The organism is Treponema sp. OMZ 798, from assembly GCF_024181385.1.
Classification (GTDB): domain Bacteria; phylum Spirochaetota; class Spirochaetia; order Treponematales; family Treponemataceae; genus Treponema_B.
Map to the genome: position 1 here is coordinate 1,153,432 of NZ_CP051305.1, position 57,671 is coordinate 1,211,102.

The 57,671-nt window shown below is 38.4% G+C and carries 54 protein-coding genes and 2 tRNA genes (2 of these 56 only partly in view); 20 read left to right on the forward strand and 36 right to left on the reverse strand.

Translation table 11 applies throughout. The annotated features are described in order from the left end of the window. From E4O07_RS05445 to E4O07_RS05490, 10 genes are all read left to right on the forward strand, one after another. Positions 1 to 417 carry the 3' portion of a DEAD/DEAH box helicase gene (locus tag E4O07_RS05445; RefSeq protein ID WP_253687786.1) on the forward strand. The gene continues 2,421 nt to the left of window position 1, outside the view, so 417 of the gene's 2,838 nt are visible here — the last part of the coding sequence; its start codon lies beyond the left edge, outside the window; the stop codon is at positions 415 to 417. Positions 418 to 1,082: 665 nt separating this feature from the next. Then, the gene (locus E4O07_RS05450; RefSeq protein WP_253687788.1) at positions 1,083 to 1,604 is read left to right on the forward strand and encodes a nitroreductase family protein; all 522 of its coding nucleotides are present in this window, start codon (positions 1,083 to 1,085) and stop codon (positions 1,602 to 1,604) included. Positions 1,605 to 1,613: 9 nt separating this feature from the next. After that, a complete protein-coding gene (locus E4O07_RS05455) occupies positions 1,614 to 2,285 on the forward strand; it encodes a radical SAM protein (protein ID WP_253687789.1) in 672 nt (223 codons plus the stop codon). Between the two features lie 131 nt (positions 2,286 to 2,416). Beyond that, on the forward strand, positions 2,417 to 2,806 hold the full coding sequence (locus E4O07_RS05460; RefSeq protein WP_253687791.1) for a hypothetical protein: 390 nt from the start codon (positions 2,417 to 2,419) through the stop codon (positions 2,804 to 2,806). A 355-nt stretch (positions 2,807 to 3,161) separates the two neighbouring features. Next, the gene (locus E4O07_RS05465) at positions 3,162 to 4,493 is read left to right on the forward strand and encodes an MATE family efflux transporter (RefSeq protein WP_253687793.1); all 1,332 of its coding nucleotides are present in this window, start codon (positions 3,162 to 3,164) and stop codon (positions 4,491 to 4,493) included. 196 nt (positions 4,494 to 4,689) lie between these two features. Further along, positions 4,690 to 5,604 carry a restriction endonuclease gene (locus E4O07_RS05470; RefSeq protein ID WP_253687795.1) on the forward strand — a complete coding sequence of 305 codons (915 nt, stop codon included), beginning with the start codon at positions 4,690 to 4,692 and terminating at the stop codon, positions 5,602 to 5,604. Positions 5,605 to 5,610: 6 nt separating this feature from the next. Beyond that, positions 5,611 to 5,787, forward strand: a complete 177-nt coding sequence (locus E4O07_RS05475) for a tudor domain-containing protein (protein ID WP_253687797.1) — start codon at positions 5,611 to 5,613, stop codon at positions 5,785 to 5,787. Between the two features lie 80 nt (positions 5,788 to 5,867). Beyond that, a complete protein-coding gene (gene cbiD / locus E4O07_RS05480) occupies positions 5,868 to 6,956 on the forward strand; it encodes a cobalt-precorrin-5B (C(1))-methyltransferase CbiD (protein WP_253687798.1) in 1,089 nt (362 codons plus the stop codon). 126 nt (positions 6,957 to 7,082) lie between these two features. Beyond that, positions 7,083 to 8,912 carry an NAD(P)-binding protein gene (locus E4O07_RS05485; RefSeq protein WP_253687800.1) on the forward strand — a complete coding sequence of 610 codons (1,830 nt, stop codon included), beginning with the start codon at positions 7,083 to 7,085 and terminating at the stop codon, positions 8,910 to 8,912. Beyond that, positions 8,906 to 10,696, forward strand: coding sequence for a [FeFe] hydrogenase, group A (locus tag E4O07_RS05490; RefSeq protein ID WP_253687802.1), 1,791 nt, complete (start codon positions 8,906 to 8,908; stop codon positions 10,694 to 10,696). Before E4O07_RS05485 ends, E4O07_RS05490 begins: the two co-directional genes overlap by 7 nt. Before the next feature lie 90 nt (positions 10,697 to 10,786). On the opposite strand, the gene E4O07_RS05495 is transcribed toward E4O07_RS05490, so the two are convergent. The 6 genes from E4O07_RS05495 to aspS form a co-directional block, all read right to left on the reverse strand. Continuing rightward, positions 10,787 to 12,439, reverse strand: coding sequence for an ABC-F family ATP-binding cassette domain-containing protein (locus E4O07_RS05495; protein ID WP_253687804.1), 1,653 nt, complete (start codon positions 12,437 to 12,439; stop codon positions 10,787 to 10,789). Between the two features lie 55 nt (positions 12,440 to 12,494). Then, on the reverse strand, positions 12,495 to 13,349 hold the full coding sequence (locus E4O07_RS05500; protein ID WP_253687805.1) for an NAD(+)/NADH kinase: 855 nt from the start codon (positions 13,347 to 13,349) through the stop codon (positions 12,495 to 12,497). Between the two features lie 42 nt (positions 13,350 to 13,391). Beyond that, a complete protein-coding gene (locus E4O07_RS05505) occupies positions 13,392 to 14,417 on the reverse strand; it encodes a DegT/DnrJ/EryC1/StrS family aminotransferase (RefSeq protein WP_253687807.1) in 1,026 nt (341 codons plus the stop codon). A gap of 5 nt (positions 14,418 to 14,422) precedes the next feature. After that, positions 14,423 to 14,929, reverse strand: a complete 507-nt coding sequence (locus tag E4O07_RS05510) for a chemotaxis protein CheW (protein WP_253687808.1) — start codon at positions 14,927 to 14,929, stop codon at positions 14,423 to 14,425. 76 nt (positions 14,930 to 15,005) lie between these two features. Next, complete coding sequence (gene trpS / locus E4O07_RS05515; protein WP_253687810.1) at positions 15,006 to 16,064, reverse strand: tryptophan--tRNA ligase; 1,059 nt, start codon at positions 16,062 to 16,064, stop codon at positions 15,006 to 15,008. 10 nt (positions 16,065 to 16,074) lie between these two features. Continuing rightward, positions 16,075 to 17,838: an aspartate--tRNA ligase gene (aspS, locus tag E4O07_RS05520; RefSeq protein WP_253688120.1), complete on the reverse strand. Its 1,764-nt coding sequence runs from the start codon at positions 17,836 to 17,838 to the stop codon at positions 16,075 to 16,077. Positions 17,839 to 17,998: 160 nt separating this feature from the next. On the opposite strand from aspS, the gene E4O07_RS05525 reads away from it, so the two are divergent. After that, positions 17,999 to 18,502, forward strand: a complete 504-nt coding sequence (locus E4O07_RS05525) for a hypothetical protein (RefSeq protein ID WP_253687811.1) — start codon at positions 17,999 to 18,001, stop codon at positions 18,500 to 18,502. 113 nt (positions 18,503 to 18,615) lie between these two features. On the opposite strand, the gene E4O07_RS05530 is transcribed toward E4O07_RS05525, so the two are convergent. Beyond that, positions 18,616 to 19,368 (reverse strand): SIMPL domain-containing protein, encoded by a 753-nt coding sequence (locus tag E4O07_RS05530; protein ID WP_253687813.1) that lies wholly within the window; start codon positions 19,366 to 19,368, stop codon positions 18,616 to 18,618. Positions 19,369 to 19,693: 325 nt separating this feature from the next. On the opposite strand from E4O07_RS05530, the gene glgA reads away from it, so the two are divergent. From glgA to E4O07_RS05550, 4 genes are read left to right on the forward strand one after another with little or no spacing between them, the layout of a single operon-like run. Next, positions 19,694 to 21,169, forward strand: a complete 1,476-nt coding sequence (gene glgA, locus E4O07_RS05535) for a glycogen synthase GlgA (RefSeq protein ID WP_253687814.1) — start codon at positions 19,694 to 19,696, stop codon at positions 21,167 to 21,169. A 39-nt stretch (positions 21,170 to 21,208) separates the two neighbouring features. Then, on the forward strand, positions 21,209 to 21,730 hold the full coding sequence (locus E4O07_RS05540) for a DUF2062 domain-containing protein (protein WP_253687828.1): 522 nt from the start codon (positions 21,209 to 21,211) through the stop codon (positions 21,728 to 21,730). Between the two features lies 1 nt (position 21,731). Then, the gene (locus E4O07_RS05545) at positions 21,732 to 23,981 is read left to right on the forward strand and encodes a TIGR03545 family protein (RefSeq protein WP_253687830.1); all 2,250 of its coding nucleotides are present in this window, start codon (positions 21,732 to 21,734) and stop codon (positions 23,979 to 23,981) included. Continuing rightward, complete coding sequence (locus E4O07_RS05550; protein ID WP_253687832.1) at positions 23,981 to 25,396, forward strand: NFACT RNA binding domain-containing protein; 1,416 nt, start codon at positions 23,981 to 23,983, stop codon at positions 25,394 to 25,396. The genes E4O07_RS05545 and E4O07_RS05550 overlap by 1 nt, the downstream gene beginning before the upstream one ends. On the opposite strand, the gene E4O07_RS05555 is transcribed toward E4O07_RS05550, so the two are convergent. The 5 genes from E4O07_RS05555 to lipA form a co-directional block, all read right to left on the reverse strand. Then, complete coding sequence (locus E4O07_RS05555; protein WP_253687833.1) at positions 25,391 to 26,050, reverse strand: metallophosphoesterase; 660 nt, start codon at positions 26,048 to 26,050, stop codon at positions 25,391 to 25,393. The two genes, E4O07_RS05550 and E4O07_RS05555, sit on opposite strands and share 6 nt — an antisense overlap. A gap of 3 nt (positions 26,051 to 26,053) precedes the next feature. Further along, entirely contained in the window at positions 26,054 to 26,905 is an 852-nt protein-coding gene (locus tag E4O07_RS05560; protein WP_253687835.1) for a hypothetical protein, read from the reverse strand. Between the two features lie 289 nt (positions 26,906 to 27,194). Continuing rightward, the gene (locus tag E4O07_RS05565; protein WP_253687836.1) at positions 27,195 to 28,052 is read right to left on the reverse strand and encodes a hypothetical protein; all 858 of its coding nucleotides are present in this window, start codon (positions 28,050 to 28,052) and stop codon (positions 27,195 to 27,197) included. A 26-nt stretch (positions 28,053 to 28,078) separates the two neighbouring features. Continuing rightward, on the reverse strand, positions 28,079 to 29,434 hold the full coding sequence (gene miaB, locus E4O07_RS05570) for a tRNA (N6-isopentenyl adenosine(37)-C2)-methylthiotransferase MiaB (RefSeq protein WP_253687838.1): 1,356 nt from the start codon (positions 29,432 to 29,434) through the stop codon (positions 28,079 to 28,081). Position 29,435: 1 nt separating this feature from the next. Further along, a complete protein-coding gene (gene lipA, locus E4O07_RS05575) occupies positions 29,436 to 30,287 on the reverse strand; it encodes a lipoyl synthase (protein WP_253687840.1) in 852 nt (283 codons plus the stop codon). A 148-nt stretch (positions 30,288 to 30,435) separates the two neighbouring features. On the opposite strand from lipA, the gene E4O07_RS05580 reads away from it, so the two are divergent. After that, the gene (locus E4O07_RS05580; RefSeq protein WP_253687842.1) at positions 30,436 to 31,431 is read left to right on the forward strand and encodes a lipoate--protein ligase; all 996 of its coding nucleotides are present in this window, start codon (positions 30,436 to 30,438) and stop codon (positions 31,429 to 31,431) included. Positions 31,432 to 31,539: 108 nt separating this feature from the next. Here the strand turns inward: E4O07_RS05580 and E4O07_RS05585 are convergent, their stop codons facing one another. The 21 genes from E4O07_RS05585 to E4O07_RS05685 form a co-directional block, all read right to left on the reverse strand. Further along, positions 31,540 to 32,490: an ABC transporter ATP-binding protein gene (locus E4O07_RS05585; RefSeq protein WP_253687844.1), complete on the reverse strand. Its 951-nt coding sequence runs from the start codon at positions 32,488 to 32,490 to the stop codon at positions 31,540 to 31,542. Further along, entirely contained in the window at positions 32,487 to 33,461 is a 975-nt protein-coding gene (locus tag E4O07_RS05590) for an ABC transporter ATP-binding protein (protein WP_253687846.1), read from the reverse strand. The genes E4O07_RS05585 and E4O07_RS05590 overlap by 4 nt, the downstream gene beginning before the upstream one ends. 12 nt (positions 33,462 to 33,473) lie before the next feature. Continuing rightward, positions 33,474 to 34,340 carry an ABC transporter permease gene (locus E4O07_RS05595; protein ID WP_253687847.1) on the reverse strand — a complete coding sequence of 289 codons (867 nt, stop codon included), beginning with the start codon at positions 34,338 to 34,340 and terminating at the stop codon, positions 33,474 to 33,476. Positions 34,341 to 34,352: 12 nt separating this feature from the next. Further along, entirely contained in the window at positions 34,353 to 35,282 is a 930-nt protein-coding gene (gene nikB / locus E4O07_RS05600) for a nickel ABC transporter permease (protein WP_253687848.1), read from the reverse strand. A gap of 88 nt (positions 35,283 to 35,370) precedes the next feature. Continuing rightward, the gene (locus tag E4O07_RS05605) at positions 35,371 to 36,906 is read right to left on the reverse strand and encodes an ABC transporter substrate-binding protein (RefSeq protein WP_253687850.1); all 1,536 of its coding nucleotides are present in this window, start codon (positions 36,904 to 36,906) and stop codon (positions 35,371 to 35,373) included. A 74-nt stretch (positions 36,907 to 36,980) separates the two neighbouring features. Then, positions 36,981 to 38,675 (reverse strand): diphosphate--fructose-6-phosphate 1-phosphotransferase, encoded by a 1,695-nt coding sequence (locus E4O07_RS05610; RefSeq protein WP_253687852.1) that lies wholly within the window; start codon positions 38,673 to 38,675, stop codon positions 36,981 to 36,983. An 11-nt stretch (positions 38,676 to 38,686) separates the two neighbouring features. Next, on the reverse strand, positions 38,687 to 39,274 hold the full coding sequence (gene recR, locus E4O07_RS05615) for a recombination mediator RecR (RefSeq protein WP_253688121.1): 588 nt from the start codon (positions 39,272 to 39,274) through the stop codon (positions 38,687 to 38,689). 18 nt (positions 39,275 to 39,292) lie between these two features. After that, entirely contained in the window at positions 39,293 to 39,598 is a 306-nt protein-coding gene (locus tag E4O07_RS05620; RefSeq protein ID WP_253687853.1) for a YbaB/EbfC family nucleoid-associated protein, read from the reverse strand. 77 nt (positions 39,599 to 39,675) lie between these two features. After that, positions 39,676 to 40,272 carry a ribonuclease HII gene (locus tag E4O07_RS05625; RefSeq protein ID WP_253687855.1) on the reverse strand — a complete coding sequence of 199 codons (597 nt, stop codon included), beginning with the start codon at positions 40,270 to 40,272 and terminating at the stop codon, positions 39,676 to 39,678. Further along, a complete protein-coding gene (locus E4O07_RS05630; RefSeq protein ID WP_253687857.1) occupies positions 40,272 to 42,470 on the reverse strand; it encodes a chitobiase/beta-hexosaminidase C-terminal domain-containing protein in 2,199 nt (732 codons plus the stop codon). Before E4O07_RS05630 ends, E4O07_RS05625 begins: the two co-directional genes overlap by 1 nt. Beyond that, entirely contained in the window at positions 42,467 to 43,069 is a 603-nt protein-coding gene (locus tag E4O07_RS05635) for a phosphoribosyltransferase (protein WP_253687859.1), read from the reverse strand. Before E4O07_RS05635 ends, E4O07_RS05630 begins: the two co-directional genes overlap by 4 nt. Before the next feature lie 65 nt (positions 43,070 to 43,134). Beyond that, positions 43,135 to 44,247 carry a glycosyltransferase family 4 protein gene (locus E4O07_RS05640; RefSeq protein WP_253687861.1) on the reverse strand — a complete coding sequence of 371 codons (1,113 nt, stop codon included), beginning with the start codon at positions 44,245 to 44,247 and terminating at the stop codon, positions 43,135 to 43,137. Between the two features lie 72 nt (positions 44,248 to 44,319). Beyond that, positions 44,320 to 45,345, reverse strand: a complete 1,026-nt coding sequence (mltG, locus tag E4O07_RS05645; protein ID WP_253687862.1) for an endolytic transglycosylase MltG — start codon at positions 45,343 to 45,345, stop codon at positions 44,320 to 44,322. A 14-nt stretch (positions 45,346 to 45,359) separates the two neighbouring features. Further along, positions 45,360 to 45,551 carry a hypothetical protein gene (locus E4O07_RS05650; RefSeq protein ID WP_253687863.1) on the reverse strand — a complete coding sequence of 64 codons (192 nt, stop codon included), beginning with the start codon at positions 45,549 to 45,551 and terminating at the stop codon, positions 45,360 to 45,362. Further along, positions 45,548 to 46,510: an MBL fold metallo-hydrolase gene (locus E4O07_RS05655; protein ID WP_253687865.1), complete on the reverse strand. Its 963-nt coding sequence runs from the start codon at positions 46,508 to 46,510 to the stop codon at positions 45,548 to 45,550. The genes E4O07_RS05650 and E4O07_RS05655 overlap by 4 nt, the downstream gene beginning before the upstream one ends. Before the next feature lie 28 nt (positions 46,511 to 46,538). After that, entirely contained in the window at positions 46,539 to 46,985 is a 447-nt protein-coding gene (locus E4O07_RS05660; protein WP_253687866.1) for a YkgJ family cysteine cluster protein, read from the reverse strand. Between the two features lie 72 nt (positions 46,986 to 47,057). Then, positions 47,058 to 47,139, reverse strand: a tRNA-Tyr gene (locus E4O07_RS05665). A 5-nt stretch (positions 47,140 to 47,144) separates the two neighbouring features. Then, positions 47,145 to 47,219: transfer RNA gene (locus tag E4O07_RS05670), tRNA-Thr, on the reverse strand. 99 nt (positions 47,220 to 47,318) lie between these two features. Continuing rightward, on the reverse strand, positions 47,319 to 47,930 hold the full coding sequence (locus E4O07_RS05675) for a hypothetical protein (RefSeq protein WP_253687867.1): 612 nt from the start codon (positions 47,928 to 47,930) through the stop codon (positions 47,319 to 47,321). A 2-nt stretch (positions 47,931 to 47,932) separates the two neighbouring features. Beyond that, positions 47,933 to 49,879 carry an NAD-dependent DNA ligase LigA gene (ligA, locus tag E4O07_RS05680; RefSeq protein WP_253687868.1) on the reverse strand — a complete coding sequence of 649 codons (1,947 nt, stop codon included), beginning with the start codon at positions 49,877 to 49,879 and terminating at the stop codon, positions 47,933 to 47,935. Positions 49,880 to 49,891: 12 nt separating this feature from the next. Next, positions 49,892 to 50,746, reverse strand: coding sequence for an RpnC/YadD family protein (locus E4O07_RS05685; RefSeq protein WP_253687870.1), 855 nt, complete (start codon positions 50,744 to 50,746; stop codon positions 49,892 to 49,894). A gap of 129 nt (positions 50,747 to 50,875) precedes the next feature. Here E4O07_RS05685 and E4O07_RS05690 point away from each other — a divergent pair, with 129 nt between their 5' ends. The 4 genes from E4O07_RS05690 to E4O07_RS05705 are packed head-to-tail and all read left to right on the forward strand — an operon-like array spanning position 50,876 to position 53,705. Further along, the gene (locus E4O07_RS05690; protein WP_253687871.1) at positions 50,876 to 51,910 is read left to right on the forward strand and encodes a polyprenyl synthetase family protein; all 1,035 of its coding nucleotides are present in this window, start codon (positions 50,876 to 50,878) and stop codon (positions 51,908 to 51,910) included. A gap of 3 nt (positions 51,911 to 51,913) precedes the next feature. Next, positions 51,914 to 52,438: a tetratricopeptide repeat protein gene (locus E4O07_RS05695; RefSeq protein ID WP_253687873.1), complete on the forward strand. Its 525-nt coding sequence runs from the start codon at positions 51,914 to 51,916 to the stop codon at positions 52,436 to 52,438. A gap of 2 nt (positions 52,439 to 52,440) precedes the next feature. Beyond that, positions 52,441 to 53,244, forward strand: a complete 804-nt coding sequence (locus tag E4O07_RS05700) for a TIGR00282 family metallophosphoesterase (RefSeq protein ID WP_253687875.1) — start codon at positions 52,441 to 52,443, stop codon at positions 53,242 to 53,244. Then, the gene (locus E4O07_RS05705) at positions 53,226 to 53,705 is read left to right on the forward strand and encodes a SoxR reducing system RseC family protein (RefSeq protein ID WP_253687877.1); all 480 of its coding nucleotides are present in this window, start codon (positions 53,226 to 53,228) and stop codon (positions 53,703 to 53,705) included. Before E4O07_RS05700 ends, E4O07_RS05705 begins: the two co-directional genes overlap by 19 nt. A gap of 7 nt (positions 53,706 to 53,712) precedes the next feature. Here E4O07_RS05705 and E4O07_RS05710 read toward each other — a convergent pair whose 3' ends face one another. The 3 genes from E4O07_RS05710 to citX all read right to left on the reverse strand — a co-directional run. Next, positions 53,713 to 55,164, reverse strand: a complete 1,452-nt coding sequence (locus E4O07_RS05710; protein ID WP_371921955.1) for a hypothetical protein — start codon at positions 55,162 to 55,164, stop codon at positions 53,713 to 53,715. Positions 55,165 to 55,267: 103 nt separating this feature from the next. Beyond that, positions 55,268 to 56,545: a fibronectin type III domain-containing protein gene (locus tag E4O07_RS05715; protein ID WP_253687880.1), complete on the reverse strand. Its 1,278-nt coding sequence runs from the start codon at positions 56,543 to 56,545 to the stop codon at positions 55,268 to 55,270. A gap of 52 nt (positions 56,546 to 56,597) precedes the next feature. Beyond that, on the reverse strand, positions 56,598 to 57,671 hold the 3' portion of the coding sequence (citX, locus tag E4O07_RS05720; RefSeq protein WP_253687882.1) for a citrate lyase holo-[acyl-carrier protein] synthase. It continues 237 nt past the right edge of the window; the window shows 1,074 of its 1,311 coding nt (coding positions 238–1,311); its start codon lies beyond the right edge, outside the window; its stop codon occupies positions 56,598 to 56,600.

Genomic DNA, 57,671 nt, shown 5'->3' on the forward strand with positions numbered 1-57,671 from the left:
GAGATCGCGGACTTTATTACATTTGAAGAAAATGGTGATTTTATATATGTTGAAATGTATCATTGTAAAGCAATGAAAGGCAAAACATTCAATTCATCGGTCGATGATGTATATGAAGTAACTCAACAGGCTATAAAAAGTTCTATTTGGGTTTCATCTAAGGCGATGCTTCTTAAGAAAATTAATGATAGAGTATTGGGTGCTAAAAATGATAAATTTTTAAGAGGAGAATTTAGAACCTTAAAAGAAATACTGCAAAGCTCAAAACTTTTACAAGTAAAAGTTTATGTTGTACAGCCTGCGATTAGCAAATCAGTTGAAATTCCAGATAAAATTAGTACTATACTTTCGGCTGGAACATCGTTCATTAAAAATACAGGTAAGATTCAAGAACTGTTGATAATTGGAAGTGAATAAATAGATGATAAGTTTCTTATAAAAAATTGTTTAAAAGACTGATCGATTTAAATATGATAAATATAACAATAGATGTTTTGCTTAGGATTCGCAATGATATTGATTGTTATATTTATAAGATATTCAATTAAATCATCTACTAAAATTCTATTGGATAAACCTACCAATGATCCTAAAAGTTAACCATCGATTTTTGAAAATGTAAAGGATACGGTTTTCAATATTGATGAAATGATTAAATGTATGATTCGACAGACAAGGTAAAATAAGATTATCATATTCTCTATATCAATAAGACATCTTCCGATTTATTCTAGCAGAAAAATATTTTTTCATACAAAATCCATTTTATCCTCTTGACCTTTTTTCTTATTTTAGATAACATTGTTAGCATATAATGTTATCATAAATGCTTTTATGCAGGGAGGTATGTTGAAGCTTCAGATGCAAATGGCACCTTCCGCTTCAACTAGAGTTTTGCTGCAAGCGCAAAACTCTCATCATTATATGCACTTTCTCATTGACATTGCGAAAGTGCGTAAAAAATTATATTCGCAATTCTTATTCGTAATCCGCTTTAGCGGATATGTACAATAAATTTCTTTGCAGAACAGAGCTGATAAGCTCTGATGAATTGCTCATCTAATTTTTTTAGGAGGTGTTGTATGAACACATTTTTGGAACTCGCCAAAAGCAGACATTCGGTGAGGAGTTATGAAAGGAGAGCTGTTGAGGCGGAAAAGCTTAACAGTATTTTGGAAGCGGGGCGTATTGCTCCTACGGCGGCAAATATGCAGCCCTGTCGTTTTCTTGTTTTAAATGACGAGGCGGCGATGAGTAAGCTGCAAAAGGCATGTACTCCGCACGGGGCACCGCTTGCCATTGTGGTATGCGCCGACAAAAAAGCGGCGTGGGTTCGCCCCTTTGACAAGGCAAGTATGACGGATATTGATGCGAGTATTGCAGCCGACCACATGATGATGTGCGCTCAAGATATGGGGCTTTCAAGCTGTTGGATTACTTATTTTAAGCCCGATGTAGTGCGTACCGAATTCAATATTCCCGATGATTTGGTTCCGGTAAACATTTTGGTTATCGGTTACGGAAAAGAAGCGGCAAAATCGCCTAACCGCTATGACGATGAGCGGAATCCGATGGACATGATAGTTCAATACTCATCATTTTAGAAAAACAAGATGATAGATGTTGAACTCGGTCCTATAAGACCGCCGTCGGAACATCAAAGCCTCTTGTTGCGTTTGACAAGAGGCTGTTCTTGGAACAGATGTTTTTTTTGCGGATTGTATAAGGGGATGCGCTTTTCGGTGCGTTCTACCGAAGAGGTTATAGACGATATAAAAAAATATGCCGCCTATTACGGGGAGCGTGCAAGTTTTTTTAAATCCTGCTTTTTGCAGGACGGAGATGCCTTTAATATTCCGGCAAAGGATTTGCTTTCGATATTGCATACACTTAAAAAGTATTTTCCGGCACTGCAAGCGGTTACTACTTATGCCCGTTGTGACAGCATTTTGAAAAAGACCGAAAACGAATTACAAGCTCTTTGCGAGGCGGGCTTAAATCACTTGTATCGAGGAATTGAAACGGGCTCGGACACGATATTGCAAAAAATCAACAAGGGGATAACCGCAGAGCAAATTGTAAAATCGGGCTTGGCAGCTAAGAAAGCCGGTATGACATTATCGGAATTTACCTTGCTCGGAATCGGCGGTAAATCTCTTTCCGAAGAAAATGCAATCGAAACGGCTAAGGTAATCAATGCCGTTAATCCCGAATTTATCCGCGTACATCACACGGCATTTAAACCGAATACAAAATTGGGGCGGGATGTCGAAAAGTTTCCTTAAAATTCATCAACCGAGAACTTTATCAAAAGTTGAGGTTGATGAATTCCGTGCTTTCGTAACACAAGTTAGAAAGCACAGTAAATAATTTGAGTTTTGCGTCAAAAATTTCAAAAGACAAAACTCAAATTAAAATGAGCGGTGATATTTTAGACGCTCATTTTAAGCCTTTGTCCGATTTGCAATCGGAAGAGGAAATGGTTTGTGAGCAAAAACTTTTTATTGAGCAGCTTACCGATATTACAAGTTATTATGTGAATGAGCATATTGTAAACTTACTATTGGAAGTGCGGGGAAAATTGCCTGAAGATAAAAATACAATGCTTGCAATTGTCAACTCGTACCTTTCGATGAGTGCGGAAGATAAACTTAATTTTGCCGTCGGAAGAAGATTGGGATATTACTATTACCTCAAAGATATGCAAAACGAAGCCGAAAACACCGCCGTTACAAAGTACATAAAAGAAAACCCTAATACCGACTTTACCTTATTTTGTAATGAGTGCAGAGCAAAGATGATATAGAAAAAGGGATCAATTTTTAATTATGAATGATTCATGAAAAATTGATAATGGGTAGTGGGTGATGGGTAAGTGATAATTACCAATTACACACTACAAATTACAAATTAAATTATAGGAGAGATGTTGAAGTTCGCGGCTGAAATAGTGCCGCTCACTTCAACCGGAGTTTTGCGGCAAGCGTAAAACTCTCATCATTGTATGCCGTTTCTCATTTGCATTGCTAAACGGCGTAAAAAATTATATTCGCAATTCTGATTCGTAATCCGCTTTAGCGGATATGTACAATAAATTTCTTTGCAGAACAGAGCTGATAAGCTCTGATGAATTGCTCATCTAATTTTTTAGGAGGAATAAAATGAATCAAGATATGAAAACACAATTATTGACAAAAAGCCCGATGGAGCTGCTTTTTAAACTGGCGGTGCCCGGAATAGTCGGAATGGTTGTTATCGGGCTGTATCCGTTTATGGACGGGGTATTTGCAGGAAGGATTATCGGAGACTATGCGATGTCCGCAATCAGCATTTCTATGTCGTTGACGCTGATAAACGGAGCGGTGTCTGCACTGCTCGGGGTCGGAAGTGCTTCTATTTTGTCGCGGGCAATCGGCAAGGGAGATGCGGAAACGGTAGATAAAATTTTCGGCAATGTTTGTTATTGGGTGCTGCTTTTCTCGGCAGTGATTACGGCGGCGGGTGTGCTTGCTGCTCCGTATTTTTTGGAAATGGTGGGAGCAAAAGGAGCGATTAAAGATTTCGGCGTACGGTATTTGCGGATTGTGTTTTTAGGTTCGGTATTCGTAAACTTTGCACAAGCCGGAAACATGACCATGCGCGGAGAGGGTGCGTTGAAACAATCCATGTTCATTATGGGAGCGGGGGCTCTTTTGAATATCGTGCTGGATCCGATTTTTATGCTCCTGATGGGAGACTATGCTATTGAGGGAGCTGCGATTGCTACGGTGCTGTCGCAAATTGTGCAGGCGGTTTTAACTCTGCGCTATTTTGCGAAAAAAAGCCCCTTTGTCAAAATACATAAAATTAAAAAGTACAAAGAAATATACCGTGAAATGTTCGGTATCGGAAGCTCGGCTATGCTAATGCAGCTTTTGTTTGCGGTACAGCAAACGGTTTTGTTCAAGCAGGCATTTACCTCAGGCGGCGATAACTGGGGGATTTTGATGTCCGCCACAATGCGCCTTTATATGTTTTCGTTTATTCCGCTTTGGGGCATGAGTCAGGGCTTGCAGCCGGTTATCGGGGCGAACTACGGCGCCAAGCAGTACGGCAGAGTACGCGAAACGATGAAACTTTTTATGTACGGCGCAACGCTTCTTGCCGCTCTCTCGTGGGTGCCTGCAATGCTTTTTTCAGAAAGCCTCTTATCAATCTTCAATGTGCGCCCCGAAATCATTACAGCAGGCCGTATCAATTTCAAACTGTTTTATTCCACCTTTATTTTATACGGAATTATGATTATGACGCTCACTTTTTTTCAATCTATCGGCGACGCTAAAAAAGCCGGAGCGATCGTCCTCTTGCGCCAACTCATTCTTTTTGTACCCGCCATGCTGATTTTACCTCATATCTTCGGAAGCCTCGCCGTCTGGTGGGCGGAACCTGCCGTTGATTTTACAATGATACTAACCGGTCTTATCATGCAGCAAAGGATGTTAAGGAGGTTGTGATATGATAATGGGGAATGGGGCGGTTTTATGGTCTTCGGTTACAATATTTTTCCTTTATTGCATTTATAGATTATTCTGAAAATGAAAATATAAAATGTGGGAGTGCCTAGTTGGATAAAGTGGGTAATTGAGGTATAATCGCAAGCAAGGAATCAGCTTATTAAAGCTATATACACCGGTGTTACTAGGAGAGAATATGGCAATTCCAACATATGAAGAGTGCATGTTACCATTAATGAAAATAGCAGAAGACGGCAAAGAACATTTATTTAAAGAAACGATTGATACATTAATAACCCGGTTCAATTTAACTGATGAAGAAAAACAACAATTATTACCCAGCGGTTCTGCATTTGTAATCAATAATAGAATTGGATGGGCAAGAACATATTTAACAAAGGCCGGGTTATTGCTAAAAACAAGAAGAGGCTATTTTCAGATATCGGAAGAAGGAAAAAAATTTTTAAAAAGAAACCCTAATTTTATAAATACTAAAATGTTGAGTGATTATGATTCATTTAATGAATTTCAGTCTATAAAAGAAAAAGATACCTCCGATTATGACAAAAAAATAAATAAAGAGGAACAAAATATAACACCGCATGAACTACTTGAAAGCGGTTATTTAAGTATAAAAAATGAATTATCAAGTGAACTACTGTCTATGATTAAAAATATTTCTTCGTCAAGATTTGAAAAATTAGTTGTTGATTTATTGGTAAAAATGGGGTACGGGGGGTCAATAAAAGAAGCGGCTACAGTTGTTGGAAAATCAGGTGATGAGGGAATTGACGGCATAATTAAGGAAGATAAATTAGGACTTGATGTTATTTATATTCAAGCAAAAAAATGGGAGGGAAATGTCGGCCGTCCGGAAATACAAAAATTTGCAGGAGCTTTACTAGGTAAAAAAGCTAAAAAAGGCATATTTATTACCACTTCAAATTTTACAAATGAAGCAAGAGAATATGTTACCGATATTGATGCAAAAATAATACTGCTTGACGGTAGGCAGTTAACAGAATTAATGATAGAAAATGATCTTGGTGTGAGCACACAAGATATTTATACTATAAAACGAATTGATTCCGATTACTTTGAAGAGGATTAGCCCTCCATGATGCCCGCCGCCGACCTAACTCGCCTAAAAGAAATATCCCGAAGCCCCAAAGAAGTTCTCGCAGCAATCGGCACAGACGACATTGCATTCATACAAGACTGTCTTACCTGCAAAACAATACATATTCACAGTGCCGGAGCAATCAGAATAATAGAAAAGAATTTGACCTTCTAACTTTGACATTTGCCCTTCTACATTTATCCCTTCCCCCATCTTCTCTAAACCCCTTTTTAATGCTATAATCCTATCCGTAGATGAAACTGGATTTATATATCGATAAAGACGGACAAAAACTAAGATGTGGGTATACTACCGGGAGCTGTGCGGCGGCGGCGGCTAAGGCTGCGGCCTTAATTTTGGGCGGCGGAGCTTTGACCTCGGTTGAGATAGATACGCCTGCAGGGGTCATTCTTGACCTCCCTGTAGAGCATTGCCGTTCCTATAAAGAAGAAAACGGAGTTCTTTTTGGAGAGGCGGCCGTGCAAAAGGATGCAGGGGATGACCCCGACAGTACCGACGGCATTTACATACACGCTAAGGTTTCCTATAGAAATGACGGAAAAGTTATCATTGACGGGGGAGAGGGTATAGGAAGAATCACCAAAAAAGGTCTTTTCGGGGAAGTAGGGGAGGCTGCCATTAATCCGGTACCTCGTCAAATGATAGAAAAAGAAGTTTTAAAGGTTTCCGAAAAGGGGTTCAATGTAGAAATTTTTAGTCCGCAAGGAGCCGAAATCGGCAAAAAAACCTTTAATAAAAATATCGGCGTTGAAGGAGGCATCTCTATCATCGGAACAAAGGGCATAGTCTATCCTATGAGCGAGGATGCTATAAAAAAAACCATCTATCTTGAAATAGACGCAATATCACAAAATTCCGAAAAAAAAGAAATCCTCTTGGTGCCGGGAAACTATGGGGAAGGTCTTAAAGAAAAACTAAAAACCATAATAGACCTTCCCACCGTAAAAATGTCAAACTATATAGGGGATAGCCTAAGCTATGCCTATTCTAAAGGCTTTAAAACCATGACCTTGCTCGGCCATATCGGCAAATTTGCCAAACTTTCCATAGGTATTTTTAACACTCATAACCGCACCGCGGACACCCGCATGGAAGCCTTCGTCTACTACCTTGCCATGCAGGGTGCAGACAAAAAAACAATCGAAACCGTCAATTCCTTTTTAACGGCCGAAGAAGCCTTCAATTTTCTTGTTGAAAACAAGATGGAAAATCTCATTAAAGACATGGAGAATGGGGCCGAAGAAAGAATCAAAAAATATCTCAAGGACGAAAGCCTTTCAATAAGGGTTTTAATCTACTCGATGAAATACGGACTAATCTAATAATCAATGTATCAAAAAAAAATCTTATAAGTTCTCAAATTAAAACTTGCTATTTTGACGAACATATTGTACAATTAATGTGGTGTAAGGCGGATTTAACTTATTTTCTAGAAAAGGAGTATGCATATGAGCCGACTGGAGATATTTTCACAAAACCAATCTCAAATGATAGTTGAAGAGCTTTATAAGAACCTTCAACATAGAATTGAAGCAAGTCCTCCCGGACTTTGTCCTGTTTATATAACACGTGCCTTTATCGAAATGTGTCATGCCCAAACTTGCGGAAAATGTGTGCCTTGCCGTATAGGCCTTTTACAGTTAAAGCATATTTTAACTGATGTTCTAAACGGAAAGGCTGAGATGGAAACAATCAAGCTTATTGAAGAGACTGCAAAATCGATAAGAGAGACAGCAGACTGTGCTTTGGGATATGAAGCTGCCGATATGGTTTACAAAAGCATAATCTATTGCCGCGATGACTTTGAAGAGCATATAAAAAACGGCAGGTGCGGCTGTATAACTACCCAGCCTGTACCCTGTGTAGCTCTTTGTCCTGCAAATGTGGATATTCCGGGATACATTTCTCTTGTAAGGGATGAAAGGTATGCCGATGCCGTTCGTCTTATCAGAAAGGACAATCCATTCCCTTCTACCTGTGCCTTTATATGTGAACATCCTTGTGAACATAGGTGCAGACGGAACATGGTCGATAGTGCCATAAATATCCGAGGTTTAAAAAGGGTTGCCGTTGAATTTTCCGATAAGGTTCCTCCTCCTCCATGTGCACCCTCTACCGGAAAGCATATAGCCATAGTCGGAGGGGGGCCTGCGGGGCTTACCGCCGCTTATTATCTGCAGCTTATGGGGCATCAAACTAAGGTATACGAAATGCTTCCCAAATTAGGCGGTATGCTACGATACGGTATACCTAATTACCGTCTTCCTAAGGACAGGCTGGATGTAGATATCGATGCCATCATTGAAACAGGGGTTAAAGTAGTTTACGGTAAAAAAATAGGAACCGATATTGAACTAAACGAGCTTATAAAAGATAATGATGCAACCATTATAGCGATAGGAGCCTCAACAGATAAAAAGTTAGGCCTTGAAGGAGAAGAGGCAGAAGGAGTTATTTCTGCTGTTCAATTTCTTAGAGATGTAGGAATGAATAAGGGTATGGATTTAACGGGTAAAAAAACAGCCGTAATCGGAGGCGGAAATGTTGCCATGGATGCGGTGCGTACGGCAGTACGTCTAAAGTCCGAAAAAGTTACCTGCCTTTACCGAAGAAGGGTTGCCGATATGACGGCCCTTCCTGCAGAAATTGAAGGAGCCCTAGCCGAAGGTGTCGAAATGATGACCTTAAAAGCCCCTTCAAAACTTGAGATAAAAGACGGAAAACTCTCCGGTGTTTGGGTTACCCCTCAGATGATTTCAAAAATAAAGGACGGTAGGGCATCCGTAGTTGCTACAGGAGAACCCGATATTTTTATTCCTTGCGAAGTTCTTGTCGTTGCAATAGGTCAGGATATCGAAACTCAGCATTATGAAGAGTCGGGTATACCTGTTGATCGGGGGAAACTTTTTACCATGCCCAGCGGAGGATTCAAAGGAATGCCGGGCTTATTTTCAGGCGGAGACTGTGCTTCAGGCCCATCGACGGTTATAAAAGCCATTGCCGCCGGGAAGGTTATGGCTGCAAATATAGACGAATACTTAGGCTACAGCCACATTATAAGCTGTGATGTTGAAATTCCCATTCCCAATATTGATGACCGTCTTGCTTGCGGAAGGGTTGAGCTTGGAGAAAGGGAAGCATCCGAAAGGGTTAAGGATTTTGAAGGTGTAGAATTCTGTATGAGCAAAAAGGAAGCTTGTCAAGAATCTAACCGATGTCTTAAATGCGATCACTTCGGCTTTGGTATATTTAAAGGAGGGCGGGAACGATTATGGTAAACTTGACTATAGATAATATAAAAATATCGGCGAATGAAACCATGACTATTATGGAAGCTGCAGCAAATGCCGGAATTCCTATACCCAGACTTTGCTTTTTAAAGGGAATAAATGAAATTGCTGCCTGCCGTGTATGTGTTGTTGAGTTGGAAGGCAAGGAAAAACTTATAACCTCTTGTAACAACTCCGTTGAAGAAGGGATGGTTGTATATACCAACAGTCCAAAGGTAAGGCTTGACAGAAGAAGAACCGTTCAAATGATTTTGTCTCAGCATGATTGTAAGTGTGCCACCTGTGTAAGAAGCGGAAACTGTGCCTTACAAACTCTTTCAAACGACCTTAACATTCAAGATGTGTTATATGAGGAGCAGCTTGAAAATCAGCCTTGGGATAAGAATTTCCCTCTTATAAGAAATTCAAAAAAATGTATTAAGTGTATGCGCTGCATTCAGGTTTGCGACAAGGTTCAAAGCCTGAATATTTGGGAGCTGGAAGGAACCGGAGCCAGAACTACAATAAATGTTTCAGGCTCAAGAACAATAGCCGAAGCCGATTGCTCCTTATGCGGTCAGTGTATTACGCATTGTCCTGTGGGAGCCTTACGCGAAAGAGACGATACCGAAAAATTCTGGAGGGCTGTAGCCGATCCCGATAAGGTTGTTGTTGTGCAGGTTGCTCCTGCAATACGTACGGCTTGGGGAGAGCACTTGGGAGTTAATCTAAAAGAGGCTTCAGTAAACAAGATATTCGATGCTCTAAAACGCATGGGAGCCGATTATGTCTTTGATACCAGCTTTTCGGCAGACCTAACCATAATGGAAGAAGCATACGAATTTATTGAACGTTTTTCGAAGGGAGAACTAAAGGATAAGCCTATGTTTACCTCCTGTTGCCCGGGATGGGTTCGTTTTATAAAAAGCCAATATCCTCATTTGGTTTCTCATCTGTCTTCCGCAAAGTCTCCCATGCAAATGTTCGGAGCGGTTATGAAGTCGTATTTTGCAGAAAAAATCGGTAAAAAAGCGGAGGATATTTTTTCTGTTGCTATTATGCCCTGTGTTGCAAAAAAAAGCGAAATTGAAATGGAGTTTTTTTACGGCGAGTATGCAGGACATGATATGGACTGTGTTCTTACCACAAGAGAATTTGTAAGAATGATTAAGGCTGCTCATATTCTCCCCGAAACCCTAAAAGAAATAGATCCTGATAATCTTTTTAAAGAGGCATCAGGTGCCGGAATTATTTTCGGAGCTACGGGCGGTGTTATGGAAGCAGCCTTGCGTACAGCCTATTATGCAATAATGGGAGAAAATTGTTCGCCGGATGCTTTTAAGGTTGTAAGAAATTCCTCGCAAGAAGAGTCGGGAGTTATTGAAGCCTCTTTTAATTTAAAGGAGAATAATTTGCGTATAGCCGTAGCCAGCGGCCTTGCAAATACCAGACGGCTTATTGATTCTATAGAAGCCGGTGAAAAACATTATGATTTTGTAGAAATTATGGCTTGTCCCGGAGGCTGCGTAGGCGGAGGAGGTCAACCCATACATGACGGCTGCGAATTGGCCTTTGAGCGCGGACAAAATCTTTATTTTATAGATAAGAATGCAAAAGTAAGGTATTCGCATGAAAATGAGGATATACAAAACCTTTATAAAAATTATTTTGAAAAGCCTAACAGCCATAAAGCTCATCACCTTTTACATACGGATCACTTTGTATGGGAAATGCCGAGAAGTCCAAAGCGGGATCGAAAAGGTTATGTAATAAACGAAAAATTTCAATCGTAAGGTTTGATTTTTGTTAAACAGGGAATGTCTATAATAGAAATTATAGCAAGACTATAGGACTATTTACATTCCCTGTTTTTTTATAGATTTTTAAATCTGCATCTTTTTGTTGTTGCCGTATAATTCTTCACGTAGTTTTTTGACGTGTTCGTCTTTTATATAGTCGTCAAAATTCATCATCCTGTCGATTATACCGTTGGGTGTAATTTCGATAATCCTGTTTGCGATTGAAGAAATAAATTCGTGGTCGTGGGAGTTAAAAAGAATAACTCCGGGGAATTCCACAAGGGCATCGTTTAAGCTTGTAATGGCTTCAAGGTCGAGGTGGTTCGTAGGCTCATCGAGGATTAAAACATTTGCTCCCGAAAGCATAAGCTTACTCAATATACAGCGCACCTTTTCGCCTCCCGATAGAACATTTACGGGCTTTAAGGACTCGTCGCCCGAAAAAAGCATTCGGCCTAAAAAGCCCCTTACATAGGCATCATCTTGGTCGGGAGAATATTGTTTAAGCCATTCCGTGATATTTAAATCGTTATTAAAATACTCGGCATTGTCCTTATTAAGATAGGCATGGGTTACTGTCTGTCCCCAATAAACATCTCCTGAGTCGGGAGTTAATTTTCCGGTTAAAATATCGAAGAGGGCTGTTTTAGAATTATGCTCCTGACCTACAAAGGCTATCTTATCGGTTCTGTTTACCGTAAAAGAAAAATCGTTTAAAAGTTGAATTCCTTTTTCTTCTGCAGTGTCCTGAGTCTTATAAGAAATTTTTTCGGTGCGGACAACATTGTTTCCGATTTCCCGATTGGGTTTAAAATGAACATAAGGGAATTTTCGGCTTGTAACTTCTATTTCTTCTAAGGCAAGTTTATCGTATACCTTTTTTCGGCTGGTTGCCTGACGGCTCTTTGCTGCATTCGAGGCGAAGCGTAAGATAAACTCTCTTAAATCCTTCATCTTTTCTTCCCGCTTCTTTTGCTGATCCTTGGCCTGTCTTTGCATAATCCTGCTCATTTGGTACCAGAAATCGTAATTACCCGAATACATACGTATTTTTCCGTAGTCGATGTCGCAGACATGGGTACAAACCGTATTTAAAAAGTGCCTGTCGTGAGAAACAACAATTATAATATTGGGAAATTCGATTAAAAATTCTTCAAGCCATGCTATGGATTCAAGGTCTAAACCGTTTGTCGGTTCGTCCAAAAGAAGAATATCGGGGGTGCCGAAGATGGCCTGTGCAAGCAAGACCCGAACCTTTTGGCCTTCGTCGAGTTCGCTCATCATTCTGTCATGGTAGTTTTCGTCAAGGCCCAAACCTGAAAGAATCTGCTCTATTTGATTTTCAGCCTCCCAGCCGTTTAAATCAGCAAATTCGGCCTCCAACTCCGAAGCTCTTATTCCGTCTTCTTCACTAAAATTTTCTTTTGCATAAACGGCTTCTCTTTCGTTTCGAACATTGTAGAGCTTAGGATAACCCATAAAAACAGTGTCTTTTACGCTGTACTCATCAAAGGCAAAGTGATCCTGTCTTAAAACTGCCATACGCTCTCCGGGGGTGATACTGAACTCGCCCGAATCGTGCTCCAATTCGCCCGAAAGAACCTTTAAAAAAGTAGACTTTCCGGCTCCGTTTGCACCGATAATTCCATAGCAATTGCCCTTAGTAAATTTTAAATTGACATCCTTAAAAAGCGGCCTGTCGCCGAACTTTAAACTTAAATCGCTTACTGTAATCATAAGATACAATAATACAATAAAGGGGGTAAAATGTCAATCAATTCAAGTTTTAGTGTCAACTCAATTTTGAAGATGAAGAGCCCGACCAGCCGAGTTTAGATCTCAGAGCCTTGTAAAAATTGTCGGGAGAGCAGCCGGCCATTTTTACCTTATTGGGAGACTCGCTTATTATAATTTCATCATCCTCTTTTAAAGAAACCATCTCTTGTCCGTCTATTGAAACGATGGTGTCTTTTGCCCTTGTAGGAAGAACTTTTATCTTCATCTGCCCTGATGAGGGGAGAACCAAGGGGCGGTTCGACAAGGAAAAGGGAGAAATAGGAGTTAAAACAAAGGCCGAGACATCCGGATCCAAGATGGGACCTCCTGAGGCTGCTGAATAGGCAGTCGAGCCTGTAGGAGTCGAAACGATAACCCCGTCAGCCCTAAAAATCCCGAATGAAATTCCGTTAAACGAAATATCCAGGTTTATCAGCTTTGCTATGCCGGAGCCTGAAACTACAATATCGTTTAGGGCCTCATATTTTACAATTTCTTTATTTTCCCGCCTTATTGAAGCAGAAAGGAGCATCCTTTCATGTAAATCCTCTTTTCCGTTTAAAAGGCGTAAAAGTTCGCCTTCCCATTCCTTGGGTTCAATATTTGCGATAAAGCCGAACCTTCCTAAGTTTATAGGAAAAACCGGAATATGCCGGGGAGCACTGTAACGGGCCGTAAATAAAACCGTACCGTCTCCGCCGAGGCTTATTGCAAGGTCATAGTCCTCATTTAATTCGGGAGAATGGGAGATGCCGTCATATTTGTATACAAAAGAATCGATTCCCCTTGCCGACAAAAAAGCCTCGATTTCTTTACAAATCTTTTTTGCATTGGGTTTTTCGATACTTAAAACTATAAGGGCCTTTTTCAAAATTCACATTCCTTAAAACTCGAAGCCTGATTTATAAAGAAACTAGGGCAGGGTAGCCAGTACTCTGGCAATCTCGGCCGATTTTTTTGCTCCCAATCGCGGATAGAGCGGAAAAAGCACACATCTCAGTAAAAGGGAAGAAGCATTTATAAGGCTTTCCTGATTTTCTTTTAAATACTCGACAGCCGAATTTTTAAAAGCAAGCTCTGTATCTATATCTTTTTTTGCCGCATATTTTTGTACATCCGAAACGCCCGAATTCAAAATAACGGGAAAAGAATAAACAGGATTTACCGTGTCTTCTTTTTGAGCTATCGTTTTATGCTTTCCCTGCATCAAAGAGCGTACATAGGACTCGTGCATTTCCTTACGCTGCTCCATGTTTTTTGCCATCTGTTTTAGCTGAACAAAGGCCAAGGATGCATTTATATCGGGTAATTGGTCTGTAATAGGAGCTTCATCGTAGAGTTTTTTTAAGACTATTGCGTTCCTTCTTTCGGGAGCCAATAATACGGCACCGCCCCCTCCGGTTAAAATATCTTTTTCTTCCAGTCCCAAGATAGAAAAAATACCCATGCTGCCTGCAAATTTTTCCTTATATGCCGCCCCTGCACTTTGCGAAATATCTTCTATTACGGGAATATTTAAGCTTAATATCTTTTCCATGTCGGGTAAAAAACCCAGGGTTTCGTGCAAGACAAGAACTCTTCCGCCTGTTTGTACGGCGTTTTCAAGGCTTTCAAAGGACGGAAAAACGGAGTCGGCTTCTACGTCGAGCACAATGGGCTTATAGCCTTGGCGGCTTAACTCTACATACTGCCAAGATGGCGCCAAACTCGAGATAATAACCGATGAGCCTGATTCAAGGTTTAAGGCCTTTAAGGCGTATGTTAAGGCTATGGCAGGGCTTCTTAAAGCGGCTGCTCCGGACGTTTGAAACACCTCGCAAACCTGCTTAATGAGTTTTTGGTTCATCTCGCCGGGACCTATTTTTTCCTCGACCATGCATGTAAGAACTGCATCCATTTCGGAACGTCTTATAGTTGAGCTGTAAACGGGTATTTTCATAATTTTTATAAATTGGTAATCTTTTGTAATTCTTTCGGATTGAATAATCTGTGAATATCCAAGATTATTAAATAGCCGGGATCACGCCTGACAACGCCGTTAATGTATTCCGCTCCGATACCTGCTATCATCTGAGGCGGAGGCTGTATTTCTTCTTTTTTTACATCAACAACACGGGCAACCCTGTCGATGATAATGCCTATCTTGTTATTCTCAATCTTTATGATTATAAAGCCTCCCAAAAATTCATCACCCTCATCCAAGGACGCTTTTTTTATGTGAAATCTCTTATGAAGACTTATTACCGGAATAATTTCGCTTCTTAAGTTGAAAATTCCTTCAACATAGTATGGAGCATTGGGGATAGGTCTTACATCCTGAACCCTGACTATTTGGTCAACGTCCATAATTTCTACACCGTAAAGTTCTTCTCCAAGTTGGAATGTAACTAATTTTAAGAGGTTATCGTTTTCAACCTTGACCTTTTTATTAAGGACTCCTGCATTTGCCATATAGTTTCTTCCTCCAATATCTTATGATACTACCACACATACACATAAAATTCAAGGGGAAAATGGATATGTATATTTAATTTTTTATCATTCCTTCAAAATAATTTATTTTCATTGCAGAGCGTACCGAATGGGTTGTAGCTGCGGCTTTTTCCCTTGCTTTTTTGGTGCCTTCAATCAGGATTTGATAAACCGAAGGGAGGTCTTTTTGAAAGGCTTCCCTTTTTTCTCTGATGGGCCTAAGTTCTTCCTGCAAAATATTGTTTAAGAATTTTTTTATTTTAACATCTCCGAGGCCGCCTTTTTGGTAATGTTCTTTTACCTCATCCAAGCACGAATAATCGCTCCAAAACTCGGGGAAGTGCTCGTTTCGGGCAAAGGCATCAAGATAGGTAAAGACGGGGTTTCCTTCAACCTTTCCGGGATCTTCCACTCGGAGATGATTCGGGTCGGTAAACATTCCCATTACCTTCTTTTTTATTTCTTCGTGGCTGTCAGAAATATATATACAGTTACCGAGGGACTTACTCATCTTAGCCTTTCCGTCCGTTCCGGGAAGCCGTCCGCAAGTCTTGTTCGAGGGCAAAAGCTCCTTAGGCTCTACCAGGGTTTCCCCGTAAAGGGAATTAAAGGAGCGGACAATTTCTCGGGTCTGCTCAATCATCGGCATTTGGTCTTCGCCTACGGGAACCGTATTTGCCAAAAAGGCGGTAATATCGGCTGCCTGACTGATAGGGTAGGTTAAAAAACCTACAGGGATACCTGCATTAAAGCCCCGCATTTTAATCTCATTTTTTACCGTCGGATTCCGCTCAAGGCGGGCAAGGGTTACAAGGTTCATATAATAAAAGGTAAGCTCGCAAAGCTCAGGAATTTGAGTCTGCACAAGGATTGTCGATTTTTGAGGATCTATTCCGCAAGCAAGATAGTCCAAGGTAACTTCAACAACGCTTGTCCTAACCTTTTCAAGATTATCCGCATTGTCGGTCGTAGCCTGTGCATCCGCAATCATAATATAAATTTCGTCGTATTTACCCGAATTTTGCAAGGCAACCCTGTTTTTTAAGGAGCCCACATAGTGTCCTATATGAAGTTTTCCTGTGGGTCTATCCCCGGTCAAAATAATGTCTTTCATTAAAAAGTCCTTATCCCTTAATCGCTAAATGCAATTCATCCAGCTGCTTTTGGTCAACTTCGCTTGGGCTGTCGTCCATGGGGCTTACTGCAAAGGAGTTTTTGGGGAAGGCGATTACTTCTTTTATCGAGGTTTCGCCTGCCATAATCATAACGATGCGGTCAAGACCGGGAGCAATGCCTCCATGGGGCGGGGCTCCGTATTTAAAGGCTTCGGTTAAAAAGCCGAACTTCTTTTCCGCTTCGCTTTCATCAAAACCGACAATCTTAAAGATACGCTTTTGCAATTCGGGATTATGAATTCTTATCGAACCTGAGGCTACCTCATATCCGTTTAAAACGAGGTCGTAAAGGTCGCCTTTTACGGGTTCGGGGTTTTCTTCCATTGTCGGAATATATTTTTCCTGAGGGGCCGAGAACATGTGATGAGCCGGATCCCACTTGTTTTCTTCCTCGTTCCATTCAAAGAGGGGAAAGTCTACAATCCAGACAAATTTAAACTCGGCGGGGTTTAAAAGTCCCAAGTCCTTTCCGAGCTTGCTTCTAACGGCACCCAAGGCTGTGCAGGCAATCTTGTATTTGTCCGCTACAAAGAGAATTAAGTCGCCTTTCTCGGCTCCGAGCTTTGAGCAAATTTCCGCTTCCTTTCCTTCAAAGAATTTTGAAATACCGCCCTCAAGTTTTGAAGCGGATTCCGTTACCTTAATCCAAGCCAAACCCTTAGCCTTGTATATTTTGGCGGCGGCTTCAAGCTCTTCAATCTTTTTGCGGCTGTAGGCTTCGGCTTGCCCCTTTACCACCAAGGCTTTGACGGCTCCGCCTGAAGAAATAGCATCCTTAAAGACTGCAAAGGTTCCGATTTCCGCCATAAAGGCTGCATCCTGCATCTTCATTTCAAAACGCAAATCTGGCTTATCGGTTCCGTAAATGTCGATAGCCTCGTCATAGCTTAGCCGCTCGAAGTTTTTAGGAAGGTCTACATTTATGCTCTTTTTAAAAGCATACTGCATCATGCCCTCGGTCAAGTTTAAAACATCTTCGCGGGAGGCAAAGCTCATCTCAAGGTCAATTTGAGTAAACTCAGGCTGCCTGTCGCCGCGGGCATCTTCGTCGCGGTAGCAGCGTGCAATCTGAAAATATTTATCGAAGCCCGAAACCATTAAAATCTGCTTATAAATCTGCGGAGATTGAGGCAGGGCATAGAATTTTCCCGGGTAAAGACGGGAGGGGACGAGATAGTCGCGTGCTCCTTCCGGTGTGGACTTAATAAAGGTCGGAGTTTCAATTTCCAAAAATTCCTTTGAGGTTAAAAACTCCCGCACCGCAAAGGCGAATTTGGAGCGCAAAATAATATGCTCCTGCATCGCCTTTGAACGTAAGTCCAAATACCTGTATTTAAGACGCAAATCTTCATTTGCGTTTGTTTTTTCGTCAATTTGAAAAGGAAGTACCTCGCTTTTTGAAAGCACTTCAATCTTTAATGCCTTAACTTCGATTTCTCCGGTTGCCATTTCCCTGTTTATCATAGAATCGGGGCGCAGCCTTACAAGCCCCTCAACGGCTATACAAAATTCCTGTTTGAGGCTTACTGCAAGGGCCTTTAATTCTTCGCTTGCATCATCGTCTACAACAACTTGGGTCAAACCGTAACGGTCGCGTAAATTTAAAAAAGTAATACCGCCGTGATCCCTTTTTCGGTGAATCCAGCCGTTTAAAACAACAGTCTTTCCTGCAAAATCCTTATTTAAGCCGCCGCAGGTTACGGTTCTTTGCATTTTTTCCATAATTGAGTATTATAGTAAAAATACAAAAGCTATGCAATAGGGAGAAAATTATAACTTTAGTATAAATTATAAGAGGTCTTGTAAAAGCTTCTTGTTTAGTTTATTATGGGAAAACCGATGTTAGCTTCATTGGACCTTTAAGGAGACGTTTATGAGTAAGCTGATGATCCTATTTATTATCTTAAACCTGATATTTTATATTTTTATAATTTTTTTTCACATTTTACCCTTATTTAATTTGGGAAAACCGATAAATAAATCAAAAAAATATTTTGGAAAAAAGATAATTTCGTTTAAAAAAAAGAAAATTATGAATAAACAAAATATTTCCCTTTCGCTTTTTACCATACCTATAATGTATATTTGTTTTACGGTACAGGATAATATGCTCATCAAAATTATAGGTTTTGCCCTTCAATCATTGATTTTACTCTTTGTAGTATATAAGTACTCTAACTCGGCCGGTGTTTACGAAAACGGGCTTATTTACGGGGATTTTTTAACATGGGACAAGATTCATTCTTGGAAGACTGAAAGTAACGGAAAAATCTCCTTGCTCTTAAAAAACGGCTTTAATATCACTATTGAAGAAGAAATCGATACCGAAGCCTTGTCTAAAATTTTAGAGGAAAAACTGGGATTTTCCAAAGGGTAGTTTTGGAAGTATATTTTTAAAGCAAGAAGCCAATGTTTTGTATTAAAAACATTGGCTTCTTTGAATTAAGTGAAAGTATAAAAAGTAATATTTTTAAGCTTCCGGAACTAAGACTATTCCAACTCAAAAACAATGCTTATTTCTGCAGAAACTTCAATTTGTCCCATGGGCGAAAAATTTCCGTCTGCAGCCTCATCGTAGGCTGCTTCTTTTAAATTATTGGCAATATAGGCTCCTGTATAACCGCGGGGTGACATTCCTGACGGATTTTCGCTTATGCTTATTATCTTTCCTAAAGAAAGAGGTTTTCCTCCATTGGGAGCTGCCTTACAAAGGAGGATGGCTTTTTCTTCGGCGGCTTTTACTGCCGTAACTCTTGCCTCGTCCATAAGCTTTTTCATGTCGGCAACAGAAAAACCTACATTGTAAATTCTATCTACGCCCGTATTTAAAAGATCCGTTAAAAAAACTTCGTAATCTTCAATCTTTGTAAGAAGGACTGCTATATTTTGGACAACCTCATAGCCGTCAAAGTCCTGATAACCGTTATCTCTGTATCTGTATCTGGGGTTAATATTTACGCGTTCAATGCTGATATTTTTCTGCTCAATTTTATACTTTTCAAAAAGCTCTTTTAATTTTAAAATAGCATCATCGTTTTTATTTTTTGCTTCAGATAAGTCCTTATCCTTTGAAAAAACCGAAAAAGAAATCGAAACCTGATCGGGGGATTTTAAAATTGCAGAACGCCCTGTAACGCTTATAAAACGATTTTCGTTTACTGCAGGACTACATGCATTAAACAAAACAAAACTTATACATAAAACGGCAATAAGTTTTATGCCCTTAATGATAGAATCTTTCATAAAGCCTCCAAATTGCGCACTTGCAAAAAGGTAAAAAAGTTCTTTGTAAGTGTACAGTAAAAACAACAAAATTTTGACCGATAAAGTTACGATTTTTTATTTTTAGTCTTTAAAAATCAATAAAACTATGCTATCATTTAAATAGGAAAAAGTTTTTATGGAGTTATAATAAACAGCTAGGTAGGAATTCTACCTCGCTGTTTATTTTCGAGTTTGCCTTTCAGGCAAACATCGTTATATTGTATGCGGTTTGAGAACAAACCGCTTGAAAAAACTTTTTGTAAGGATTTGATAATCCTTACAAAAAGTTTTTATGGAGGAACTTATGAAAATAATGATGGTTACAAGCGAGCTTGTTCCATTTGCAAAGGTAGGAGGACTGGCTGATGCCGTTACAGCCTTATCAATAGCTCTTGCAAAAAAGGGACATGATGTCAGAATAGTAATGCCGCGTTATTATAAGATTGATCGAAAAAACTTAAAACAAATTCCGGGAGCAATGGCTGTTCATTTAGGCCCTTATGAACATTGGGTAGGAGTTTATGAGTCACACCTGCCTTCTCCAAAGGTAAAGGTTTATTTTATAGACCATGAACAAGCCTTCGGCAGGGATGGTGTTTACGGTTCTTCTTTTGAGCCGGATTTTTCGGATAATACAAAGAGATTTTCGCTTTTAGCCCATGCAGCTTTTCAAGTTTGCCGAAAACAGGGATGGATTCCCGACATTGTACATGCCCATGATTGGGCCACAGGCTTAGTACCCGTACTTTTACGCTTTACCGAAAAAAATACCGAATTTAAAAATACGGCAAGTATTTTTACTATTCATAATATGGGCTATCAGGGTGTTTATTCAAAGCACACCTTCCCCGATACAGGCCTGGATTGGAGTGATTTTTACAGTACGGGCTTTGAAGATTGGGATAGAATAAATTTTTTAAAAGCAGCCCTTGTTTCATCGGATATGCTTACCACAGTTTCTCCTACTTATGCGGAAGAAATTAAACGCCCCGAATTCGGCTTTAGGATGGACGGTATTTTGCGTTACAGGGAAAAAGAACTGATAGGAATTTTAAACGGGGTAGATACCTCAATCTGGAATCCGTCAAAAGACGAGTATATTCCTTATCGATATAATTCTAAGACTCTTGAAGAAAAAGAAAAAAATAAGGCTGTGTTACAGGAAAGACTAGGACTTGAAATTGACCCTTCTATTCCGGTTTTTGGAATGATAAGCCGATTGGTTGATCAAAAAGGAATTTCCGAGCTTTTCGGCCCGATGTACGGCTCGGCCTTTAAGATATGTTCCGATATAAAACTGCAAATGATTGTATTAGGAGCAGGAGAATCTTGGTGCGAGAAGGAGCTTAATTTTCTTTCCCAAAGGTTGCCTAATTTTAGAGCTTATATAGGTTATAATGAAGAATTAAGCCATCTGATTGAAGCCGGAAGCGATTTTTTCTTAATGCCTTCACGATATGAACCATGCGGCTTAAACCAAATGTATTCTCTTATTTACGGAACCTTGCCTATTGTCCGAAAAACAGGAGGGCTTGCAGACACTGTAGAAAACTATAATGAAGAAACGGGAGAGGGGACAGGTTTTGTTCTTGAATACTTGAGCCCGCAAAGCATCTATGATACGGTCGGCTGGGCAACTTATGCATGGTATAATAAAAAAGATCATATAAAAAAGATGAGAACCAAGGCCATGGGTAAAAAGTTCGGATGGACCATAGCTGCGGAAAAATATCTAAAAGTATATGCTGATGCTATTGAAAAAAAAGCTTCCATGCTATAGACTAAAGAAAAAAGGAGGAGGTTTTAAAACCTTATTTCTATGATAAAATATGTAACTTCATTTTTTAAAGCCATTAACGCAAATGCTCATCCGGGTGATATAGCCCACGCTGCGGCCCTAGGTCTTTTTTTGGCAATATTGCCTAAAAATAATCTAACATTTACATTCTTGTTTTTTTTATCTATTTTTATCCGCATAAATAAAGGTGCATTTTTTTTATCCTTTATTTTGTTCGGATTTATAACTCCTTTTATGGATGTGCTGATAAATAATATAGGATTTTGGGTAGTGCAGCTGCCTTTTTTACACCCCATATTTTTAATCCTGGAAAACATTCCCTTTGTAGCTCTTTTTAAGCTTTCAAATACAATGGTTTTAGGCGGTATAGTTTGGGGACTTATACTGTATACCCCTGTATACATCTTAACAAGAATTATAACTGCTAAATATCGAAAATATATGCAGCCGGCTGTAGGAAATGCAAAGGGGGTAGGTATTTTAGGTAAGATACCTATTCTTCGTCATTTAACAAAAATATCTGATATAAAGGACAATTTCTAGTATGGAAGATAAAAATAAAGAATCATTGCAAAAAGATGAACTAAAATCCGCCAAGAAGGCTGCTAAAGAAGCAAAAAAACTTGAAAAGGTAAAAAGACTTTTTAAAAAGCGGTATACAAAAAGATCTCTTAATCGAAAAATTTACAAAAAGATTTTTATTCCGGCGGATAAAGATTTTATCCGAGGTTTTATAGTTTCGAGCATAGATGAAAAGACAAACAAAGAGTACTTTGAATTCGATAAGACAAAGATTAACGATAAAAATCAACTAAAGCGGATAAACAAAATAGCTTTAGAAATAGGCAGACAAAAGGGAAGGGTGAATATTCCGGCAGTATTGGCTGCCCTGGCTTGTGTTTTTGCCGTTCTATTCTTTGTATATATTTTTAGAAATGCGTTGGCAAAAAAAATAGTTGTAGGAGCTTCCGAAGCAGCCTTCGGTGCAAAATGCGAGGTTAGCCTTGTAGACTTCGATTTATTTAAAACACGATTTAGAATTCAAGGATATAAGGTTGCAAACAAAAATCAGCCTATGCGTAATTTATTCGAGATTAAAAATATAGACTTTTATTTTAATCTTTTGGAATTAAGCCGCGGAAAATTTGTTGCAGAAAATATGGCTATAGAAGGTTTTACATGGAATACGGCACGGAAAACCTCAGGAGCCTTACCGCCTAAAAAACAAAAACCTGTCGATCCCAATAAAAAACCTAATCCCATTACCGAACTTATAAATGATGAAGTTAAAAAGGTACAATCGCAAATATCGGTAGACAGCGGTTTAAAAGCCGTTCAAAACCAAATAGATCCGAGAAAAATTCTTGAACGAGAAAAAGCGGCCTTTAAAACTCCGGAAATTACAGAGAAAATAATAAACTCCGTAGACCCGATGGCTCAAAAATGGATTAAGACTAAAGATGATGTAGAAAAGCAAGTTGTAGATACGGTTGAAGCTGTTCAAAAATTAATAGCCATAGATATAAATAAGATTAATGATATAAAACAGCTGCAAGAGTTAATCGAAGTTATTCAAAAAGTGGTTAAAACAGGACAAGATGATTTTAATTTGGCAAACCGCCTTTTTAACGATGTTCAAAACGACATTAAAGATGTTGACCGTATGGCACGGGATGCAGGTGCTGCGGTTAAAAACGATATAAACCGCTTAAATAAAATCGCAGGGCAAATAAAGTCCATAAATGTCGACACCGGAAAAAAACTTATTGCTGATCTTATAAATACCTTTATTGTAAGAACATTGGGAGTATATTATCCCTATTTTGCACAAGGAATGGACCTTTTACAAAGCTCACAAAAGCGGCCTAAACAAGAAAAAGAGCTTACATTAGCTCAAAAATCAAGGGCTATGGAACGCCTTCCCGGTAAGACTTTTATATTCGGAAAAGACTCGGTTCCTACTTTCTTGATAAGAAATATTTCGCTTTCAGGTCATCATCCCGAAAAAGATGTTTTTGCAATCGGAGGAACAGCTAAGGCTATAACCAATGATTACGACAAGCTAGGGTTGCCGCTTACAATTAATTTAAATGCATCTCATGGAAAATTAAAAGAAACGGCAGAAGGCATAATCGATTTGCGTTCCTATACCAAAGAGCTTGTAGATACGGGCTTTACGTTTGAAGGCTTGGACATGGACATACCTTCGCCTGCTGATGCCGTTCCTTCTCTTACAGGTATCTTAAAAACCGGAGGCGGTGTAAAGGTATCGAAAAATAAGGATGTGGTTATCGATGCAAATATGGAAATAATGAAAAGCGTTCTTACCGTTCAAAAGTTTGAACCTGCCTTTGTCTTTGAAATATACCAAAATGTTTTATCGGATATTAAAAAGATTAATGTAAAAACACTACTTACAATTAATAAGGGAGAAAGGTTTAAACTTGATGTTGATACAGATGTCGATAATCAGATAGCCGCAGCCTTAAAAAAAGAATTTGCAAGACAGGTTGAAAAGGTAAAAGCAGAGCTCATAAGGCAGGGACAAAAATGGCTTGATGAACAAAAAGAAATTTACAAAAAAGAAATCGACACCTTTATGTCTGCAGCTAATAAGGCTAAAAAACTTCTTGATGACGTAAAAAATTACGAAAAAATATTGGAAAAAAAGAAGGCTGAAGCCGAAAAACGCATAAAAGATATTGCTGCAGGAAAGATAAAAGATGTCCAAAACGAGGTAAAAAAAGAAGCTGAAAATAAGGTAAAAGATATTTTTAAAGGATTCGGTTTTTAATGTCCTTAAACAATAAAGAAATAGATCTGATACTTGAAGAATTAAAATTAGAGGGCTGGTTTATTCAAAAAATAAGTCAGCCATCTTATACAACCTTAGTCTTTTATCTTTATAAAGATAAACCTTTAACTCTTTTTATTTCTCTTGAAGCAGGTTCTTGCCGGCTTCATTCTACACGTAAAAAGATTCCAAAATTCGATAAGCCTATGCGTTTTATGGAGCTTTTAAAGTCCCGAATCAAGGGCGGAAAAATATTAAAAGCAGAACAACTAAACGAAGACAGAATCATCCGCTTTCACATTGCAAGCGGTGCAGGAGTGTTTTTTTTATATTTAAGACTATGGAGCGGAGCTGCAAACATAGTTTTAACAGATGAAAATAATCTTATAATAGACGCTTTTTACCGCCGCCCTAATAGGGGCGAAATATCAGGGGGAACTTGGGTAACTCCTGCTCCACAAAAAATAAAAAAACAAGATTATTCCGTTCGTGACTATGATAAAACGAAAAGTTTTAATGCAGCCATCGAAGATTGGTATATAAATAATGCACCTAAGGCTTCAAAAGAAGCTATGTTGGACGAGGCTGAAAATCTTTACGGCTCTAAAATTTTAAGAATCGAAAAAGCCATTTTAAAACTGAAGGCAAAAAAAGAAGAATTTTTAAATGCTCAAAGTTTAAAAAATGCAGGAGATTTGCTTTTTTCAAACCTTCATCTGATAAAAAAGGGAATGAATTTTGTTGAGCTTGAAGATTACACAAAAAACGGCACAAAAATAAGTATCAGCTTGGATCCTTTAAAAACGCCTCAAGAAAATGCGAATCTCTACTACGAAAAATATAAAAAAGCAGTTTCAGGTTTGGATGCCTTGGAAGAAGATATTCTGGCGGCAGAAAAAGAAATAGAAAAACTAAAAGAAAAGATAGAAAAAATTAAAACTGAAGAAAATCCGTATTTAATTCAAAAAATTCTTCAAAAAGAAAAAATTCCGGTTCAGCAAAAAAATAAAAATACAAGATCAGCTCCCGGATTAAAGTTCTTTTCGGAAGGCTGGACAATTTTAGTAGGCCGCACGGCCGCCGAAAACGATGAGCTTTTACGGCATTTTGTTAAGGGAGCAGACCTTTGGCTTCATACAAGGGATTATGCAGGCGGTTATGTTTTTATAAAGGCTAGGGCAGGGAAGAGCATCCCCTTGCCTATTTTGATTAAGGCCGGAAACCTTGCAGTCTTTTATTCAAAGGCTAGGAAAAATGCTCAAGCCGATCTATATACCACTCAGGTAAAATACTTACGCAGAGCAAAAAATGCACCCAAAGGAACGGTTCTTCCGGCCCACGAAAAAAATCTGTCAATAAAACTGGATGAAAAAATTTTAAAAGAATTGGAAGAAGAAAAAATATCGGCTTTATAAATTTTTAAATTCCACTGACGGCTTTTTATTTTTACTCATTGTCAGAATTCCATAACTCTTATTTGAGCCCATTCTCGGTCTTGAAGCCGAGCCGGGATTTACCAAAAATATCCCGTTTACTTCTTTTATTAGGGGGACATGGGTGTGGCCGAATACGGCAAGAGTGCAAGATTGTTCTTGTAAAAAATTTAAAAGAGTGTCTAACTCAAAATCGACATAGAACTCATGACCGTGAGTTAAAAGAATTTTTTTTCCGCAAGCTTCCAAAAAAATAATTTCACAAAATTCCAAATATTGTTCGGGATTTTTTTTAAAGCCGAAGCCGGCCCCTGTTTTTCCTGCATCCAAATTTAAGACATATTTTTTTGAATCACAATTTCCCATAACAAGGGCTGCTACAGGGGGAATACATTCCATCAGTTCTTTTTCATACTGTGAAATTGTTATATAATTTAAAAAATCTGCAAGGCCGTCTCCCGAAAACAACACGGCATCGGATTTTCTGCCTTCACGGCCTAAGATATCAATTATAGTATCAACATTACCGTGTGTATCCGAAATCAAAATAAGACGGGCTTTTTCGGCAGATGCTAGTTTTTCAATAGCTTCAGGGGATGCAAAAATACCTTTATCAAAGTACTCCAAAGAGTTCACAGTCTAAGCACCTCCTTCAAGTTTATCCGGATTTATTACTCCGTCGGCATCCGTTTCGCTTTCATCTGAATTTGCTTCATCATCCGAAATATCCGTTTCTTGACTTTCATCAAGATCCTTATAAATTAAAAGATATCTATGAGATTGAAGCCCCGTATCGGAATCCGTATATGGTTTAATTGTATAATGATCAGTAAAAAGCTCCTTACCCAATATTGTCTGTGCCGTAAAAAAAGCCTGTCGAAATTCCTCTATCGGAAAAATCTTTATGTCTTTGTTATGAGCGTTTATATCCTCACCGGCAAAGATTGCTGCTATAAGTAATAGCATAAGCTCATCATCGCTTATAATAAAATCTTTTTCTTCACTTAATAGTTGTTTAGGAATTTGAAAATCAACTACAATATCCGAAGCCGCTTCTAAGGGCAGAATTTCGTCCATAGGCAAAAGGCTTATTATCGCAAGATTAGGATTATTTTCCGCAGCCTGAATAAGGTAACGGCCTCCGCCTTCGGGTATGCCCATTGAAATAAGTATTGTGGTTTTTTGTTCTTCAATCTTCTCGTTTATCATTCTAAGACGGGGAAGTCTGCTTCTTTTAACCATATCGGAATAGGGTAAAACCTGAACATGAGAATCGGGGTTTCCAAGGTCGTACTCACTTTCAAGATACTTTAAAATATCTTTCCTCTCATAATAATCTTTTCCAAGAACAATTAGGATATTGTTTTTTATAATTCTTTTAGGTTTTATCTTCTCATAAACAACTTCGTCTTCATTATTATTGTTACACGAAATAAAAGCCGCAGAGAGGACACATATAAAAATCAAAAAAATTAACAGTCTCTTTTTCATAATGATTCTAAAAAAGTATATCAAAATTTTAGGATAAAGGAAAGAGGAGGCGAAAACTTTTAATAAAAACACTTAATCTCATTAAAATCTCCACATAAGTAGACAGAACATACATTATAGGAAGTTTTATAAAAGCCTTTTTACAAGAAGTTTAACTTATGTGTTTTTGTAATTTTTACTTTAATATTTTCCCATTTAAAAACCTAATACATTTTATTAAGATGTATACTTTTTATATAAATAATTTAATAACTTAGTATAAAAATATATACATGTTTATAAAAGCTATCTATATCTGCTTTACAATCCAATGTTTTGAATATTTATTTTTTAAGTTTTTATATTTTTGTTCTTTTATTTTTTTATCCTTTTCCAGCTGCCAAAAGTATACTTGAAAAGGAATAAAATCAGGATATATATCTACAATATTGTCGACTAATTCTGAAGCCTGTTCAGAATTACCCATATTTATAAAAGTTTCTATCATCCATAAAAAAATTAATGGATGAGCAAGGTCTTTATTAAAACGCGTTAAGTATGTGTTTAATACCATCTGTAAATTTGTAAAATCAATAAGGGGATTCTTTATTGATTGAAGACCATAATATAAAAATATTCCGTAAATAATATCCCTGTTTTCATTTTTTATATCTGTACTTGCCTGCATTGTTTTATTAATTAATTTGTTTAACTTATCACTTGTATACGGATTTTCATTACCATTAAAAAGCTTGTAAAAATCTTCCAAATATTTATCGATATTATTTTTAGAGCTTTTTTTATTATATTTTGAATCCGTTATTACCCATGCCGGCAAGATTGGATGAGGCGCACTAATATTTATTTTTCCGTCACCATTCATATCGTATAGATAGATTTCCTTTCCGTTTACATATTGGGTAACACCAACCAACTTATTTTCGGATGCCAAAAATTTTGTATCTTCTTTTGTAACAACTTCCTTATACCCTATTATTTCTTGAAACCCGTCAGGCATTTTTATTAATTGAACCCTGCCGATAAAATACCCGGGAGGATTTTTTTTTGTAAAAGCTGCTATGTCATCTTCTACTTCAAAAGAATAATTTTGAGAATATATCCCAAAAACACAAAAAATAAATAAAATCGATATAAAATATTTACGCATATTTTTCCTCCATGCTTTTTATTTTATTATATAAGGTTTGCCCTAAAAGTTTTACCCTTTAGTTCTTTTAACTCTGCATGGGCAAAATTCCCTATTAAGCTTTCAGGCGGATTGTCTTGGATTACGGTCATTTCCCCTTGTTCGGTATGTCCGAAAAGCTCAGAGTTGTCATTCCTCGAATGGGATTCAACCAAGATATCTATCTTTTTACCGAGCTTAGCCTTCATTTTTTTTGCCGTAATTTTTAATTGTAAGTCGATGACACGTCCGAGCCTTTCTATTTTTATTTCTTCAGGAATTCTGTCAGGATAATTAAAGGCTCTTGTTCCTTCACGCGGATTATAATGATACATAAAGGCCGAATCGAATTCTATTTCCTGCATCAAATCCAATGTAGCCTTTACATCATCTTCAGTCTCTCCGGGGAAGCCCATCAAAATATCCGTACTCAAGGCTATGTCGGGAATGGTTTCTTTTAGACGTTTTATTCTGTTCTTATAGTGTTCTATAGTGTAAATCCTGTTCATTTTTTTTAAAATTGCATCGGAGCCGTGCTGAACCGGAAGATGAACAAGTTTGCAAAGTCTTTTTTCGGCAGCGATTGTATCTATTAAAGCATCGGACATATCCTTAGGATGGCTCGACATAAAGCGTATCCATCTTATCATATCGGTTGTGTCGGCTTCCCTTGCTATAAGGCGTAAAAGCTCCGGAAAATTTATCAACCTGCCCTCCCCGTCTACCCCTTTGTATGAGTTTACGTTTTGACCGAGCAAGGTAATTTCCCTCACCCCCCTTGATGAAAGTTCAGTAATTTCCTGCAAGATCTCATTTACAGGACGCGAAACCTCCCTGCCCCGAACATAGGGCACGATACAATAGGTGCAAAAATTATTGCAGCCGTTCATAATGGGCACATAGCTTTGAAAAGATTTAGGAGAATGGGAAAGAGGAGCAAAATAATAACCGGATGCAGGTTTTTCTTCGATATTGTTGTTAGTAAATTCAGCCATATAACCTGAATCTTTGAATCGAGCCTCAATTTCATCAAAAATTTGCGGCAGCAGGTGCCGCTCAAACATTCCTACAACGTAATCGATAAGAGGAAATTCTTCCTGTATTTCGGTATAAAGTCTTTCCGCCATGCAGCCGATCAAAAGCACAAAAAATTTTCTCTTTTTTTTCAAACCGGAAAAATGTCCTAATCTTCCTAGAACTCTGTTTTCGGCAGTTATACGCACGGAACAAGTATTGATTATAAGTAAATCGCAGTGCTCGGCATCGGATGCAGCTGTCCATTTTTTTTCAAGTAAAATTTGCTCCATTGAGGAGGATTCAGCCTGATTCATCTGGCAGCCGTAAGTTTCAAAAAAGTAAGTCATATCAGCTCAGTACATGCCTTTCAGCGTGATAGCTGGAACGCACAAGGGGACCGCTTTCCACAAAAGAAAAGCCTTTTTGCAAGCCTATTTCTTTATATTCTTCGAAGGTTTCGGGTCTTACATATTCTTTAACCTCAATGTTTTTTACAGAGGGTCTTAGGTATTGGCCAATGGTCATTACCTTACAATTTATTTTGCGTAAATCGTCCATGGTTTCTAAAATCTCATCCCTTGTTTCGCCAAGGCCCAACATAATACCGGACTTGCATACCAAGCCGGAATCGGCAATTTGTTTTAAAACCTTGAGAGAAGTCTCGTATGTAGCCCTGCTTCTGACATGGGGTGAAAGGCGGCGTACGGTTTCAAGATTGTGAGAGATAACCTCAGGTTTTGCTTCGATAATCATCGATACCAAATCTTCATGGCCTTGAAAATCAGGGATTAAAACTTCCATCGTGACATTAGGAGTTCTTTCTTTTACAGCTTTTATAACTTCTACCCAATGAGAGGCACCGAAATCTTTGATGTCGTCCCTGTCTACCGAGGTTAATACGACATGTTTTAATTTTAAGGCCTCAACGGATTTTGCAATTTCCATAGGCTCATTAGGGTTTAGGGGTAAGGGAAGACCGGTCGGTACATTACAAAATTTACATGCACGCGTACAGATATTCCCGCAAATCATAAAGGTTGCAGTTCCGCATCTCCAGCATTCTCCCTGATTAGGGCATTTGCCGCTGGTACATATTGTGTTTAATTTATGCAGTTTAATCGTGTTCGATACTTCGTGTGAAAGTTCTCCAGTGGGAAGTTTTATTTTTAACCAATCCGGTTTTCTTTGAGTACAATTCATAACTACGCCTTAAAAATTATTTTTTCTATATGTTAAAACAATTATATGTTAAAACAATAAAAAGGTCTAGGAGGGACGAAAAAAAGTTAAAAAGCTTTTTTTTTAGATACTCTTGCATAAAATTTGTTTTTTAGTATAATATTTTTTCATGAAATACATAGTTAACAATTCGCATGACCCCGAATATAATATGGCCTTTGAAGAGTACTGCTTTAGAAACCTTCCTTTGGAAGATGAGGAATATGTTTTTTTATGGAGTAACAGCCCCACTATTCTTTTAGGTAAAAATCAAAACACCTATCAGGAAATAAACGAAAAATATATAAATGAAAACGGTATAAAAGTAGTCAGGCGCATTACGGGCGGAGGAGCCATATATCAAGACCTCGAAAACATAAATTTTTCTTTTGTTACAAAAACAAAGGGAAACGAAAAGATCGATTTTAAAAAATATTATATTCCGATTGTAAACGCTCTAAAAAAAATCGGAGTTGATGCAGAACTTTCAGGAAGAAATGATGTTACGATTGACGGACAAAAATGTATAGGAGCCTCCCAATCCGTATGGCAGGGACGAGTTTTAAGCGACGGCTCCATTCTTTTTAATGTTGAAATGGAAGCCCTTTCCAAGGCTCTCACAGTCAGAAAAGAAAAACTTGAATCGAAGGGTGTAAAGAGCGTCCGCTCAAGGGTTACAAACATAAAGCCCTATTTAAAACGGGATATTACCGTAGACCAATTTAAGGATGAACTTTTAAAAGCAATCTTTGAAGTTGAAAATCAAGAGCCTGTAGAATATAAGCTTTCGGAAGAAGAGCTTAAAGGCGTGATGAAGATTTATGAAGAAAGGTTTTCCCGCAAAGAATGGAACTACGGAGCCTCTCCCAAGGCCGAATATTCTTACTATGAGAGGTTTCCTATAGGCAGTATCGAAGTATTTTTTAATGTCGAAAAAATGAAAATAAATTCTTTAAAAATTCACGGGGACTTTTTCGGTACGGCCGATAAGGCAGATATTGAAGAGCTTTTAAACGGCTGCGAGTATTCCGAAGGAGTTTTAACCGAAAAATTAAAAGATTTTGATTTAACACCCTACTTCGGAAACATAGAAAAAGAAGCTTTTATAGGAATGTTTTTTAAGTAGCCCCGTTTTGAATTAAGCAAGAATCGATTTGAGTAAAAAGCAATTAAAAATTTGATTTTTCAAAAAAAGCACCGATTAAAAACCGGTGCTTTTTTATTAAAACAAGCCTTATTTTAAATGACAGGCTACAAAGTGACCGTTTCCTCTGTCTTCAAGGTCCGGCCGAACTTCGGAACAGATTGGCATCTTGTGGGCACATCTTCCGCAAAATACGCAGCCCTTAGGCGGATCAATGGGGCTTGGAACATCTCCGGGGAGAATTATTCTTTCTCTCTTTAAACCGTATTTCGGAATAGGAATTGCAGAAAGCAAGGCCTTTGTATATGGATGGATAGGGTTTGAAAATATCGATTTATAATCGGTTATTTCGACTATTTTTCCCAAATACATAACGGCGATCCTGTCGCTTATGTGTTTAACTACACTCAAATTGTGGGATATAAAAAGATAAGTAAGGCCGAATTCTTTTTGAAGCTCGGCTAAGAGGTTCAAAATTTGTGCCTGAATACTTACATCCAAGGCAGAAACAGGCTCGTCCATAACTATGAATTTAGGCTTTAGGGAGAGAGCTCGGGCAATACCGATGCGCTGCCTTCTTCCGCCGTCCAATTCATGAGGATAGGAATCTTCAAGACGCTCTTCCAATCCTACAATGTTCATGACTTCTTTTACTCTTTTTTGTACCTCGGCCTTTGTTTTATAGGCCTTGTTTACGTAAAGGTAGTCCGCAATGAGCTCAAAGGTGTTTAATCGAGGATTTAATGAAGAATAAGGATCCTGAAAAACAATCTGCATGTCCTGCCTCATCATCCTCTTATCCTTGCGGCTTTTATATTCAAGGGTATTATTCCCTTCAAATATTACTTCACCTGAGGTAGGTTCATGCAATCTTAAAATTGCCCTGCCTGCCGTAGATTTTCCGCAGCCGGACTCACCTACAAGGCCGAGAGTTTCACCCTTGTTTATGCTGAAACTTATATCGTCTACAGCATGAAGGAGGCCTTTTTTTGTGGTAAAATATTTTTTTAAGTTTTTAACTTCAAGAATCGTACCGCTCATTTTTCACCCCCTTTGTCAAATAAAAAGCATGAAACGCAGTGGGAATCATCCAAATCGATCATCTTAGGAACTTCACATTTACACCTTTCGGTTGCAAACTCGCATCTCGGATGAAATTTACAGCCTGTAGGAAGGTCTACAGGGTTAGGCGGAGCCCCCTTGATAACATGTAAGCTTTCTTCATCGGCATCCAGTGTCGGAATTGAAGCAAACAAGCCCTTTGTATAAGGATGTTTCGGATCAGTGTAAAGTTTTTCGACAGTACCGTATTCGATAACCGAACCTGCATACATAATTGCAACATGGTCGCAAATTTCGGCAACAATTCCCAAATCGTGGGTTATCATAATCATCGAGGTATTGTACTTATTTTGAAGCTCAATCATAAGTTCCAAAACCTGAGCCTGAATTGTAACATCCAAGGCTGTTGTAGGCTCATCTGCAATGATTAACATGGGATTACAGGCAAGGGCCATGGCAATTACAACCCTCTGCTTCATTCCGCCGGAAAACTGGTGCGGATAATCGTTGATTCTTTCCCTTTTTATACCTACAGTTTCAAGCATTTGAGCCGTTTTTTCTTTTAGTTCTTCTTTTTTTAAGTTTTGATGAAGGGCTAAAACTTCGGCAATCTGCTCGCCTACGGTCATAACAGGGTTTAAGGAGGTCATCGGATCTTGAAATATCATCGAAATTTTATTTCCGCGTATTTCCTGCATTTCTTTTTCGGTTTTGCTTAAAATATCTTCCCCGTCAAAAGAAATTTTGCCGCTGACTATTTTTCCCGGAGGATTCGGTACAAGCCTCATAATTCCTAAGGCTGTAGTGGTTTTTCCCGCTCCCGTTTCGCCTACAAAGCCAAGGGTTTCACCCTTTCCCAGTTTTAAGTTTAAATTGTTTACGGCTTTTGTTTCCCCTGCTTCGGTTATATAGTAAATACTTAAATCTTCAATGTTTAATAATTCTTCCATAAAAAGCCGTCCTTATCGTTTTAATTTTGGATCAAGAGCATCGCGCAAACCGTCACCCAAAACGTTGAGGGCAAAGATTGTAATAACGATGGCGAGTCCGGGGAATAAGGTTAGATGAGAGTAGCTTCTTATATAAGCTCTTCCTCCCGAAAGCATGGCTCCCCATTCGGGAGTCGGAGGCTCAAGGCCGAGACCTATAAAACTTAAACCCGCTGCATTCAATATTGCATAGGCAACACCCAAGGTTGCTTGAACAATTATGGGCGCCATACAGTTGGGAATTATGTGTTTGAAGATAATTCTAAAATCCGAAGAGCCCCCTGCCCTAGCCGCTTCGATAAATTCCATATCTACTATGGACATAACCGCCGAACGGACTATTTTTGCATAGCCGGGAATTCCTGCAATACCTACTGCAATCATCAAATTCCCAAGGCCGGGGCCTAAAGAAGCAACTATGGCTATCGCAAGAAGGATATCCGGAATAGCCTGCAAAACATCTATAAAGCGCATTAAGGTTGTATCGACTCTTCCTCCGAAGTAGCCTGTAACGGCCCCGATAAAAGAACCCACAATCAAGGCTATACCTACGGATATAAAACCTACCTTTAACGAAATTCTTGCACCGTAAATAACACGGCTTAAAATGTCGCGGCCGAACTCGTCCTGTCCGAAAGGATGGGCAGCACTAGGGCCTGCAAATTGATTATCCAGATCAGTGCCGTCAAATGTATAGGGGGCTACAAAGTCTGCAAACACAGCCATTAATACCAAAACTATAATTATAAACAAGCCCAGCATTGCAAGCTTATTTTTACTCATTCTATGAAAAACGCCTCTAAAGCCGTTTAGTTTTTTTCTGTCTTTTATTGTTTTCATCTTGCCGGTCTCCTATGTATATTGAGTTTTAATTCTCGGATCGACATAGGTATAAAGTATATCGACAATTAAATTAACAATGGCAAATGTTACTGCAACAAATAAAACGCATCCTAAAACTACAGGAGCATCACGCAATTTAATGGAGTCGATCATGAGCCGTCCTATTCCGGGAATAGAAAAGATAATTTCGGTCATAACTGCACCGCCCATGAGCTGGCCGAATTGGATACCTACTACAGTAATTACAGGTATAAGAGAATTGCCGAGGGCATGCTTGAAAACAACAATTTTTTCTTTTTGTCCCTTTGCCCTGGCTGTTCTTATATAATCTTGACGGATTGTTTCAAGCATACTTGAGCGTGTCATTCGTGTTAAAACTGCAACGGATTGAGCACCCAGAGCCAAAGCAGGCAAGACCATATGCTTAAAGCCTGAAAAGCCGGACGAGGGAAACCAGCCTAATTTTACCGAAAATAAAAGAATCATCAAAAGTCCAAGCCAAAAAACAGGCATCGATAAGCCTATTAAGGCAAAAACCATTGTGATATGATCAAAAACCGAATATTGTTTTATTGCAGATATAATCCCTAAGGGTATTCCGAGACAAATTGCAACTATGGTTGAAGAAACTGCAAGCCTTATGGTAGATCCTACACGGGAACCTATCTCCAAAACTACAGGCTGCTCGGTAATATAAGAATCTCCTAAACTTCCTCGAAAAACAATATTTTTTAAATAGCGTCCAAATTGGACCAAAAAGGGATCGTTTAAGCCCATTTTTTCTCTGAGCTTTAAAACCTCCTCAGGCGATGCATTTGTTCCTAATTTATTTCGAACAGGATCGCCAGGTGTAAAATATAAAAGCGAAAACACTATCACCGATACACCGAACATTACGGGTATCAATAAAAGAATTCGCCTTATTATGTATTTAAGCATACTACATCCTCACTGAAGCACTTGAAAGAAAAATTAATAAAAACAAGAAAGGCCGGACCCTTGTAAAACAGGATCCGGCTTATTTTAGTTATTTACCGGCAGGTTTGATATTTCCCAAGAAGTGATGTCCTAATGGAGATAAACGTAAACCTGTAATATTGCTTCTTATTCCGGCAGCCTGCTCTCCGTTGTATTGGAATACTGCAGGTGTTAAATACATAATTCTTTCTTGAATCTGTTCGTAAACCTTAGCTCTTTCGGGACCGTCTAAAACTCGGCGGCCTTTAATGATAAGCTCGTCAAGTTCAGGATCGCTTAAGAAAACATAGTTTCCGCCCGGGCCTCTTGAAATTGAATGGAAACAAGGATAAACAACCATATCGGGATCCGGTGTATCAGAAGACCAGCCGATTTCGAATAACTGCTGCTCGCCTTTTTCCAACATTTCAATGTATTTTGACCATTCAAGAACTTCGATAGAAAGATCGATACCTACATCCTTAAACTGTTCTTTCATGATAACGGCCATATCGATTCGTTCTTTTCTTTCATTTGTTGAAAGACGAATTTTTAATCCGTTTTCATATCCGGCTTCTTTTAAAAGCTTTTTAGCCTTTTCTACATCCCTAGGAATCGGCTTTAATTTGTTTGCAATCGAATAGCGGATAGCCGGAGCATAGGGGCCTGATGCAGTGCGGCCTAAGCCCTTCCAAACAGCCTTTACTATTTGATCGGTATCAATGGCACATGCAACAGCCTGTCTAACTCTGACATCATCAAGAGGCGGCTTACCGCAGTTCATTCCCATGTACTGAGTTAGATAGTCAAAGCTTCTGATAAGTTTAATTTCATTATTGCCCTTGAATCGGTCCAAATCGTTGGGAGAAACATCATATACGATATCGGCTCCGCCTGATTCAAGCTCGATAATTCGGTTAGTGGGTTCCGGGATAATTCGGAATTCGAGGTACTTGTAATAGGGCTTTTTACCTTGATATTCTTCATATCTTTCAAATTTTATTTTGTCCGATTTTGTATGACTTACAAATTTATAAGGGCCGGTTCCTATGGGCTTTCGTGCATATTGATCGCCTGCTGCTTCAACAGCTTTTTTATTTACTATGTGAGCAGATGAGTGGCACAAGGCTGTTAAAATACCTGCATAGGGAGCCTTCATTCTAAATTTTACAGTATAGTCATCAACAGCTTTAAGGGTATCCGGATCAATATCGGAAAAGATATGAGCTACAGCAGGTGAAGCAAAAGCTCTTAAATAGCTGAATACGACATCAGAGGCTTTAAGCTCTTCTCCATTATGGAATTTTACACCCTTCCTCAAATAGAAGGTATATTCCATTCCGTCGGCAGAAATATCGTACTTTTCGGCCAGGGCAGGAACAACCTCATTATCGGGAGTAATGGCTATAAGGCCTTCATACATCTGCATCATTGCATTTGCAGAATATGAATCGTTTTGTGCACTCGGATCCATTGTTATGGCATCACTGGACATAGCGACAATTAGAGTCTGAGATCTAATATCGGCAGCCTCTCCTCCTCCGCAAGAAATGATGAAAGATGATAACACCATCATCAAAATAAGAATACCAAAAAATTTCTTCATTAATACACCTCCTATGTGCATATAAAGTAATTCTACCACCGCAGTTTTTGTTTGTCAAGTTAAGCAGTTTTGTTTTATATATTTTTTTTACCTTTTTTTCTCTTTTCTTTTAAATTTCCTTTTTCAAGTAAGAGGGTTTTAGTAGGTATATCGCAAACCTCGAGATCTCCGAAATATTGAATAGCTCCCGGAAATCTATAAACCGTTTCAATAGCCCACTTATCCCTATTTTTTTCATAGGTTTTAAAAGGTTTACCCTTTAGGTCGACTACGGATTTTTTTATAACAGGTACTATCTTCCCCTTTCTCCTTTCCAAATTCATCATCATTGAAAGAGGAATGCCGCATGGAAGCCAATGCTCTACATCATCGGTCAAATTTCTAACCGAAGATATATAGCCTGAAAAACCGTTTAAGGCCAATAAGAAGGCTGTAAAGCCCAAGGTATAACAATAATCCGAATCGAAGTTTGAAGGAAAGGCCGAGCGTCCTTCATATCCAAAAAAGTGAGCATAGGTACTGAATTTTCCGTTATAAGTCCCTTCTTTTTTCATTTCGGCTAATTTGCGTCCTACCAAGTCTATCAAAAGCTTTTCCGTTTCAATACGGGAAACTTGAACGTTTCCGTGAGGATCGCGGTCCATTAAAAGCTGTAAAGAAATGTTTTCAGGGAGGCTGTCAAAAAGTGTAAAGGATTTTTTGGACAGGTGTTTTTGCAGCCAAGATTTTTTTCCTGCAAAGGTCTTTATCTTTGAAAAGGCTGAAGTTTTTCCGGCCATAAGATCGTTTATCTCTTCAATCAATTCATCCATTTCAGGGATAAATTCTATAATTCCTTCCGGAACTAAAACAACCCCGAAGTTTTCTCCCTTTTTGGATCTTTTTACAATTATATCTACAATGTAATCCGTAACCTGCTTTAAGGTAACTTTTTTTTCTGCCAACTCCTCACCGATTAAACAAACATTAGGCTGGGTTTTTAGGGCACATTCAAGGGCTATATGACTTGCAGAGCGGCCCATGAGCTTTATAAAATGCCAATACTTTCGTGCGGAATTTACGTCTCGGCAGATGTTTCCAATAAGTTCCGAATAAAGTTTTGTTGCAGTGTCAAACCCGAAGGAGGTTTCGATATATTGGTTTTTTAAGTCTCCGTCTATTGTTTTTGGAACACCTATAACCTTTGTATTTAATTTTGCCTGAATAAAGTATTTTGCCAAAAAAGCTGCGTTTGTATTTGAATCGTCTCCTCCGATTATTATAAGGGCATCCAGCTTTAATTTTTTTACGTTTTGGATTGAGCTTTCAACCTGCTCTTCAGTTTCAATCTTCGTTCTTCCTGAGCCGATTATATCAAAGCCGCCTGTATTTCGATACTTATCTATTAAGGCTTTTTTGATTTCAACATATCTCCCCTTTACCAAACCTTCGGGGCCGCTTAAAAATCCGTAAAGCTTGGAATTTGGATTTCCTTTTTTTAAGGCATCAAACAATCCCGAAATTACGTTGTGTCCTCCCGGAGCCTGTCCTCCTGAAAGAATTACCCCGAATTTTAAAGGCTTGTGTTCTACTTCGGATTCTCCTTTTACAAATCTGATAATGGGCATTCCGTAAGTATTGGGAAAGATTTCTTTTAATTCCGCCTGGTCAGATTGTGCATGTGTAGCCTCTCCTTTTTCAGGCTTAATCAAACTCAAAGGTTCCGCAAATACTTTTGGGATTTTCGGTTCGTAATGGTAGCGCAATCTCTGCATTGTGGATTCATTCATTTTTTACTCCTTTAAAATTTAATTCGGCCGTTTAAACTTCTTGCAAGTGTTAAGCGGTCGGCATATTCCAAATCTCCTCCGACAGGTAAGCCTGAGGCAAGCCTTGTTATATTAACAGGCAGGTCCTGTAATATTTTTTGAATATATAGGGCTGTAGTATCGCCCTCGATTGTAGGGTTTGTTGCAAGAATAACCTCGGTTATTTTGCCTTCATGAATACGTCTTATAAGCTCGCTTATATGTAATTGGTCGGGGCCTACACCTTCAAGGGGGGCTATGAGACCTCCCAAAACATGAAACAAACCTCTGTATTCGGGAATTGAAGAAATTGTATTTACATCTTGAGGAAAGCCTACTACACAGATAAGACTTCTATCCCTTGTTTCGTCTGCACAAATAGAGCAAAGCTCATCTTCGGTATAAGAACCGCATACCTTACAAGGGTGAATCTTTTCGTGTAAGCTTGAAACGGCTTCTGCCAAGCGAAGGGCATCTGCGGGACCTTGTTTTAAAAGATGATAAGCGATACGGGCCGCACTCTTATGTCCGATACCGGGAAGCCTGGAAAATGAATCTATAACGGCATCAATAGCATTCATCAAACTTAATCCCCATTTTTAAAAAGGTAAACCGCCGGCAAGATTTGCAAGGGGGCCCAGTTTGTTTTGTAATAGTTCTTTTAATTTTGCTACGGCATCATTATGAGCAGCCCTAATTAAATCCTGAAGCATAGGGACATCACGATTATCTACAGCGATAGGATCGAGGAATATGGATTCAACTTCAAAACTGCCCCTTAAACGGATTTTTACAAGACCTCCGCCCGATACACCTTCTACAACTTCTTGATCTAAATCGGCTTTAAGATTAGCAATTTTCTCCTGGATTTCTTTTGCATTTTTCATAATATCAAAAGGATTCAATTTACACTCCTCATACACTTTTTTTATTGTAATAACTACGAACAGATTAACATTTTTTTATAAATAATACAAGAGCGTTATATTTTTTTAAGAGAAAAGGACTTCCTTTGAATAGGACTTGGACCGTTACTTCTAATTGCTTCCATGTGTGTTTTAGTACCATAGCCCTTGTGTTTTTCATATCCATATTCGGGATAAAGCCAAGAGTACCGCATCATCATTCTGTCCCTTGCGGTCTTTGCTAAGATGGAAGCAGCCATAACCTCATAAACGGAATCATCAGCTTTTACCAGAGCCTTTATCGAAGAACAATTTTTAATATTCGGGATTGCGTTACCGTCAACAATAATATCCGGTTCTGCAAATTTAGTATTATTTAATTTACATACTTCTTGAAGTCTTAAATAAAGACCTTGATAAGCCCTTTCCATAGCCAAAAAAGTTGCCTGTAAAATATTTTTTTCATCTATTTCGTAATTGGATGCCCAGCCGATAGCCCAAATAACATTGGAGTCGGCATACAGGATTTTACGCACTTCATCTCTTTTTTTTTCTGTCAATTTTTTTGAGTCTTTTAAAATCGAAATATCAAAACAGCTTGGAAGGATAACGGCTGCTGCCGTAACAGGTCCTGCAAGAGGACCTCTTCCTGCCTCATCTATACCGCATAACATTAAGGTTCTCTTTCAATTGATTTTGAAAAACCTCTGACAATGGGCTTATCTTTAATATCCATTTTTGAATTTTTATTATACCAAACAGCAGTATCCTTATTTTGTGCCGCTTCAGGTAAACGGATAAGATTAAGCCTTCCTAAAGCTATTTCGGAATTCCAAGCTTCCAAAAATCTCGCAGTAAAGTTCGGACTAAGTGAGGCTTTTAGATTATCAAGCTCAATAATCGAATTACCGGCGGAAATTGCTGCAACCGAAAATCCTGTTCCTGTAAAATCTATATTTTGAAAAACGGCCGAAGAATTATTTATGCTAAATATGAGGCAGTGCTTTGTCTGTTCCGAAATTACCTTAGTATCGGATATATCCAAATGAGAATAAAAAGAACTTAAAACAGGCCCGCCTTCAAAGGCTTGAAGACTTACATTATTGAGTTTTATACTTGCCTTATCGGCATAAATTATCGGGACCTCACGCGGCTCCTCAGTTCTTTCCCTTCTAAAAATATTGCAGTTTTCAATTTCAAAATTAGCACCTATTACAACAAAACCCGAATTTTTAGAAAAATGAATTGAAGGTTTTTGACCTGCAGAGGTAATTTTTATATTTCTTGTAATAAGAACGGCTTCATTTAAAATACAATCCCCTCTTACATATATCTTCCATTTTTCGCCGCTTACCTTATTTTTTTGTGATAGAGATGCCTTATTTATATAATCCACTGCCTCATAAATAGTAGAAAAAGGCTTTGAAGGATTTCCGTCGGAATTTTTAATCTTATAATTATAATCTACATATACGGCATTTTTATCTATTATGAACTCTTTTTTGATATTTGCACTCTTATTGCCGGCTTCATCCTTATTGTAAATGTTTACTGAGTAAACGGTTTTTTCACCTACAGAGCCGGTTAAAACAATCTCGTCTTTTGAGGGAGAGGTAAAAATAGGAGGTTCTATTTCAACTACCGTCTCATCCGAAACCGATTTAATTTTTATTTTTACATCCGAATTTGTAGGCGATACAGGCGGGGTAAAGGACACTTCAGGACGTTCAGGCGGCAGCTTGTCTATAGTAAAAGAGGTCTGAAACTCGCCATGAAAGAGCTCTCCATAGAAAGCTCTTATTTTAACATCAAAAAAGCGTTCTTCTTTTATTCCTAAATCAAAAACATGGGAACCGTCTTTTTTAAATCGAGGAGAATGTTTATCCGGATAAATATAAGTATGGCCGTCACCTGTTTCAAAAAAATAAGTATAACGCTCATCATCAAATTGAAGTTCAATATTTCTATTTACAGCTGTTTTGGGAACTGAGGATAAAACAGGTTTTTTAGGTAAAAAGATCTTATTTACATTTTCGTCCTTTGCTTTTACCCAGTATAATATAGAATCTTGGGTTCTATCAATAAAAACAGGTCCGTCATAGATATTCAAAAGCTGAGAAGCCTCAGGGATTGCTTCTTCCGTTTTTTTTATCAAGTAATAAACCGGCGGCATATCAGAGTTAAATTCCAAAAAATACCAATTTAAAATATTGTACTCAAAACCTTTATCAAAATAGTCTTCATTAAAGGACGGCTTAGGTATTTTAGGAGAGGGAAGTCCTGAGGGGGATACTTCATAGTTTATTATCTTCTCCGTAATATCACCCGATTCGGTTACGGCCTTTATTCTAAGCTCTATTTTTCCTTCTTTTTCAAGGTTTATAGGTCCTGTATATAAAAGGCCGAAGTCCAAGGGATCACTTCCGTCAACGGAATATATAATTTGTGTCTTAGGAGGAGACTCAATTATAAGTTTTTGGATCTCATTCCAATTACCTTCCTTAGGACTTAAAATATTTAAAAGTTTTTTTTCTTCCAGCGGCCCAATAATCAAATGAGAAGGCCTGCTCATTTTGCCTGACGAGTTTTGTACCCAAACACAAAGCTCTGTTCCAAAATTAAAAAAAGGCCTTTCTCCTTTTTTTAGTTTACCGCTTGCATATAGATTAGTGAGGGGATTAAAAGCCCGATAAAAAACATCATTTCCCTTACTTTCGGGATATTTTATGTCAAGATTGACCCCGTCTTTTTTATAGTATTGTTTTATTTCAAGCTCATCCAATTCATAGCAATTTAAATCTAAAGCAAACAAGCTAAAAGCTGCTATAATGAAGCCTATTTTAAAAATGCTATAAATCTTAACTTTTTTCAATTTATTATTCCTTTAAAAACATCTCTTAAAGCCGGATTTTTTGAATAATAATTTTCTTCAAGTTCTGCACCTGAAAGCCCTACCAATTCATGGCTCATATAGTGAATCCATAAGTTATCTTTTTCGGTATAAATATCATGCTTTCTGCACCAATAATCCGGATGATGCTCATATTGTTCTTTTTTATCATGAAAATATTTATAGTCATGGACGGCAATTTTTATATTCTCTCTTTTTAATCCTTGTTTAATTAACTCATCTACAAGATAATTTATTGTAGCACCGGAATCGAAAATATCGTCTACCAATAAAACTGAAGCATTGGCAGGGAGTTTGCTTGGATGAAGAGTCCAACCGTCTAATATAACTTCCGAGTTATTATGAACTCCGGAATAAGAGTGTGCGACAACTGTTGAATACAAAATCTTTTTTTCATTTTTATAGGCTATTTTAAAAAATTCGCTTATCACATTTGCCAGATAAGCACCGCCTCTCATGGAAGCATAAATAACATCGGGAACATATCCCTCATCATACATCTTTCTTGCAAGAATAAGTCCGTTATCTCTTACCGTATTGTAATTTAAAAATTCTTTCATAAAATCCTCGCGATAGATAGAAGATTATATCATTTTACGGTATATTTTTCAATATATTTTTTATTTTATTTTTTTAACAGAGAATCTATGTATTCGATAGTTTGATGTGCTGTAGTCTCCCAATTATATTGTTTTACCCACTCAAAACCCTTGTCTATCATTTCTTTTCGTTTTACGGCATTTTTATCGCAATCTATTAAAGAAGAAATAGCTTCTGCAATCTCCTCCGGTTTTTTTGAATTAAAAAACAGGGCTGAATCTCCGGCAATTTCGGGAAGGGCTCCGGCCCTTGCACAAGCAACCGGAACACCGCATGCCATGGCCTCAATAACGGGTAAGCCGACTCCTTCTATCATCGAAGGAAAGACACAAAGGTCTGCCGATGAATAAAGAGGAGGAAGACTTTCATGAGGAAAATAACCTGTGAGTAAAATATCCGAAGAAAAACCTGATTGTATTACAGCATTATGAACAGCCTCGGAATTATCCCCGTCAGAGCCCGCAATAACAAGGCGATGAGGAGAACCTGTTTGTTTTTTAAATAATGCAAAGGCCTTTATCAATTCTACATGGCATTTTTCGGCATGAGTCATACGGGAGGCATAAATTATATAAGGTCGTTGAATTGCAAAGGGCTGTATTAAAACCCTGTCTTCATCATTTGTAATAGGTTTAAAAAGAGACCCGTCAATGCCGTTATATATTACTTTTATATCGGAAGACTTAACTCCGAATTGAGCCAAATCGTTTTGAATATATTTTGTAGGACTTATAAGGCCTGAGGCATTTTTAAGTGTGCGTTTTAAGCCCATTTTTGCAATAGGTCCAAGATCCGCAGATAAAAGACCTTGAATAACCAAAATAGACGGCACCGTAAAACTAGGAGGTAATAGATCTACCCCTGCAGGATAAATGACGGCATCGTATCTTTGCTTTTTTATAAAAGAGTTTAAATTTTTAAAATGCCAAATTTTTTCCGAAAATTTTGTATCGGAAATATCTATACCGGTAAAAGAAACATAATCTATATCGGATGTATATGTATACTTATCAAGTTCGGGACCGAAAAGCTCGAATTCGTAATCATTTTTAGGCAGATTCTTTACAAGAGACAGTATATAAGAGCCTATGCCTGAGCGGCCGTGATCACATCCGAATGCATCAACTCCAATTTTCAAAACAAATTCCTCCGAACAGGAATCATTATATCATAAATGATAATTTTATTCTATAAGTACCTAAATTTAACCTTATTGTCCTGCCGCTTTTTTTAATAAAAGACCTTCTCCGGCCTTATTGTGTTCACTTATAGTTTTTGTAAACACATGTTTTCCGGTATCCGGATCTATAAGTCTAAAATAAAAATAATCCGTATTTGCAGGATTGCAAGCGGCATTTAAGGCCGTAAATCCCGGATTTGAAATGGGACCGGGAGGAAGACCTTCATGAATGTATGTGTTATAAGGACTTGGAATTTCCAAATCTTCATAAAAAAGACGCTTTGGATGTTTTTTATTTTTGATTTCGGTAATTATGTATTCAACGGTTGCGCATGACTGAAGCCCCATGTTTATTTTAAGCCTATTGGTAAAAACGCTTGAAATTATAGGAGCTTCTTCGGGAAGTTGGTATTCCCTCTCGATAATGCTGGCCAAAATTACCTTTTTATAAATTTCGTTAAACTCTTTAGGAAAATTCGGAATAGATGAAGCTTTTTCAAAAAAAGTTTTTATGATCATTTTTATCATCATCTCAGGGCTGTCTTCTTCTCCAAAAAAATAGGTATCGGGATATAAAAAACCTTCGGCTGTTTTTGCCTTAATTCCGTTTTTTTCTAAAAATTCGGAGTTTTCCGTTATTGCAATAAAGTCTTCGGCCTTTATAAGACCTGCATTATCAAAAACTTGAGCGGTCTTTTTTAAGGTTAAGCCCTCAGGGATTGTAAGTTTTTTAAGGGCCTGAGAACCTTGTGTCAGCTTATGCAGGATATCCTGAGTCGTCATTTCGGGCTTTATTTGATAGGTTCCGGCTTTTAAATTAAGCTTTTTAAACCTAAGATAAGCATAGGCATAAAGCTCTGAGCGTATAAGATTTTTACTCTTTAAATCGCTTATAACTTTTTTTGCAGCAGTACCCCGGCTTATCTTAAACGTGACAAGTGGCTCTGAAAATTCTAGGGGAGGCCTATTGAGAGACAAAACGAAAAATATAGAACCGGCAATCACAAGACCGATTATACAGAATAATATTGTTATAATATTTGATTTATTTTTCATAAAGAAATCCTTTTTTATAAGCTGGTTTGTTCAAAAAAAGCCTCTGCTTCTCCTATGGTCATCTTTCCATACACATAGGATTCTGCAAAATCTGATAAGGGCTCCAAAACTCTCGGTAGCGAATCGGCATTTTTTCTGAGGTATAAGGCCAGCTGCTTTAATTCGTTATCGGAAAATAAATATGATACGGATTCGGTTTCAATCATATTAAAAAAGACCTGCCTTCTTGAGCAATAAAAATTTCAATATCGGGAGCACGGGAACAGTCCCTATACCAGTCGGCTGTTTGTTTGAGCGAAAAAACTTTTTTATCCTGATATGTAGGCTCATGATGAAAAAGAGCAATGCTTTTTATATTCCAGCCGGCTGCAAAATCTATGGCAACGGAAAAGGTAGAGTGCCCCCACCCTTCTTTTTGGATTGAATCGGTAAGAGTGTACTGAGCATCAATTATAAGCATCTCGGCATCCGTATAAAATTCGGCGTTTTGTTCGTTTCTTTCAAAATCTCGCGGACGAAGTTCCGTATCTGTGGAATAAATTATTTTTTTCCCGTTTTCAATTACGGAATAGGCTGTACATCCTCCCGGATGGCGTACGCGATGCCAGCCTATCTTTGTATCGCCTATTTCAACATATTTTTGATCAGGCTCAATATATTTAAATTCAAAAGAAGCACCGAAGCCGTCTTCTCCTAACATGGAGATAGGAAAATACGGATACTTCATTTGATCTTCTAAAAATTCTTTTGCTTTTTTTCGGGTACTGTAAACAATTATCTTATTTCGGGGGTCATAGGCAGGATTAAAAAAAGGAAGACCTTGTATATGATCCCAATGAAAATGTGAAAAAAATAAATGATAGGTTGTATTTTTTCCGTAGTCAGGCCTTTTCATTAAATCGATTCCTAACTCCCTGATTCCTGTTCCGGCATCAAAAATAAGGTGCTCACCGTCATCGGTTTCAACCTCAACACAGGAGGTATTGGAGCCTATAGTACCAAAGAGCCATTTAGGAAGAGAGGCTAAAAATCGTTCCCTTGAATCCTGACTTTCCAAGTCTTTTAGAGTTATTCTTTGGACTACAGCAGCAATCTTACTTTGAACTTGTGCCGGCGTAAGCGGAGCCGGAAGCGACCCCCTAACACCCCAAAATTTTACCAGCATAAATACTCCAAAAATTCTTTTTTAAATTTTAATCTACTCTACGCTTAATACAGGGCTCAGCTTTTCGCCTTGTAAGAATCTTTTCAATCTTTTCGGCAGAATAAAATTCACCCTTTCCCATGCCGGGGCAATATTGGGCATTTAGATCCCACATATCCTTTGAACTTAAAATCGAATTCCAAAAAGGAAAATCCGAGCATTGACGGGGTCTGGCAGTATAAGCCTTACAACCATCGTTCCAAAGTATACAGTCATAATTGGGTTTTTCTTTTAAAGAGAGGTACTCAAAACCATCATCCTTAGAAACCCATCGGCAATATACTTTTATAAATTCATCTTTCGGCATACCTGCCCAATCCAATAATCTCGAAAGATCAAGTTCGGACAAAAATACAAATCCCGGATCAAATCGGCAGCAGGCCGAACATCTTGTGCATGAAAAATTTAAACCGCTTTTCCAGAATTGATTATCCATGACACTAGTATAAAACAAAAAAGGGATTGTTTCAAGCTCTTTTTATCAAAAGACTTAAAACAATCCCAAAAATGGGGAGTCAAGGATTCGGACCTTGGAAGGCATAGCCAACAGATTTACAGTCTGCCCCCTTTGACCGCTCGGGAAACTCCCCATAAAAGCCAACTTAGGGATTCGAACCCTAGACCCCGAGATTACAAATCACGTGCTCTGGACCAGCTGAGCTAAGTTGGCATAGACAACAAAAGCGAGTTTACTCGATATACCGAATTTTGTCAATAGGTTTTATGAAAATTTTAGATAATTTTTGGATATCTTTTAAAAACCGATTTTTTAGAGGCTTCCTTTTATAAATTTGATTTCTCCGTCAGATCCGGCATACAAAAGATATTCCGTATCGGGTTTAAAGTTACGTAAATTTACTGTTTTTATCCTTGCATAAGAAAAAACCTTTAAAAGGTAGGGGGAAAAAACTGCATATCCGTAAAGGCTTTTTATAAGCTCTCTTTCTTCCTTTGAAAAAAAAGAATAATCGTAAATTGCAGGATACCCATTTCGGTTATAATAATCAAAAAGTTTTACACCTGTGCCGTACTTTGACTCATTCGAAAAAAGGCGGTAAGGAAATACAATCGAACCTGACTCAAAGGTAAAAACTATACATTCAAGATTAAGCTCCCATCCATGCCAAGCCCTTTCGTAACTGTTTATAAGATCTCCCTTAGGCGTAAAAAAAGAAATAACGGCACTGACCGTTTCGGTATTTTGTCCGAATGTTTTTATCACCGTGCCCGTATTATAAATACTTAAATTTAATTTGGAAAGTTTTTGTTTGACGGAATCTAATTGATAATTATAAAAGTCTGCCAATCCGAAGATAAAAAAAAACAAGAGAGAAACGGATAAAAAAATAATTAAAAACCTTTTTTTTCTCTTTAACGGCAAAATTACACCTTTCCAATAAGTTTTAAAAAAGCCTCTTCAGTTATGATGGCTGTTCCCAATTCTTTGGCCTTTTTGTTTTTAGATGAACCTGAATCCGGGGTATTGGTTACAAGATAACTTAGGCCCTTTCCAACGGAGGATTTTACGGTTCCGCCCTTCTCTTTTACCAAGGTCTCAGCTTGAGCCCTCTTCATCGTCTTAAGCTCCCCTGTAAAACAAAAACTCATTCCTTTTAAAACGGCCCCCTCTTCGGCCGAAAGGGGGGGCTTAATTTTTATAAAGCCCTTATCAACCAATCCTGTCATCTCATCTTTTAAAATCGAAAGATTGGTTACCAAGGTACGGGATAGTACCTGCCCGAACTGATAAACATTTGCGAAATCTTCTTCTGAGGCTTTAAGAAGTTTATCCAAATCATCAAAACCTGCTTCTTCAAGTTTTTCGACCATGGCTTCGCCGATTCCTTCTATGTCGAAGCCTGCAATAAATTTGGTTAAACTTATTTCTTTTTTGGAATGAAGAGCCTTATATACCTTTTCGGCAGAGAGCTTTCCCATACGGTCGATAGCCGCCAATTCTTCAACGCTGAGGGTGTATAGGTCCGTAATCGAATTTACCCGCCCCATCTCAAAAAGCCTTCTTATAAGGGTAATGCCGAAATCCCTTATATCAAGAACGCTTATCCATTTTTCGATTCGGTGATGAATAAGCTTAGGGCAGCTCATATTGGGGCAATAAAGCCGGGTTCCCTCATTGGTAAGAGTGGTGCCGCAAACCGAGCAGGTATCGGGATATTCTATCTCCTTAGCATCCGGAGGGTTTTCTGCAAGGGCTTCTATTTTCGGGATTATCTCCCCCCTCTTGGTTACCACTACCCGGCTTCCTGTTTTCAGGTTGAGGGCCTTGATTATATTGGGGTTTGCAAGGCTTGCTCTTTTTACGGTAGTGCCTGCAAGGCGCACGGGCTCTATAAGGGCTATGGGTGTATAGGTTGCCCCCGACTCGCTCCATTCGATTTCTTTTAAGACTGTAACCGCTTCTTCGAGGCTGAACTTAAAGGCGATCTGTTTTTCGGGCCGGGCTCTTTTCATGTCATCGGGATCGATTGTATCGTTTTTTATTACAAGGCCGTCTATATCGTAGTCCAAGGAAGGACGGATATCCATAACATGGGCCCTATATTCTATTACCTCATCGATGCTTTTACAGTATTTTACTTCAACACAATTAAAGCCCGCTTCTTTAAGCCAGAGGAGTTTTTCTGATTCGGTTTTAAAGGGGGCTTCTCCCGTAAAGGGGCGGCCTATGCTTCCTTGGACGGCATCATAGGCAAAGAGGTTTAGGTGCTCGCACATTTCCCCGGTCTTTTTTTTCATAAGCCCGTTTGCGGCATTTCGGCAATTAGCCTTATCCTTAAAGTATTTTTGATGAACGGAACGGAGCATTATAACCTCGCACCTGATTCCTCCCGAAAAGGGTTTAGCCCCATCGGCACCGGAACTGCCTTTTACCTTAATTTCTTTTATCAGCCCCTTCATTTTAAGAACATTTTCGGTTATATCGTCTCCGATTTTTCCGTCGCCTCTGGTAACGGCGCGCACAAAGCGGCCTTCTTCGTATTGAAGCTCAAGACTCGCTCCGTCCATTTTATATTGGACGATATATTCTTTAAAGGGCATCTTTAAGGCCCAGGCCTCAAAAGAAGGCGGATCGGCAGCCTTTTCCTGACTTCCCATAGGAATAATGTGTTCGGACTTTGGAAAACCGTCGGTAGATTCTACAGGAACGGTAAAAAAAAGTTTATTTTGAGGATCCAGTTCCCTTAACTCATCCCAAAGAGCATCGAATTCCGCATCCGAAATTTCAGGCTGGGCATTATAATAAAGGTCTTGATGCCTTTTAATAGTTTTTTCAAGGTCTAAAATTCTTTTTTCTTCAGTTGTTACCATATTGCTCATTTTTTAAAGTTTTTCTATTTCCATTGCGGAAAGGCCTGTAACTTGTATAATTTTCTGAGTTGAATCCCCCAGCTGTTTTAACAACCGTGCAGTTTCAAGTTTTGCTTGATAAGATCCGTCAGCAAAAGCAATTTCCCTTTCTTCTGCACGCTGCACGGCTATATCGGTTTCATAATTATATTCGGCTAGTAACATATTCACTACCTCCTTAGTCTTACGTTTTAAATAATCACGCAAAATATCATTTGCTATACATTCTTCAACGGCTTTTTGAAAGCCGTTTTGAGGATCATCTTTTTTCCACCTCCGTACAGTGTCTACAAATACGGTATACTCATACATAGTTTTGCAGTTTTCCAATACAGGATGACGGTTTTGCCGATTTATGTTGATGACCTTCACGGTCAACTCAAGATTAGGTTCTTTTACCTTTTCTATAAAAGCTTCAGACAGTTTTAATATTTTGTCACATGGAAAAGGTTCTTCTCCATTGTAGAAAACATAAAACTCGGGCGTCGGAATATTTAATAGTTTACGGCTGTATTTTTCTTTCGATTCAAATATAGTTTCATAAAGTCTGCTGATATATTCAAGGCAACGCAAAGGCATATTGGGGTTGATAGTTGATTGATGCTCTGCTAAAACTATTATTTTGTTATCTACAAGATAAGATACATCATTATAGAATGCCATATATAAAACTTGATCAAGTCTGATATTTTTCATCCTTTCGGTAGCCGTAAGTGAAGTATCATGCAAAGCATTATATAGCGATAAAAAATTTTCTTTTGCGTTTTCATCTTCTGCAAAAAGGTCGACAAAAACCGAATCCTTATATTTTCTGTTTGCCGTACTCATATCCATTTCCTCATTATCTGCATTATAGCATAAATTTAAGGATTTTAAAAGCTATAGGTATTAATTTTAAATAAAGTATACTTTAAAATCAATTGCCAATTTTATGCTTTTGTGATATATTGTGAAGTGATGAGTAAATTAAACAAACGGCTTGAAAATATCGAAAAGACTCTTGATTTATTTTTACCCGAAAATGTAACATCCTCTTGGATTTCTCAAAGTTTCGGCGAATTAAATGCAAATTTGTCCGATGACTTTTTTTTAAATATAATTAACCCTGTAAGGGATTTGGTAAAGCGGGGCGGAAAAAGGTGGAGACCCCTTCTATGCGTACTTTCATGTGAATTGGCCGAAGGCGATCCCGAAAAGGCCTACCCCCTTACCCCCCTCATAGAGTTTTGCCATACGGCAAGCCTTGTCCATGACGATATAGAAGACAAGTCCGAAACCCGCAGAGGGGCTCCGGCTGCTCACATAAAATACGGGCTTGACACGGCCTTAAATTCCGCCTCATGGCTCTATTTTGAAGCCCTTAATCCCCTGATCAATTACAAGACATCCGAATCGGTGAGGGCCGGAATATACTCGCTTTATTCTCAAAATTTAAGAAGGCTTCACTTAGGGCAGTCGATGGATATAGGCTGGCATTCAAATCCCGATATCATTCCGTCCATCGATGAATACATAACTATGATAAGCCTAAAAACAGGCTCGCTTGCAAAGCTGGCAGGAGAGTTGGGCTTTACAGCTGCTGGTAAGGCTATGAATGAGATTTTGGAATACGGAAAACTTATGACCGATATGGGAATAGGTTTTCAGATCTTGGACGATGTTAAAAATATTACCGACGGAAATGCGGGGAAAAAACGCGGAGACGACATAGTCGAAGGCAAAAAAAGCCTACCGGTAATTTTTTATGCAGAAGAAAATCCTCGAGGCGCCGAAAAAATAAAGCTTTTATTTAAACAGGCAGCCAAGGAAGGAATAGAATCTCCGGCCGTAGAAGAGTGTATTTCGGCTATTTCTTCTTCAAGGGCCGTAAAAAGGGCCGAAAATTACGGTAAAAAGATTGTAGAAGCTTCATTGATAAAGCTTCAAAATAATTACGAACAAAACGAAGCAAAAGAACTTATATTCGATTTGTTTAACACGATATTGAGGTAGAAAATGCAAGAATCGGCTCAATTTTTTAACGATACGGGAGTCAGCATGTCGATGCAGGGGTTTCATAACGAAGCCATAGCCTGCTTAAAAAAAGGACTTGCCCTTGAACCCGACAACAGCCTCATGTGGCTTAACCTCGGCTTAAGCTACTACGCGGCAAAAAGACAAAACGACAGCAAATTTGCCCTTTTTCAATCTTTAAAATACAATCCCTATGAGGCTGATGCCTGGGATTCTTTAGGCCTTGTTCTATTTGAAACGGGAGACATCGATCAGTCCGAAAGAGCCTTTGAAAGCGCCTTAAAACTGGAACCTGAAAACGGCCGAGTTTGGAACAATTACGGAACTGTGCTTTTCAATAAAGAAAACTATAAGGCTGCAAGAAGAGCCTTTGAATCGGCCGTTACCCTTGACCCCGAAATGGGAGATGCAGTGTTTAATTTGCGTGACACCTATCTTGAATTAGGTATGGATAATTTAGCCGAAAAATGCAATAAGATTTTAAAAGAAATGGATTATCAAGAATAAAAATGAATATTTTATATATTGCCGAAATTACAGGAAAGGCAGGTGTTTGGCTTGTAAAGACACAACTTTCAAATTTAAAAGAAAAATATAAGGCCGACTTTGTTATAGCCAATGCAAACTCTGCTACAGGTTCAGGAGGTCTTGGAAAGCAGCATGCCGTCTATTTAAAAAAATTGGGAGTTGACTGCATAACTTCGGGAGATTTAATCTTTCAAAAAAAAGACTTGGTGGATGACCTCCATAAAACGCCTCATGTACTCCGCCCCTTTAATCTTCCATCAGAATCACCCGGTCAAGGATGGAAAATTTTTAACTTAAAGAAAAATAAAAAAATAGCTGTAGTTTCAGCCATCGGAAGAATAGGCCGGCACAAGATCATGGCAGAAAATCCCTTTACGGAAACCGAAAAACTTATTTCTCAATTAAAGGAAGAAGCGGATCTTATCTTTGTAGATTTTTCTTCATTTGCAACTGCCGAAAAGCAGGCCCTGGGCTTTTTACTTTCAGGAAAGGTTTCGGCCCTTATCGGATCGGGTACACGGGTGCAGACAGCCGATGAATGTATTTTAGAAAATAAAACGGCCTATATAACGGATGCAGGCAGAACAGGAAGCCTTAACTCGGTCGGCGGATATGCGATTGAAGATAAAATAAGAGAATACCGAACCTGTCTTCCCGATTTTGGAAAAGACGCCTGGGCCCGCCCCGCCCTCCAGGGCCTTTTTATCAAAACAGATGATGACGGAAACACGATAGAAATAAAAAGAATTTTTGAGGAGTCGGAACTTTGCAAAGACACGGAATAGTTACCTCAGTATGGATCGATAAGAATACGGAAAAGATAAACATAGATTTGGATAATTCACAGACTGAAGAGTCCTGCTCTATAAAACAAAAAGACTGCTATGCGGTAAAAAGCTGTGCAACATGCGGGGGCTGCGGCTTTGCCGGAAAAAACAAGGAAACGGGTCTTTTAGCAGTGAGCGGAAATAAGATTACGGCCTTAAACAAGAGCGGCAGAAATTTAAAAAAGGGAGACCCTGCTATTGTCGAAATTAAGGAAAATCAAACAAGAATTCAAGCCCTTTCTTCGGTTATCCTTCCTATCCTCATGGCCATTGTTTTCAGTTTAAGCTTCTACTTCTTTTTTTACACCGAAAAAGCAATTGTAGGAGGTCTTTTTTTGGGTCTCATAATGGGAACAGCCCTAGCCTTTTTACTAAAAAATAAAATGGGAGATAAGGCCCTGCCTCAAGTAATAGGTTGATTTTTACTTACGGATTAAATACTCCGGGCTGAGGAGCCCTGATTCTTACCAAGGCTGTAAAGGCATCGGAGTTTAGGTTTATAAATTCTTCTATCGAAGTTTCTTCCCCGCTTTCATACACATCGATATGAAAATTCCCGAAAACGTCAAAATAAGGAAAAAAGGCAGCAATATGGTGATACTGACGCAAGGGGGGATTTCCTTTTTCGCGGCTTACTGCACCAAGATAAAAATGCCCTGGCTCGCTTATTGCAAGATAATAAAGGAGAGCTTGTAAATAGGGAGTCTGATAACCTGCATTTTTTTCGTATCCTTTAAACGAAGCAAAATCCTGTTTTACATTCTTTTGTTTTATGGGAGGCACAAGGGCAAAGGGTTCAATTGTAACATCGACGCCTGAACCGATTGGTTTTATTGTACGCTTTACATTTAGAGTTAAAGCGGCAGCGGCCAAGTTTCGTATCCATTCAAGCCCGAAATGGAGGGCTCTTTCCTTGTAAGGTTTTGTAAAATAAGTATCGGGTACATCGGTTTCGGTTTTAAGACTTTTAATAAAAATTCCCTGCCCCGCTATGGGCCTAATCATTCCGTCCACTATCCACTTTGCAAAACCTGAGCAGTTTACCCCGCCCCTTATGTCTTTAAGTCTTTGATCGGGGCGAATGGCTTTAACAATATCGTCTTCGCTTTGAGGCCTTCCGTCCATCAGATGAACAGGCTTACCGAATTCATCAAAGGCCCCGTCTTCCATATAGACCAAGGTTTTTAATCTGTCTCTGATGGTATCGGAAGCAGCTTCTACACCATTATAAAAAATAGGCGGATTAAATATGTCCCATGGAAGCATATCTTTTGTAATGTCTTTTAGTTTTAAAAGAGGCAGATAATATAAATTTTCAAAGGGAATACCGACAGATATATCTTTTCGTACATAGGCATTAAAAAGACAGATACTTATTAGGGACTTGTTTTTTGAAGATGAGGGGCTTATACTCAAATAAAGCTCAGGGTTTTCGCGAGGATAAATTTTAATACAGTCAGGAGCTCCGGTTTCATAATTCCTATATAAAATCCATGTCCCCTGCGGAACTTTTTCGAGGTTTGAAAACTCTGTGTCTACAGGGCTTACAACTACAGCTAGGAGATTTTTTTCTTTTAGATACACAGACCTCACCTTAAAAAGATTACCTTGAGAGTCTATTTCGATCTGTAAATGTTTTAAGGCTATTGTCTCAGGAGAATCAAGCAGCCAATCTCTTGCAATATCCCTTCTCACCAAGGCTGAATCCGGAACCCTGTCTAATGGAACAAGAGGAATCAGTCCGTCATCGGCCTTTAAAAATTCGCTATCGTATGACTCCTTAATCTCGTCATCAGAATAAACCGAAAAAAACAAAATAGAAAAAAACAAGATAAAAATATATCTTTTGAACTTAATGTTAAGACTGCCCATGTTCATAGTATCGGATAAATTGAGGGAGAACTTAACCTGGTTGAAGGCTTTAGAAAGAATCTTACACCTTTCCGCCTGTTCACCACAGGCAGAAAGGATTTTTCAGAACCTATTTATACTCATCCTTGATATATGAATCGGGAGAGTCTTTTCTTTGCTCCATCAAAGATTTGAACCAATCGGGAGCATTCGATAAATCGACCATATTGGGGAGCTTTTTTTGATAGATATTAAAAAAATCGGCACAATAAAGAAGCCATAGAACATTACCGTTTTCTCCGGCTGTTGAGGCAAAAAAACTCTTTTGTTTGTCTTCAGTTTTTAATACTTTTTCAATTCTGGTCCAAAAGATATCCTCATACCCAATCTCTTCTGTGGTGTATTTAAAAGTATTTTCACCTTTTAAGAATTTATTCGGAACCAGTATCATTTTACCGTCTTCAGAAAAGGAAATTTTATTGACATCCCTACCCCAATCATAACAACTTATATTATAATTCTCAGTAAGCAATAGCTCATACTTTTCATTTACAAAGTCGGAAGGACCTTTAATATAGTCCTTATTTTTATCCCCGCTTCTGGGAGTTGCATTAACCCAATAAAAGTCTTTTATAATCTCTCCGGAGTTATCAGCAAAAGAAATTCTAAATCTGTAAGGTTTAAGATTTTTTAAATCTTTAAATACATATTTGGTACTTCCATCTGTAATAGTTATTTTTTGACCATTCTGATACTTGTCATGATACCACTCAATAATAACACCTTTTAAATATTTATTTGTAGTCCATGAAACAACAACTTCTTTATTCCCTGCTTCTACCTTGGCATTTAAAGCAGAAATTAATAAATCTTCTGCACTTTTACCGTAATTAGGAACGGTTTTACGGTACTCCAACACTTCTTTAAACCAATCCGGAGCATTTTTCATATCGACCATTGAAGGAACCTTTGCTTCATAGACATTTATAAAATCGGCAAGATATAAAATATAAAGAACATTGCCGCCCCAATCATTTACCTCAGCAGCTTGCCAAGGCCATTGTTTTTTATTGGTATTTAAGACCTTACTCATCCTTGTCCAAAGCTTGTTACCGGAATCAGAATTTAACCGTTCAATTTCTTCTTCATCAAATCCAAAAACCTTTTCGGCCTCTTGGTAAGAAAAAGGAAGCATAAGCCTTTTACCGTCTTTTGTGAATTGGATTTTTTCTGAAAGCCCCTCGGTTGTAAATCTTATTTTTTGATTCGATTTAAGAAGTTTTTGCTCATTTTTTTCGCTAAAATAAGGCTCTTTTCCTTCTTTTCCGCTTCCGGTTGTCTCGCATCCGGCAAAAAAAAGACTTACAATAATTGTAAATACAACAAAACTAAAAAAATATTTCTTCATCTAAAGACTCTCCTTTTAAGTCCTTCAATTTTATGGTTTTTTATTAATTTTGTCAAGCAAAAATCTCTGATTTTATCAGCTCCAGATTATACAAAATAATAATCTTATCTGCCGTTCCGCCTGTGGAGATATTGTTTTTTTCGCACCATACCGAGAATTCTTTTATGGCAGTTTCTCGAGCCGAATCTTCCTCTATGCAAAGCAACTCTTTGGCCTTTTTTTGTACCTCAAGTAAGGCTTTTTCTCCCCTGCGCTTTATAATTGTAGTGTCGCAGGTGTTTGCAATAATATTAAGAATAATTTTTAAAAAGTCATAGCCTTCCAAAGAAGAAGTTTTATAAAGCGGAAGGAGGCTGTCAAAATGTTCGGCAAAGCCTGAGAGGGCCGGCCCCCTAACTCCCCTGCTCCCCAAATTATTAAAGGCTTGTAAGGAGGCAGGGGAACATTCTTTAAGTTCAAAGTCTTTTTTTAAGGGAAGAGAAAAGGACGCTATTTCCCTGCTTAAATCGGTGAAGGCTTTTTTTTCTTTTATTATACGGAATGTGCAGGCATTTAAGATAAGAAGCAAAAATAATGCCCCCTTATAGGTGTTTACCCCGCCCGTTAAATCGAACAGTTTTTTTTCTTGTTTTTTTCCATACTCACGCAAGGCCTCAAAGGATTCGCAATCTTTTTCACTTAAATTTTTAATTGCACTCCCTATTAGGGGAATACATTTTAGCATGAGTAAAAAATCCATATCCCTGTGGGAGCCTTGAGAATTAGCCGTAACACAGCCGAAGCCTAATGGACGGCAAAGCTCTGCAAGTAGGGAGCTTTCGGTTAAATTACCCAAAAGCTCAAAAATATCTCCATCGTTAGACAGGTCGTAAGACCAATCTTCATGAACTTTTTTTAAGATAAAATCCATTATTTCTTTTTGGGAATGAGCACGGCTCCTCGCACAGATCACGGCATCTTTTTCGCATAAAAAACATTTCCGCCTCTTATTATTTTGGGGGAAATCATTGCGCGAAAAAAGTTTTTCCGCAGTTAAAACATCGATATCGGCAAGTCGGCCAAGAGATTCATCATCTTCAATTTTTATGCTCAAAGCCTTCACTTCCAAGGGCGGAGCATCTACAAT

Bases quoted from the DNA above. Each gene is read 5' to 3' on its own strand.
- trpS (WP_253687810.1), bottom strand. From the start codon at position 16,064: ATGAAAGACATTATTTTGACCGGGGATAGACCCACAGGAAAACTTCAT.
- E4O07_RS05550 (WP_253687832.1), top strand. From the start codon at position 23,981: ATGTCCTTAAACAATAAAGAAATAGATCTGATACTTGAAGAATTAAAA.
- E4O07_RS05565 (WP_253687836.1), bottom strand. From the start codon at position 28,052: ATGCGTAAATATTTTATATCGATTTTATTTATTTTTTGTGTTTTTGGG.
- E4O07_RS05465 (WP_253687793.1), top strand. From the start codon at position 3,162: ATGAATCAAGATATGAAAACACAATTATTGACAAAAAGCCCGATGGAG.
- lipA (WP_253687840.1), bottom strand. From the start codon at position 30,287: ATGAATTGTACTCAAAGAAAACCGGATTGGTTAAAAATAAAACTTCCC.
- nikB (WP_253687848.1), bottom strand. From the start codon at position 35,282: ATGCTTAAATACATAATAAGGCGAATTCTTTTATTGATACCCGTAATG.
- aspS (WP_253688120.1), bottom strand. From the start codon at position 17,838: ATGCAAAGAACCGTAACCTGCGGCGGCTTAAATAAGGATTTTGCAGGA.
- mltG (WP_253687862.1), bottom strand. From the start codon at position 45,345: ATGAAAAATAAATCAAATATTATAACAATATTATTCTGTATAATCGGT.
- miaB (WP_253687838.1), bottom strand. From the start codon at position 29,434: ATGACTTACTTTTTTGAAACTTACGGCTGCCAGATGAATCAGGCTGAA.
- E4O07_RS05610 (WP_253687852.1), bottom strand. From the start codon at position 38,675: ATGAATGAATCCACAATGCAGAGATTGCGCTACCATTACGAACCGAAA.
- E4O07_RS05580 (WP_253687842.1), top strand. From the start codon at position 30,436: ATGAAATACATAGTTAACAATTCGCATGACCCCGAATATAATATGGCC.
- E4O07_RS05650 (WP_253687863.1), bottom strand. From the start codon at position 45,551: ATGATTGAAACCGAATCCGTATCATATTTATTTTCCGATAACGAATTA.
- ligA (WP_253687868.1), bottom strand. From the start codon at position 49,879: ATGGTAACAACTGAAGAAAAAAGAATTTTAGACCTTGAAAAAACTATT.
- E4O07_RS05545 (WP_253687830.1), top strand. From the start codon at position 21,732: ATGGAAGATAAAAATAAAGAATCATTGCAAAAAGATGAACTAAAATCC.
- E4O07_RS05505 (WP_253687807.1), bottom strand. From the start codon at position 14,417: ATGAAAATACCCGTTTACAGCTCAACTATAAGACGTTCCGAAATGGAT.
- E4O07_RS05590 (WP_253687846.1), bottom strand. From the start codon at position 33,461: ATGGAAGAATTATTAAACATTGAAGATTTAAGTATTTACTATATAACC.
- E4O07_RS05625 (WP_253687855.1), bottom strand. From the start codon at position 40,272: ATGTTATGCGGTATAGATGAGGCAGGAAGAGGTCCTCTTGCAGGACCT.
- E4O07_RS05470 (WP_253687795.1), top strand. From the start codon at position 4,690: ATGGCAATTCCAACATATGAAGAGTGCATGTTACCATTAATGAAAATA.
- E4O07_RS05715 (WP_253687880.1), bottom strand. From the start codon at position 56,545: ATGAAGAAATATTTTTTTAGTTTTGTTGTATTTACAATTATTGTAAGT.
- E4O07_RS05530 (WP_253687813.1), bottom strand. From the start codon at position 19,368: ATGAAAGATTCTATCATTAAGGGCATAAAACTTATTGCCGTTTTATGT.
- E4O07_RS05635 (WP_253687859.1), bottom strand. From the start codon at position 43,069: ATGAAAGAATTTTTAAATTACAATACGGTAAGAGATAACGGACTTATT.
- glgA (WP_253687814.1), top strand. From the start codon at position 19,694: ATGAAAATAATGATGGTTACAAGCGAGCTTGTTCCATTTGCAAAGGTA.
- E4O07_RS05690 (WP_253687871.1), top strand. From the start codon at position 50,876: ATGAGTAAATTAAACAAACGGCTTGAAAATATCGAAAAGACTCTTGAT.
- E4O07_RS05490 (WP_253687802.1), top strand. From the start codon at position 8,906: ATGGTAAACTTGACTATAGATAATATAAAAATATCGGCGAATGAAACC.
- E4O07_RS05660 (WP_253687866.1), bottom strand. From the start codon at position 46,985: ATGGATAATCAATTCTGGAAAAGCGGTTTAAATTTTTCATGCACAAGA.
- E4O07_RS05595 (WP_253687847.1), bottom strand. From the start codon at position 34,340: ATGAAAACAATAAAAGACAGAAAAAAACTAAACGGCTTTAGAGGCGTT.
- E4O07_RS05605 (WP_253687850.1), bottom strand. From the start codon at position 36,906: ATGAAGAAATTTTTTGGTATTCTTATTTTGATGATGGTGTTATCATCT.
- E4O07_RS05485 (WP_253687800.1), top strand. From the start codon at position 7,083: ATGAGCCGACTGGAGATATTTTCACAAAACCAATCTCAAATGATAGTT.
- E4O07_RS05700 (WP_253687875.1), top strand. From the start codon at position 52,441: ATGAATATTTTATATATTGCCGAAATTACAGGAAAGGCAGGTGTTTGG.
- recR (WP_253688121.1), bottom strand. From the start codon at position 39,274: ATGAATGCTATTGATGCCGTTATAGATTCATTTTCCAGGCTTCCCGGT.
- cbiD (WP_253687798.1), top strand. From the start codon at position 5,868: ATGAAACTGGATTTATATATCGATAAAGACGGACAAAAACTAAGATGT.
- E4O07_RS05525 (WP_253687811.1), top strand. From the start codon at position 17,999: ATGAGTAAGCTGATGATCCTATTTATTATCTTAAACCTGATATTTTAT.
- E4O07_RS05475 (WP_253687797.1), top strand. From the start codon at position 5,611: ATGATGCCCGCCGCCGACCTAACTCGCCTAAAAGAAATATCCCGAAGC.
- E4O07_RS05685 (WP_253687870.1), bottom strand. From the start codon at position 50,746: ATGAGTACGGCAAACAGAAAATATAAGGATTCGGTTTTTGTCGACCTT.
- E4O07_RS05540 (WP_253687828.1), top strand. From the start codon at position 21,209: ATGATAAAATATGTAACTTCATTTTTTAAAGCCATTAACGCAAATGCT.
- E4O07_RS05655 (WP_253687865.1), bottom strand. From the start codon at position 46,510: ATGCTGGTAAAATTTTGGGGTGTTAGGGGGTCGCTTCCGGCTCCGCTT.
- E4O07_RS05710 (WP_371921955.1), bottom strand. From the start codon at position 55,164: ATGAACATGGGCAGTCTTAACATTAAGTTCAAAAGATATATTTTTATC.
- E4O07_RS05495 (WP_253687804.1), bottom strand. From the start codon at position 12,439: ATGATTACAGTAAGCGATTTAAGTTTAAAGTTCGGCGACAGGCCGCTT.
- E4O07_RS05450 (WP_253687788.1), top strand. From the start codon at position 1,083: ATGAACACATTTTTGGAACTCGCCAAAAGCAGACATTCGGTGAGGAGT.
- E4O07_RS05510 (WP_253687808.1), bottom strand. From the start codon at position 14,929: ATGGCAAATGCAGGAGTCCTTAATAAAAAGGTCAAGGTTGAAAACGAT.
- E4O07_RS05695 (WP_253687873.1), top strand. From the start codon at position 51,914: ATGCAAGAATCGGCTCAATTTTTTAACGATACGGGAGTCAGCATGTCG.
- E4O07_RS05460 (WP_253687791.1), top strand. From the start codon at position 2,417: ATGAGCGGTGATATTTTAGACGCTCATTTTAAGCCTTTGTCCGATTTG.
- E4O07_RS05455 (WP_253687789.1), top strand. From the start codon at position 1,614: ATGATAGATGTTGAACTCGGTCCTATAAGACCGCCGTCGGAACATCAA.
- E4O07_RS05585 (WP_253687844.1), bottom strand. From the start codon at position 32,490: ATGAGCGGTACGATTCTTGAAGTTAAAAACTTAAAAAAATATTTTACC.
- E4O07_RS05560 (WP_253687835.1), bottom strand. From the start codon at position 26,905: ATGAAAAAGAGACTGTTAATTTTTTTGATTTTTATATGTGTCCTCTCT.